At 52.6% G+C, this 43,734-nt stretch carries 44 protein-coding genes, 3 tRNA genes and 1 pseudogene; 37 read left to right on the top strand and 11 right to left on the bottom strand.

The annotated features are described in order from the left end of the window. Nucleotides 1–580: 580 nt before the first annotated feature. Nucleotides 581–955, bottom strand: coding sequence for a hypothetical protein (locus IE090_RS17245; RefSeq protein ID WP_189390369.1), 375 nt, complete (start codon nt 953–955; stop codon nt 581–583). Between the two features lie 146 nt (nt 956–1,101). Here IE090_RS17245 and IE090_RS17240 point away from each other — a divergent pair, with 146 nt between their 5' ends. Further along, entirely contained in the window at nt 1,102–2,244 is a 1,143-nt protein-coding gene (locus tag IE090_RS17240; RefSeq protein WP_229815819.1) for an ATP-binding protein, read from the top strand. Between the two features lie 118 nt (nt 2,245–2,362). On the opposite strand, the gene IE090_RS17235 is transcribed toward IE090_RS17240, so the two are convergent. Next, nucleotides 2,363–3,505, bottom strand: coding sequence for a trypsin-like peptidase domain-containing protein (locus IE090_RS17235; protein ID WP_189390367.1), 1,143 nt, complete (start codon nt 3,503–3,505; stop codon nt 2,363–2,365). 72 nt (nt 3,506–3,577) lie between these two features. Between IE090_RS17235 and IE090_RS17230 the strand changes: the two genes are divergently transcribed. Both IE090_RS17230 and IE090_RS17225 read left to right on the top strand, forming a co-directional pair. Further along, nucleotides 3,578–4,336 carry a Nif3-like dinuclear metal center hexameric protein gene (locus IE090_RS17230; protein ID WP_189390366.1) on the top strand — a complete coding sequence of 253 codons (759 nt, stop codon included), beginning with the start codon at nt 3,578–3,580 and terminating at the stop codon, nt 4,334–4,336. 96 nt (nt 4,337–4,432) lie between these two features. Continuing rightward, nucleotides 4,433–5,149 carry a substrate-binding periplasmic protein gene (locus tag IE090_RS17225; protein WP_189390365.1) on the top strand — a complete coding sequence of 239 codons (717 nt, stop codon included), beginning with the start codon at nt 4,433–4,435 and terminating at the stop codon, nt 5,147–5,149. Between the two features lie 66 nt (nt 5,150–5,215). Here IE090_RS17225 and IE090_RS17220 read toward each other — a convergent pair whose 3' ends face one another. Then, entirely contained in the window at nt 5,216–5,575 is a 360-nt protein-coding gene (locus IE090_RS17220) for a hypothetical protein (protein WP_189390364.1), read from the bottom strand. 45 nt (nt 5,576–5,620) lie between these two features. After that, nucleotides 5,621–6,748, bottom strand: coding sequence for a hypothetical protein (locus IE090_RS17215; protein WP_189390363.1), 1,128 nt, complete (start codon nt 6,746–6,748; stop codon nt 5,621–5,623). Nucleotides 6,749–7,020: 272 nt separating this feature from the next. On the opposite strand from IE090_RS17215, the gene pyrG reads away from it, so the two are divergent. The 11 genes from pyrG to rpoS all read left to right on the top strand — a co-directional run bounded on the left by pyrG (nt 7,021) and on the right by rpoS (nt 16,975). After that, the gene (gene pyrG / locus IE090_RS17210; protein WP_189390362.1) at nt 7,021–8,646 is read left to right on the top strand and encodes a CTP synthase; all 1,626 of its coding nucleotides are present in this window, start codon (nt 7,021–7,023) and stop codon (nt 8,644–8,646) included. 48 nt (nt 8,647–8,694) lie between these two features. Then, entirely contained in the window at nt 8,695–9,990 is a 1,296-nt protein-coding gene (gene eno / locus IE090_RS17205) for a phosphopyruvate hydratase (protein ID WP_189390361.1), read from the top strand. A gap of 56 nt (nt 9,991–10,046) precedes the next feature. Next, nucleotides 10,047–10,352 carry an FtsB family cell division protein gene (locus IE090_RS17200; protein ID WP_189390360.1) on the top strand — a complete coding sequence of 102 codons (306 nt, stop codon included), beginning with the start codon at nt 10,047–10,049 and terminating at the stop codon, nt 10,350–10,352. Nucleotides 10,353–10,354: 2 nt separating this feature from the next. After that, entirely contained in the window at nt 10,355–11,047 is a 693-nt protein-coding gene (gene ispD, locus IE090_RS17195; protein WP_189390359.1) for a 2-C-methyl-D-erythritol 4-phosphate cytidylyltransferase, read from the top strand. Further along, entirely contained in the window at nt 11,047–11,520 is a 474-nt protein-coding gene (gene ispF / locus IE090_RS17190) for a 2-C-methyl-D-erythritol 2,4-cyclodiphosphate synthase (protein WP_189390358.1), read from the top strand. Before ispD ends, ispF begins: the two co-directional genes overlap by 1 nt. After that, the gene (truD, locus tag IE090_RS17185; RefSeq protein ID WP_189390357.1) at nt 11,513–12,496 is read left to right on the top strand and encodes a tRNA pseudouridine(13) synthase TruD; all 984 of its coding nucleotides are present in this window, start codon (nt 11,513–11,515) and stop codon (nt 12,494–12,496) included. Before ispF ends, truD begins: the two co-directional genes overlap by 8 nt. Nucleotides 12,497–12,510: 14 nt before the next feature. Continuing rightward, nucleotides 12,511–13,254 (top strand): 5'/3'-nucleotidase SurE, encoded by a 744-nt coding sequence (gene surE / locus IE090_RS17180; protein WP_189390356.1) that lies wholly within the window; start codon nt 12,511–12,513, stop codon nt 13,252–13,254. Nucleotides 13,255–13,288: 34 nt separating this feature from the next. Further along, nucleotides 13,289–13,921, top strand: a complete 633-nt coding sequence (locus tag IE090_RS17175; RefSeq protein WP_189390371.1) for a protein-L-isoaspartate(D-aspartate) O-methyltransferase — start codon at nt 13,289–13,291, stop codon at nt 13,919–13,921. Nucleotides 13,922–14,029: 108 nt separating this feature from the next. Beyond that, a complete protein-coding gene (locus IE090_RS17170; protein WP_229815818.1) occupies nt 14,030–14,965 on the top strand; it encodes a DUF368 domain-containing protein in 936 nt (311 codons plus the stop codon). Nucleotides 14,966–15,163: 198 nt separating this feature from the next. Then, nucleotides 15,164–15,928 (top strand): peptidoglycan DD-metalloendopeptidase family protein, encoded by a 765-nt coding sequence (locus tag IE090_RS17165; RefSeq protein WP_189390355.1) that lies wholly within the window; start codon nt 15,164–15,166, stop codon nt 15,926–15,928. A gap of 78 nt (nt 15,929–16,006) precedes the next feature. Next, nucleotides 16,007–16,975: an RNA polymerase sigma factor RpoS gene (gene rpoS / locus IE090_RS17160; protein WP_189390354.1), complete on the top strand. Its 969-nt coding sequence runs from the start codon at nt 16,007–16,009 to the stop codon at nt 16,973–16,975. Between the two features lie 65 nt (nt 16,976–17,040). Here the strand turns inward: rpoS and fdxA are convergent, their stop codons facing one another. Both fdxA and mutS read right to left on the bottom strand, forming a co-directional pair. Then, complete coding sequence (fdxA, locus tag IE090_RS17155) at nt 17,041–17,370, bottom strand: ferredoxin FdxA (RefSeq protein WP_189390353.1); 330 nt, start codon at nt 17,368–17,370, stop codon at nt 17,041–17,043. 182 nt (nt 17,371–17,552) lie between these two features. Continuing rightward, nucleotides 17,553–20,135 (bottom strand): DNA mismatch repair protein MutS, encoded by a 2,583-nt coding sequence (gene mutS, locus IE090_RS17150; RefSeq protein WP_189390352.1) that lies wholly within the window; start codon nt 20,133–20,135, stop codon nt 17,553–17,555. A 122-nt stretch (nt 20,136–20,257) separates the two neighbouring features. On the opposite strand from mutS, the gene IE090_RS17145 reads away from it, so the two are divergent. The 5 genes and pseudogenes from IE090_RS17145 (at nt 20,258) to IE090_RS17130 (ending at nt 23,591) form a co-directional block, all read left to right on the top strand. Then, complete coding sequence (locus IE090_RS17145) at nt 20,258–20,740, top strand: CinA family protein (RefSeq protein ID WP_189390351.1); 483 nt, start codon at nt 20,258–20,260, stop codon at nt 20,738–20,740. 131 nt (nt 20,741–20,871) lie between these two features. After that, a pseudogene (recA, locus tag IE090_RS17140) lies at nt 20,872–21,580 on the top strand (recombinase RecA); the annotation flags it as partial. A gap of 42 nt (nt 21,581–21,622) precedes the next feature. Further along, nucleotides 21,623–21,880, top strand: coding sequence for a recombinase RecA family protein (locus tag IE090_RS18090; protein WP_373296427.1), 258 nt, complete (start codon nt 21,623–21,625; stop codon nt 21,878–21,880). Further along, a complete protein-coding gene (locus IE090_RS17135) occupies nt 21,861–22,340 on the top strand; it encodes a regulatory protein RecX (protein ID WP_189390350.1) in 480 nt (159 codons plus the stop codon). Before IE090_RS18090 ends, IE090_RS17135 begins: the two co-directional genes overlap by 20 nt. A gap of 273 nt (nt 22,341–22,613) precedes the next feature. After that, nucleotides 22,614–23,591, top strand: coding sequence for a helix-turn-helix transcriptional regulator (locus IE090_RS17130; protein WP_189390349.1), 978 nt, complete (start codon nt 22,614–22,616; stop codon nt 23,589–23,591). Between the two features lie 36 nt (nt 23,592–23,627). Here IE090_RS17130 and IE090_RS17125 read toward each other — a convergent pair whose 3' ends face one another. Continuing rightward, complete coding sequence (locus tag IE090_RS17125) at nt 23,628–24,923, bottom strand: NAD(P)/FAD-dependent oxidoreductase (protein WP_189390348.1); 1,296 nt, start codon at nt 24,921–24,923, stop codon at nt 23,628–23,630. Between the two features lie 342 nt (nt 24,924–25,265). Between IE090_RS17125 and IE090_RS17120 the strand changes: the two genes are divergently transcribed. The 8 genes from IE090_RS17120 to IE090_RS17085 all read left to right on the top strand — a co-directional run bounded on the left by IE090_RS17120 (nt 25,266) and on the right by IE090_RS17085 (nt 31,385). Then, the gene (locus IE090_RS17120; RefSeq protein ID WP_189390347.1) at nt 25,266–26,417 is read left to right on the top strand and encodes a hypothetical protein; all 1,152 of its coding nucleotides are present in this window, start codon (nt 25,266–25,268) and stop codon (nt 26,415–26,417) included. 95 nt (nt 26,418–26,512) lie between these two features. Further along, nucleotides 26,513–27,085, top strand: coding sequence for a hypothetical protein (locus tag IE090_RS17115; protein ID WP_189390346.1), 573 nt, complete (start codon nt 26,513–26,515; stop codon nt 27,083–27,085). Nucleotides 27,086–27,227: 142 nt separating this feature from the next. Beyond that, nucleotides 27,228–27,599 (top strand): hypothetical protein, encoded by a 372-nt coding sequence (locus IE090_RS17110; RefSeq protein WP_189390345.1) that lies wholly within the window; start codon nt 27,228–27,230, stop codon nt 27,597–27,599. Between the two features lie 9 nt (nt 27,600–27,608). Then, nucleotides 27,609–28,523 carry an immunity 49 family protein gene (locus tag IE090_RS17105; RefSeq protein WP_189390344.1) on the top strand — a complete coding sequence of 305 codons (915 nt, stop codon included), beginning with the start codon at nt 27,609–27,611 and terminating at the stop codon, nt 28,521–28,523. Between the two features lies 1 nt (nt 28,524). Further along, entirely contained in the window at nt 28,525–28,926 is a 402-nt protein-coding gene (locus tag IE090_RS17100; protein ID WP_189390343.1) for a hypothetical protein, read from the top strand. A gap of 926 nt (nt 28,927–29,852) precedes the next feature. After that, nucleotides 29,853–30,656, top strand: coding sequence for a hypothetical protein (locus IE090_RS17095; protein WP_189390342.1), 804 nt, complete (start codon nt 29,853–29,855; stop codon nt 30,654–30,656). Continuing rightward, nucleotides 30,634–31,200, top strand: a complete 567-nt coding sequence (locus tag IE090_RS17090) for a hypothetical protein (protein ID WP_189390341.1) — start codon at nt 30,634–30,636, stop codon at nt 31,198–31,200. The genes IE090_RS17095 and IE090_RS17090 overlap by 23 nt, the downstream gene beginning before the upstream one ends. Further along, entirely contained in the window at nt 31,143–31,385 is a 243-nt protein-coding gene (locus IE090_RS17085; RefSeq protein ID WP_189390340.1) for a hypothetical protein, read from the top strand. Before IE090_RS17090 ends, IE090_RS17085 begins: the two co-directional genes overlap by 58 nt. Nucleotides 31,386–32,439: 1,054 nt before the next feature. Here the strand turns inward: IE090_RS17085 and IE090_RS17080 are convergent. From IE090_RS17080 to IE090_RS17065, 4 genes are all read right to left on the bottom strand, one after another. Then, nucleotides 32,440–33,366 carry an alpha/beta fold hydrolase gene (locus IE090_RS17080; protein ID WP_189390339.1) on the bottom strand — a complete coding sequence of 309 codons (927 nt, stop codon included), beginning with the start codon at nt 33,364–33,366 and terminating at the stop codon, nt 32,440–32,442. A gap of 19 nt (nt 33,367–33,385) precedes the next feature. Next, the gene (locus tag IE090_RS17075; protein WP_189390338.1) at nt 33,386–33,628 is read right to left on the bottom strand and encodes a hypothetical protein; all 243 of its coding nucleotides are present in this window, start codon (nt 33,626–33,628) and stop codon (nt 33,386–33,388) included. 2 nt (nt 33,629–33,630) lie between these two features. Further along, complete coding sequence (locus IE090_RS17070; RefSeq protein ID WP_189390337.1) at nt 33,631–34,608, bottom strand: hypothetical protein; 978 nt, start codon at nt 34,606–34,608, stop codon at nt 33,631–33,633. Between the two features lie 78 nt (nt 34,609–34,686). Continuing rightward, the gene (locus IE090_RS17065) at nt 34,687–34,887 is read right to left on the bottom strand and encodes a YgaP family membrane protein (RefSeq protein WP_189390336.1); all 201 of its coding nucleotides are present in this window, start codon (nt 34,885–34,887) and stop codon (nt 34,687–34,689) included. A gap of 269 nt (nt 34,888–35,156) precedes the next feature. Between IE090_RS17065 and alaS the strand changes: the two genes are divergently transcribed. The 10 genes from alaS to IE090_RS17015 all read left to right on the top strand — a co-directional run bounded on the left by alaS (nt 35,157) and on the right by IE090_RS17015 (nt 43,600). Continuing rightward, nucleotides 35,157–37,784 (top strand): alanine--tRNA ligase, encoded by a 2,628-nt coding sequence (gene alaS, locus IE090_RS17060; protein WP_189390335.1) that lies wholly within the window; start codon nt 35,157–35,159, stop codon nt 37,782–37,784. Nucleotides 37,785–37,922: 138 nt separating this feature from the next. Beyond that, complete coding sequence (locus IE090_RS17055; protein ID WP_189390334.1) at nt 37,923–39,155, top strand: aspartate kinase; 1,233 nt, start codon at nt 37,923–37,925, stop codon at nt 39,153–39,155. Between the two features lie 179 nt (nt 39,156–39,334). Then, nucleotides 39,335–39,529 (top strand): carbon storage regulator CsrA, encoded by a 195-nt coding sequence (gene csrA / locus IE090_RS17050; RefSeq protein ID WP_094059970.1) that lies wholly within the window; start codon nt 39,335–39,337, stop codon nt 39,527–39,529. Nucleotides 39,530–39,701: 172 nt separating this feature from the next. Beyond that, nucleotides 39,702–39,792, top strand: a tRNA-Ser gene (locus IE090_RS17045). Nucleotides 39,793–39,883: 91 nt separating this feature from the next. Continuing rightward, a tRNA-Arg gene (locus IE090_RS17040) sits at nt 39,884–39,960 on the top strand. 39 nt (nt 39,961–39,999) lie between these two features. Beyond that, nucleotides 40,000–40,076, top strand: a tRNA-Arg gene (locus tag IE090_RS17035). A 970-nt stretch (nt 40,077–41,046) separates the two neighbouring features. Continuing rightward, nucleotides 41,047–41,628 carry an AbiV family abortive infection protein gene (locus tag IE090_RS17030; RefSeq protein WP_189390333.1) on the top strand — a complete coding sequence of 194 codons (582 nt, stop codon included), beginning with the start codon at nt 41,047–41,049 and terminating at the stop codon, nt 41,626–41,628. Between the two features lie 107 nt (nt 41,629–41,735). After that, nucleotides 41,736–42,590, top strand: coding sequence for a TIR domain-containing protein (locus tag IE090_RS17025; RefSeq protein ID WP_189390332.1), 855 nt, complete (start codon nt 41,736–41,738; stop codon nt 42,588–42,590). 84 nt (nt 42,591–42,674) lie between these two features. Beyond that, nucleotides 42,675–43,289: an AbiV family abortive infection protein gene (locus IE090_RS17020; RefSeq protein ID WP_189390331.1), complete on the top strand. Its 615-nt coding sequence runs from the start codon at nt 42,675–42,677 to the stop codon at nt 43,287–43,289. Nucleotides 43,290–43,345: 56 nt separating this feature from the next. Further along, nucleotides 43,346–43,600, top strand: a complete 255-nt coding sequence (locus IE090_RS17015) for a hypothetical protein (protein WP_189390330.1) — start codon at nt 43,346–43,348, stop codon at nt 43,598–43,600. Nucleotides 43,601–43,734: the final 134 nt, after the last annotated feature.

Raw genomic sequence — 43,734 nt, 5'->3', positions numbered from 1 at the left:
AAATTCTGGCTTCGGTCGAGCGGGCAAAACAATCGTTACAGAATTAACCGCATGGACCACTAGCAACAGAGCTGCTAAAAATTCAATGTCAGGCCTGTGGGGCGCGTATTTATCGTGCCAAAAACTTTATCAATCTGTTGGTGGTACCTAGGGCACCTCTGAATAATTCTGCACAGCTCTGCGCGAGTGCAGCAGGCTTTCAGAACAAGGCGGTGATGGCAGGAAATGGCCAGCCCTTTTCAACATCACCAACAACGTTATGGAAGTCTGCTGCCCGCGCCCTTTGGGGAGCGTCAGAGAACTCCAGCTCTGTGTTGCCGATTTTTGCTGTAGCTGGCTAGAGCGGCAAACCGGCTTCGTGATCTGGAGCCCCCTGACGATCCAGAGCGGGCACCGAATTATTCAGAGGTGCCCCAGATCCTGCCCAATCTGTGATGCTGCCTTAAAGTAACTGGTCAAAATAATCGTTGATGCAATCGCACTGTTCTAATGGAGTCGCGATGTATGTTTGGCAACGCCAAGGCTAGCCTGATTTTCAGTACGATCTTTGCGAGTTACGGCCATTATGCGCTCCGTTTACTTATTGCGTGGTGTGCTGGCTGGTTTCGCTGTGGTTGTTGGGCGAAAACGGGTAGGTGAACGGGCACCGTAAGCCCTGACTGACGAAGCGCGGGCAGCAGTGCTGATCGAAACCGAAATACGAGAGCGCGAGTATCTGCTGGCTTGGCATAGACGGCTCGTATTGCATGCCAACACAACCATGGGCGGCTACTGCCAGCAGTGCGGTGTGATAGGCATATCGGCCGTATCGGTTCACAAGCCGCTGCATGACACCGGCGTTTGATGCATTGACGGGTGCTGCACTGGTGGATTTATCAGCGTCAGAAAACAGGTGGTTAACGCTCTGGCGCAGAAGATTCACAAACGCTATCGCAGAGATGTCGTGGAGGGCCATCCTCCTCTGCAGCTGGCCCCTGAACGCGGTTGGCTCATGATTCGCGTCGCATTAGGTGTCTGCATTTGCCCTGCCGCTCCTTTGTATTTGTTTGTATTGTCAGATAAAATACAAGTATTCTTTTAAGAATACATGCGGATGCAATGATGGCGATTAACTGGCAATATCAACGGAGCGATGAGGCACAGCGCATGTGCAGTGACTATGTGGACTTGGGCGTAGAGCGCTTGGCCATGTTTGCCGATCGTCAAAAAGGAAAAACACACTTTTGCCTGCACGACCTGCTACCTGCCATGAGCAAAGCGGGTTACTTTTGCGTTTATGTGGATTTTTGGACCCACAAAGAGCGTCCAGAGCAATCATTCAGCGAGGCAGTGGCCGTTGCTTACGATCAACTGCCTGTGCTCAAGCGCCCGCTAAAGATGGATGGCTTTAAAGTAAGCAAGGCCGAAAGCGGAGCCGGCATCAAAGCAGAACTGGGCTTAGCCACAGACTCCCCACGCCAGCATAGCGGTGTGGATGAGGCGATGGCCTGGCTACTGCGCATGGCATCGCACAAACCGCTGTTTATTGTGTTGGATGAAGTACAGCAACTCGCCATGGATGCCGCTTACAGTGACTTCGTGGCCAAGCTGCGCAGTTTTCTAATCAACCAGTCCAAGCGCACACCCAAGCCCGTGAAAGCACTGTTTATTGGCTCGGATCAAACCCGCCTTGCCGAGCTATTTGCTGATAGTCGCGCGCCGTTTTATGGGGCGACCAGTGTGAGTGATTTCCCTGATTTGGGCAGACCCTTTGTGGAGTTTGTATTGGGCTGCTTCGAGCAGGCCACGGGCGTTGGTGATATCGAGGTAGGTGAGGCTTATCGAGTTTTTCATGAGGGCGGCAGGCTGCCTGGCGCTTATATTGGCTTGCTGCAGCGCATGGCCTCAACTCGACGCTTCGATATTGCCAAAGCCGCAGATGACTTTGACTATTTTGTGGATGTCGAGGCACTGCTAAAAAACCGGCTCAATAAACTAAACGAGCAGGACATTGCAGTGTTAGCGCTGCTCGCCCAAGGGTGGCAGTCTTTATATTCCCAGCAATCATTGAGAATGATTGGCAGCCTTGCTGGCAAAGCAAGGCCACCTTCGCGCGCCAGTGTCCAGGCCACCTTGAAAAAGCTAGCCAATCAAAGCTTGGTGCATACCCAAGGGCGCGGACAATGGAAAATCGCCGATGGGCGCTTGAATCACTGGTTACAGCAGAATACCCAGTCTTTATCTGCTCGCTTTAGCCGTCAGTAGCTTTAACCAAAGGCAGTGTTGCACCTATATGCTTTTGATTGGGGTCAGAGCTTAAGCTCTGACCCCGTGTCTGGATTTCCAGTCGCTAGAGACTGGTGGATGGTCTGGGCTAGTTGCCTTAACCAGCCCCCTGCGATTGGCGCTGGCCGGCAATGGCTTCTACTCGAATGGATTGTCCGGCGCGCAATAAATCGATGGCGATGCGATCGCCCGGGCGCAGGGCGCCAATTTGGTTCATGGCGGCGCGGGCGTCAGCGGCAGACTCATCGTTAATATGGGTAATAATATCGCCCACTTGCAGGCCCGCTTGCTCCGCCGGGCCGCCACTGTAAAGCCCAGTGACAATTAAGCCAGACAAGGCGTTGGGTAATTGCAAGGATTGCAATAATGCGGCGGTGGCCTCGCGTACCTCAATGCCAAGCCAACCACGAATGGCCTGACCATGACGGGCAATATCGCTTAAGGTGCGCGTTGCCACTTCGCTGGGAATAGCAAAACCAATGCCTTCACTGCCACCGGATTTAGAAAAAATCGCGGTATTAATACCGACTAATTCACCGCGTGCATTAATTAACGCACCGCCGGAATTGCCTGGGTTAATGGCAGCGTCGGTTTGAATATAATTTTCATACGTGTTGAGGCCGAGCTGATTACGGCCCGTTGCTGAGACAATGCCAAAGGTCACGGTTTGGCCCACGCCAAATGGGTTGCCAATGGCCAGTACCACATCGCCAATATTTAAGCTGCGATCGGACGCCACGGGAATGACGGGTAATTGTTGTAAATCGATTTGCAACACGGCTAGATCGGCTTCAGGGTCGGTGCCAATTAAGCGTGCTTGTGCTTCACGACCATCGCGCAATGCCACCACAATTTCATCGGCACCGCTAATCACGTGGTTATTGGTCAGTACGTAACCCTGCTCAGATAAAATCACCCCAGAGCCCAAACTCGATTGCACTCGCTGGTCAGGCTCGCGGGTGCTGCGGAAAAACTGGCGAAATAACGGGTCGTCAAATAAAGGATGGCGCTGGCGTTGTACGCGCTTGCGAGTAAATACATTCACTACCGCGGGTGCCGCGCGCTCTACCGCCTGTGCATAGCTGACGGGGCCGCTACTAAGTGGCGCTTGGGCTGTCTGTCCTGGTTGCTGTGGCAACACCCAGTGCGGCGCCCACAGCAAAATACTTTGCGCCAAAATCAAACCCAGCAAAGCAGGAAGAACAACGCGCTGTAACAATGAACCCGGGATGCTGGGCATGGGCGAACCTCGTTATACTGTGGGCATTTTCAATATCAGTCAGGCAGTCTGCTGCCTTATCAGGAGTGAACTATGACCGATCGTCGCCGCATTCTGAACCATTTGAACGATTTGTTGCAAAGTGACCGCATTCGCGACTACTGCCCCAATGGCTTGCAGGTGCAAGGTCGTGAGCAAGTGGCGCATATTGTTACTGGTGTCACGGCGAACCAGGCATTGATCGATGCAGCGATTGAGCGCGGTGCCGATACCTTGTTGGTGCATCATGGTTATTTCTGGAAAGGTGAAGATGCCTGCATCACCGGCATCAAACGCGAGCGCCTCAAGGCCTTATTGCAGCATGACATCAACTTATTTGCTTACCACTTGCCATTGGATGTGCATCCAACTTTGGGCAATAACGCTCAGCTGGCCAATGTGCTGGAGCTTTCTATGGACGGGCCAATTAACTCGGCTGACCCCAGCATGCCTGGCAATGTCGGTCGTTTACCACAGCCGATGACAGGGCGTGAGTTCTCGCAATGGATTGCTGAGCGTTTGCAGCGCCCACCGCTGCACATTGGTGAGGACAACGACGTTATCGAAACCGTCGCCTGGTGCACCGGCGGTGCTCAGGGCTATTTGCAAGCGGCGATCGATGCCGGTGTCGATGCTTATATTACCGGTGAAATTAATGAGCCGGCGGTGCATTTAGCGCGCGAAACTGGCACCCATTTTTACAGTGCTGGCCATCATGCGACGGAGCGCTACGGTGCTAAAGCGTTGGGCGAGCATTTGGCAGCAGAGTTTGGTGTGACGGTGGAGTTTATCGATGTCGATAACCCAGTTTGAGCGGTTGACAAAGGCGTGATTGGTCGTCAAGTGTTCCATGGTTATTGGAGTGTATGAGCTATCCTGAAAAGGATGTTTTTTTAACGAGGGTAGCTTATGCGTTGGTTGTCACTGCTATTGATGGCAATTGCGGCGTCGTCTCAGGCGGCTGAGGTCAAGATGAGTGTGGGGCTGGCCTTGCCGCCTTACGTCATTGCCGATGAAAATCGTGGCATGGAGTTGGATATTGTCAGAGCGGCATTGGAGCAAAAAGGCCACACACTGAGCGTCAAATACGTTCCCTTTATGCGGGTGAAAACCTCGCTAGAAGAGGGCAAGGTCGATGCAGCGATGACGGTGAACGAATCGTCTGGCCTAAGCGGTGTGCATTATTCCGATGTGCACATGACCTACCAGAACGTGGCCATCGGCCTAGAGAAAAATGGCTTTAATGTCGCCGGTGTGACGGATCTGGGGCGTTTTTCCATCATCGCCTTTCAAGACGCAACCAAATACCTGGGCAAAGAGTTTGCGGCCATGGCAAAGTCCAATTCTGGCTACAAAGAAATGGCGCGCCAAGAGGCACAAATTAAATTGCTCTTTGCCGGTCGCACGCAGTTGGTAGTGATGGATCGTAATATTTTTACCTACTATCGCGGTTCAGAAACGTCCGTTGATGTGTCGGCTCCCGTCAGCTTATTTGAGGTGTTTCCTCCAACGGACTACAAAGTCGCTTTTGGCAGCGCGGCCATACGCGATGATTTTAACGCCGGGCTTGCTCAGTTAAAAAGCAGTGGTCGCTACCAGCAGATCATGGATGGGTATTTAAAATAATTCCTATGGCGCTTTACGCGCCCCAATAAAAAAAGGGCCTTGAATGAGGGCCCTTTTTTTATTGAGTCAGTCCACCGCTTTGATCAGCACTGAATGCTCCAGCATAAGTTGCTCTTCACCATTATCGAGCTGCAGCTGAATGATGGCCATGGTGTCTTGTTCAACATCGGCGGCCAAATAGCGTGCCACGACCTCATCATGGTATTGCAGTTGCAGGCCTTCGCCACTGAGCCAGCGGCGCTTTAAACGCTTGCCAGACTCCGACCCGGTGGTAGCGCTGACCACCAACTCTTGCTGCTCAACGACCTGGCCGGGGCCATGAATCGTGCCGCTGATATCACTGTTTGGTTTGAGCGCGTGTTGGCTACAACCGGCCAGCAAAGAGAGGCTGAGTGAAGCAACAGCAAGGGTCAATGTGGGTTTCATAATAAGTCCTGCAATAAAAGGGGCTGAGGGCCAGCCCCGCTAGAGTTAACGCCGATCAGTCAAATCATAGTCTGCTGGTACATTAAAGCGGCTGTCACGCTGCTGCGATACCTCAATGCCGGTAACGTCATAAATGTACTTCAGAACCGGCTCATTTGGGTCTGGTTTGAAGTAGTCAGCTGCTTGTTGGCTGGCTTGCTCTTTCAGCAAGCTGCCAGCAATGCTGCTGATGGAACCCATGCCGCCACCGAAGCCTGCTGGCTCCTCTTGTTGGCCGGCTTCTGCCTGCATGCGGCGCTCTTCTGGGCAGGTATTGGATTCGACGTACCACTCAAATTTCAGAGATACTGGGTAGCCTTCAAGCGCGTTTAGCTTTTGCACGATGGGGGATGTGCTGCTGAGCAGTTGTTTATCGGTGTCGCCAGCAATGCCGGAGATCACTTTGTAAACATCTTCGCTCAGATAGCGCGCCATGGGGTTGTCGCCAGCGACTTTGGCCAGGTAGCGCTGTTGGAACTGGCCATTGATTTGCCAGCTGCGCTGCATGGCGGCATCGGCATCAACCATCCAGAAGTCCAGCGTGAACAGGTTTTTGTCGACGTTGCCGTGTTGGTCTTTAACGCCGATTTCCCAGCTGGCAATGTACTGATCAGCGGTGAAGCCATTGACGACGCGGCCTGTGGCTTTGGGCGTGACTTTGAAGGTTGGCTTAAGCGGAGTCAGCTCACAGCTGCCGCCAGCGCTTGGGTCGTAATCGTCATCACTGCTGTCATCGGCTTGCATTTCGCCACTGTCCATCTTGGCTTTCATTTGCTCCCACATAGAAGCACCGCAGCCGGTGAGTGGACACTCTTTGTAGGTTTCGTCGTCGTTGTCCAAAACCCACAACAGGTTGTTGTCAAGACGCATAATATGTGAGGTATCCGAGCCACCAAACATGGAGTTCATAAACCAATTGTCGAACTTCAGGGTGTAGTCGATACGACGGCGATCAGGGCGGGTATACACTGTTTGAGTGCCACGGGAGTCGGGCAAAATATTGCCGGCCAATGAATATTTGCTGGTCAAAATAGCCGTTTCACGCAGCGGTGTGGTGTCCTTTGGGGTACTGGCACAGCCGGCCGTCAGTGCGGTAGCAACGGCAACGGCCAGCAAAGAAGTAGCGTTCTTCACGATGGCATCCTTACTGTGAGGGTAAACAAGAACCGCGAGCATACTGAGCTGGGCGCGTGAAGTCTATGCGACAAAATCGGGTGCTTGTTAGTCTGTGACTAGGCTCGCAGTCAGACAGGGCACGCATCACAGGCTGTGGGTGGCGGATATGAGCACACCCAGGGCTGAAATCAATTTACCCGACGGGGGCTTTCTGGTAATCTGCCCTCCCATCTTGAGTGAAGGTTCCCAGCCTTCCAGCTAACACCTTATCTATAATTCGCGGACCCTCTATGACTCGATTTATCTTCGTCACAGGTGGTGTTGTTTCTTCGTTGGGGAAAGGCATCGCCTCGGCGTCTCTGGCTGCCATTTTGGAAGCCAGGGGCTTGAAAGTCACCATGTTAAAACTGGATCCGTACATCAACGTCGATCCCGGCACCATGAGCCCGTTCCAGCATGGTGAGGTGTTCGTAACCGAAGATGGCGCCGAAACAGACCTCGACTTGGGTCACTACGAACGTTTTATTCGTACCACCATGTCGCGCAAAAACAACTTCACCACTGGCCGCATCTACACCGATGTACTGGCCAAAGAACGTCGTGGTGATTACCTCGGCGGTACGGTGCAGGTGATTCCGCACATCACTGACGAGATCAAGCGTCGGGTGGTCGAAGGTGCGGAAGGTGCCGATGTGGCACTGGTAGAAATCGGTGGCACTGTGGGTGACATCGAGTCGCAACCATTCTTGGAAGCGGTTCGCCAAATGAAGGTGGAACTGGGCAGTAAGCGCGCCCTGTCATTGCACCTGACCTTGGTTCCCTACATTGCCACTGCTGGCGAAACCAAAACCAAGCCGACCCAGCATTCTGTTAAAGAAATGCGCACCATCGGCTTGCAGCCAGATGTGCTGATCTGCCGCTCAGATCATAAAATCGACGCCTCGGCGCTGCGCAAAATTGCGCTGTTTACCAACGTAGAAGAGCGCGCCGTGGTACCGCTGGAAGACGCGGACACCATCTATAAAATTCCACGCATGCTGTCAGAAGCTGGCCTCGATGATTTGATTGTCGATAAGTTCGATCTGGCGTGCGGTGAAGCCGACTTAAGCGAATGGGACGCCGTGGCCGACGCCAAGCTGAACCCAGAGCAAGAAATCACCATCGCCATGGTCGGCAAGTACATGGACTTGCTGGACGCCTATAAGTCATTGATCGAAGCCATCGATCACGCTGGCATCCAGCATCGTGCCAAGGTCAAGATCCGTTACATTGATGCCGAAGACATCGAACGCAAAGGCGTTGAGTTGCTGGCCGGAGTGTCTGCCATTTTGGTGCCAGGCGGTTTTGGCAACCGTGGTGTCGATGGCAAGATCCGCACCGTGCAGTACGCTCGTGAAAACAAGATTCCATTCCTCGGCATTTGCTTAGGCATGCAGTCGGCGGTGATCGAGTTCGCGCGCAATGTTGTGGGCTGGAAAGACGCCAATTCCACCGAGTTTGATCCCAATAGCCAACATCCAGTGGTGGGCCTGATTACCGAATGGACCGATGCCTCGGGTCAGACCGAAGTGCGTGATGAAAACTCAGATCTGGGTGGCACCATGCGTTTGGGCGGCCAAGAGTGTCGTTTGGCGCCAGAATCGAATACTGCCAAAGCCTACGGTGAGGAAATCATCGTTGAGCGTCACCGTCACCGCTATGAAGTGAACGCCACTATTATTGCCGAGCTAGAAAAGCACGGTTTGCGCATCGCCGGTCGTTCCATTGATGGCGATCTGGTGGAAGTGGTGGAAGTCGCCGACCACCCTTGGTTTGTGGGTTGTCAGTTCCATCCGGAGTTTACCTCCACCCCACGTGACGGCCACGGCCTGTTTAAAGCATTTATCGCCGCTGCGCTTGAGCAGAACGCGAACTGAGTTATTGCCACCGGGCATACCGATTTAACCGACGGAGATTTATTCAGCATGGCTAACATTATCGACATCAAAGCACGCGAGGTTCTGGACTCCCGCGGCAATCCGACTGTGGAAGCAGACGTGATGCTTGAGGGCGGCTTCTTTGGTACCGCTTGTGCCCCCAGTGGCGCATCAACCGGCACCCGTGAAGCACTGGAACTGCGTGATGGCGATAAAAGCCGTTACCTCGGCAAAGGCGTTTTAAACGCGGTTAACAACGTCAACACTCTGATCAAAGACGCTCTGCTGGGCATGGACGGCACCGACCAGCGTGCCCTCGACAATAAAATGCTGGAGCTGGATGGCACCGATAACAAAGCCAAGTTAGGCGCCAATGCGATTTTGGCGGTCTCACTGGCGGCTGCCAAAGCGGCAGCGGCGGCCAAAGGCGTTGAGTTGTATCAGCACATTGCTGACATCAACGGCACCTCAGGCCAGTACTCTATGCCAGTACCTATGATGAACATCATCAACGGTGGCGAGCACGCCGACAACAACGTCGATATTCAGGAGTTTATGGTGCAGCCAGTGGGCGCGCCGACCTTCGCTGAAGCCTTGCGTGCTGGTGCTGAAATTTTCCACAGCCTGAAAAAAGTATTGTCGGCTCAGGGCCTGAACACGGCCGTGGGCGATGAAGGCGGTTTTGCTCCTAACTTGGCGTCGAACGCCGATGCGCTGGCTGCGATCAAAGAAGCCTGTGCGGGTGCCGGCTACGAGTTGGGTAAAGACATTACGCTGGCATTGGATTGTGCGTCATCTGAGTTCTACAAAGATGGCAACTACGACCTGCAGGGTGAAGGCAAAGTCTTTAGTGCCGAGCAGTTCTCCGACTATCTGGCGGAGCTGTGTGATCAGTACCCGATTGTTTCCATCGAAGACGGTCAGGACGAATCCGACTGGGCGGGCTGGAAATATCAAACCGAAAAGCTGGGCAGCAAGGTGCAGCTGGTGGGTGACGATTTGTTTGTGACCAACACCAAAATCCTGGCCGAAGGCATTGAGAAAAGCATCGCCAACTCCATCCTGATTAAGTTCAACCAGATCGGCTCTTTGACCGAAACCTTGGACGCCATCAAGATGGCCAAAGAGGCAGGCTACACCGCCGTGATTTCACACCGCAGCGGCGAAACCGAAGACACCACCATCGCCGATCTGGCCGTGGGCACCTGTGCTGGCCAAATTAAAACCGGCTCATTGTGCCGCAGCGATCGAGTGGCTAAGTACAACCGCCTGCTGCGCATCGAAGAGCAACTGGGTGCCAATGCGCCATACAACGGCCTGCGAGAAATCAAAGGTCAGGCGTAATTAAAGGGCGTAACCATAAAGCGGGCTTCGGCCCGCTTTTGCTTTGAGGTATCACCATGGCTCTGACCTCTCGTCATTGGCTTTGGCTGGCGCTGCTAAGCGGTGGCCTGCTGCTGCTAGTGCTGCAATATCGGCTGTGGTTCGACGACAGTGGCATCATCGCTACCCGTGAGTTGCAGCAGCACATTGCTGAGCTGCGCCAGCAAAATCAGCTGCAGCAAACCCACAACGATGAACTGCTGGCGGAAGTGCGCGATTTAAAAAGCGGCACGGATTTACTGGAAGAGTACGCCCGTGAAGATCTCAGCCTGGTGCGTGAGGGTGAGACCTTTATTCTCTTTGTCGACCCCGACGAGCAATAATCATGCGTATTTGGCCTATTTTACCGGCAGCTGGGGTTGGCAGCCGCATGCAAGCGGACCGTCCAAAGCAGTATTTAACCTTGGCCGGACGCTTATTGATCGACCATACCCTGGAAGCCATTTTGAGCCATCCTGCCTGTGAGCAGGTGTTGTTGGCGTTATCCCCTAAGGATCCGTATTGGGCGCAAAGCGAGTTTTACGCCGACGATCGCGTCATTCGAGTAGAGGGCGGCGCCGAGCGTTGTCACTCGGTGATGAATGCGCTGACCGTTGCAGCTCAGCAAGCGACTGAGCAAGATTGGGCACTGGTGCACGATGTTGCCCGTCCTTGTCTGCGTCACTCAGACTTAGATATTTTGTTAAAAGCGGCGCAAGTGCATGCGGACGGTGCCTTGCTAGCCTCGCCCACGCGCGACACCATGAAGCGCGGCGATGCCGATGGCTGCGTCGATCATACGGTGGAGCGCCAGCAGCTTTGGCATGCGCTGACGCCACAGTTATTCCCACTGCACGCCCTGCATCAGGCGTTAGAGCAGTGCTTGGCACAGAACCTGGCGGTCACCGATGAATGCTCCGCCATGGAGCAGGTAGGCTGGCGGCCCAAACTGGTAGAAGGCCGTAGCGACAACATTAAAGTAACTCGGCCTGCCGACCTGGCGCTGGCCGAATGGTTTTTACAAACACAGGACCTGTAATGCGAATAGGACACGGTTTTGACGTGCATGCCTTTGAGGCGGGTGATTTTGTCATGCTCGGTGGCGTTAAAATCCCCCATGATCATGGCCTCAAGGCGCACTCGGATGGCGACGTTGCCTTGCATGCATTGGCCGATGCCTTGCTGGGCGCTGCGGCGCTTGGTGATATTGGTCGTCATTTCCCCGACACTGACGCCCAGTGGCAAGACGCCGACAGCCGTGCTTTGTTGCGCCATGTAATGGGGTTGCTGCAACAGCGCGGTTATCACCTGATTAACGCTGATCTCACCATCATTGCTCAAGCACCCAAGTTAGCGCCCCACATCGAAGCGATGCGTGATGCCATCGCCACAGACCTGAGCGTGGCGGTGAACGCCATTAATGTAAAAGCCACCACCACCGAAAAACTGGGGTATGTTGGCCGTAAAGAGGGCATTGCTGTGCATGCTGTGGTGTTGATTGGTCATGACTGAAGCATTTGAGTTACCGGACTGGCCGCGCGCCTATAACACGCCCGCGGTGCAGGGTGTTTTTCGCAGCGAAAATGCCGATTTTCGTGTCACTGAGTTGCCCTTAGAAGCACCATCAGGTGAGGGCGAGCATGTCTGGCTGGAAGTGGAAAAAAACGGCGCCAATACCGCCTGGGTTGCCAAGCGCCTGGCCGAGCAGGCTGGCGTGCGAGAAATGGACATCGGCTATGCCGGTTTAAAAGACCGCCATGCGATTACGCGCCAATGGTTCAGCATTTATTTGCCCCGCGTGGCTGAACCTGATTTTAGCGCCATCAACGACGGCGAAATTCAGGTGCTGAGTCAGCAGCGTCATGTACGCAAGTTGCGCCGTGGTGATTTAGCCGGTAACCGGTTTGAACTGAGACTGCGTAAGCTCAGTGGCGATTTAGCGGCGCTGGAGCCAGTGCTGCAACAAATACGCGAGCAGGGTGTGCCCAACTATTTTGGTGAGCAGCGCTTTGGCCATGATGGCGGAAATGTGCCTGCGGGGCTGGCCATGCTCAGCGGCGAGCTACGCGTTAAAAATCGCAATAAGCGCAGCTTGTACTTATCGGCAGTGCGCTCGTTACTGTTTAATCAGGTGCTGGCAGAGCGCTTGCAACGCGGCTTATGGGGCCAAACCTTAGCCGGTGATGTGCTGGATGAGCAAGGCATGGCCACCGGGCCTTTGTGGGGGCGTGGCCGTCTGGCCAGCAGCGAAGACGCCCTGGCTTTAGAGAGCGAGGTAGTTGCCAGCCAACAAGCCGCTTGCGATGGTCTGGAGCACGCTGGCCTCAAGCAAGAACGCCGGGCCTTAGCCGCGCAACCAATGCAGCTGCAATGGCAGTGGCCAGAGGCAGATGAATTAACACTCAGCTTTTTGCTGGCATCCGGTTATTATGCCACGTCGGTATTGCGCGAACTTGGGCATATTGAGGCCGCCGCGCTGCAGCAGTAAGGATCTGATAAGCAATGACGTTACTTCTTTCTAATGACGACGGTGTGCATGCACCGGGTCTGCGCCAGCTGGCGACGGCACTGCAACAACAAGGCTACAGCACGCGCACCGTGGCACCCGACCGCGACCGCAGTGGTGCCAGTAACTCACTGACACTGGATCGGCCACTGCACCCAGTGCATTTGGAAAACGGTGATATCAGCATTAATGGCACGCCCACCGACTGCGTGCACCTGGCGGTAAACGCTTTTTATAACGGTGAATGCGAACGCATTATTTCTGGCATTAACGCCGGAGCCAACCTCGGCGATGATGTGTTGTATTCCGGTACGGTGGCCGCCGCAATGGAGGGGCGCTTTTTACCCAAAACGCCCATTGCTATTTCATTAGCAGGGAAACAGCACTTTCAAACTGCGGCTCAGGTGTTGCTTGAGTGGTTGCCGAAGCTGGAGGCATTGCAGTTACCGGCGAACTGCATCATCAATATCAATGTGCCTGACCGCCCCTACGAGCAACTGACGGGCATTGAAGTCACCCGTTTAGGCCATCGCCAGCGCTCAGATAACCCCGTTTTGACGACCAACCCGCGTGGCAAAGAATGCTACTGGATTTCCGCCGCCGGTGATGTCGCCGATGCCGGGCCTGGCACCGATTTTTACGCCATCGAACAAGGACGCGTTTCCATTACCCCGATTCAAATGGACATGACACTGCACTCCGGCTTGGATGCGCTGCATGGCTTGATAACTCAGGGATAAATGTGTGAACGAGCATTTGTTGTCCGGTATTGGCATGACCTCCCAACGCACCCGTAATCGCTTAGTGCAGCGACTGCGTCAGTCCGGTATTGAAGACGAACAGGTGTTGATGGTGATGGCGAACACGCCACGCCATGTGTTTGTCGATGAAGCCCTAGCCCATCGCGCCTATGAAGACACCGCATTGCCGATCGGTCATGGCCAAACCATCAGCCAGCCTTATACCGTGGCGCGCATGACCGAAGTGCTGATGCAGGGCGGCCCGTTACGCAAAGTGTTGGAGATAGGCACTGGCTCTGGCTATCAAACGGCGGTGCTCAGCCCGCTGGTGGATAAGGTATACAGTGTGGAACGCATCGCGCCATTACAAAAACGTGCGCAGCAGCGTTTGCGCCAGCTGCAATTGCGTAACATCAGTCTAAAACTCTCTGATGGCAGCTGGGGTTGGCCGGAAGCCGGCCCGTTTGATGGCATTCTCGCCGCCGCCGCCCCCGAAGTCATACCGCAAGCTCTGCTCGATCAGCTAGCCGATGGTGGTCGCATGGTGATTCCAGTGGGCGGCGAGCAGCAAACCTTGATGTTGATTACGCGCGATGGCGACAACATTGAGCGCCAAGCGCTGGAAAGCGTCAACTTTGTTCCCTTTCTGCCGGGCTTGCTGCGTTAAGCCCAGTGTTGGCTGGGCATCAGCGCCTAGATTGACCTTTCCCGCCTTGCAAACCAGCACCGATAAGGCACACTGCCGCGCGACTTATTCAACACGCGGACTCCGTTCATGAAACACCTATGGCTGTATTTAAAGGGCCTAGCGATGGGCGCAGCTGATGTCGTACCGGGCGTCTCGGGTGGCACAGTGGCCTTTATTACCGGCATTTACACCGAGCTGTTGGACTCCATCAAGAGTGTTAACTTGGCAGCGCTGCAAACATTGCTGCAACAAGGGCCTAAAGCAGCTTGGCAAGCCATTAATGGAACGTTTTTATTGGTGCTTGGCGCGGGGATTTTGACCGCGCTGCTGACGTTGGCACGCGTGCTTCATTATTTGTTGCTGCATCATCCTGAATTGCTCTGGTCGTTCTTTTTTGGACTGATCGTCTGGTCGAGTGTGCATGTCGGGCGAGAAATCAGCCGCTGGCACTGGGATACCTGCAGTCTGTTGTTACTTGGATGCATCGTCGCCGCTGTCATCAGTCTGGCAACGCCCAGCGAGGTAGCAGCCACACCCTGGATGTTAGTGTTGGCTGGCTCCATCGCCATTTGTGCGATGATTTTGCCGGGCATTTCCGGTAGTTTCATTTTGTTGCTGATGGGGCTTTACCCCACCATCTTAGCGGCGATCAAACAGCTACAGCTGGATGTGTTAGGGCTGTTTGCCATGGGGGCTGCGGTTGGCTTGTTGGCGTTTTCGCGTTTACTTAGCTGGTTGTTGCATCACCACAAGCAACGCATGTTCGCATTGTTGACCGGTTTTATGCTCGGCTCGCTGGTGAAAATCTGGCCGTGGAAAGACACCATCAGCACACGCATCAACAGCAAAGGCGAACAGGTGCCGTTTTTGCAGGTCAATCAGTGGCCGGACTTGAGCGAACCCAAGGCCTTTATTCTCTGTCTGATGTTGATGCTGGCAGGGGGCGGTTTGGTCTGGCTGCTGGAAAAAGTAGCCAACAAAGACGTAGAAGGTATTGAGGAAAATGCCAGTAAGATCACTTAGTTGATCAGGGTCAAGGTGTAATTTTTTGTTACTTATCGCAAGTTACGCCAATGCAACGCAAAAGTTGCACCCTTTTAATAGTTTTTAAGAATTAAAAAAATATTTTTTATTTCTCTGGTGGCTGTGATCGTAGGACAATCTGGTACTTCAAATTACCGTCACTTGAGAGTGTCAAAAAACAACCATCGGCGCCGAAAGATGAAATCACCGCTTGCTGTCACATTAGTCACAATGATCGCTTTTACGACAGGGTGTACAGGTAGCCGCGAGTTTGTATCGGTTGAAGAGAAGTTCAGTCAGCGGCAAAAAACGCCGGGTTTTCATCTTGTGGAATCAGGCGACACGCTATACTCAATCGCTTGGCGCCACGGTATCGACTTTAGAGAGTTAGCGAACGCTAACTCTATCGCTTCGCCCTACACCATATATCCAGGTCAAAAAATTGACCTTAAAGCGAAACCGCTGAGAACCTCCCCCATACCAACGTCCGATGTCGGAAAACCGTCAAAGCCGGTTGCGAACATACCTGTCAAAAAACCCTCTCCTCCAAATATCGGTCATTCCCCGCCAGAAAAGCTTGTCAAAAACGGCCAAGTTGAATGGCAATGGCCATTGAACGGTCGTTTAGTTCGTCGTTTTTCAATGCAAAAGCCGATCAATAAGGGGATTGATATCACCGCGCCGTTGGGGGACTCTGTTCTTGCAGCAGCGGCAGGCACCGTGGTTTACGCGGGCCAAGGGCTGAGAGGGTACGGTAATTTAGTCATTGTTAAACACGACGACACTTACCTCAGTGCTTACGCCCACGCCAGCCGCATTTTGGTTAGCGAACAGCAGTCTGTTAAAGCTGGCCAAAAGATTGCCGAAATAGGTTCTACGGGGACTGACAGTGTTAGGTTGCACTTTGAAATCCGTAAGAACGGTAAGCCAGTTGATCCGCTCAGGTATTTGCCACCCCGGTAAGAGCGATCAGCATTTTAAAAGGCTCCCCCAATAACCTGGTGGGGAAGGTTGGGGCAAGCAGCAAAAGGCGGGATGATCATGGCATTACAACAACGAGAACTACGCGAAGACGAAGTGTTCGAAGATGTTGAATCTTTGATTCTGGTCGACAGCTCCGACACGGATAGCAGTGCAGAGGAAGAGCGCTTTGCCGCTGATACCTCGCACAAAGCATTGGATGCCACCCAGCTGTATTTAAATGAAATCGGCTTTTCGCCGTTACTGTCCGCTGAAGAAGAAGTGCACTACGCACGTTTGGCGCGCAAAGGCGATGATATGGGCCGCCGACGCATGATCGAAAGTAACTTGCGCCTGGTAGTAAAAATTTCCCGACGCTATGTTAATCGTGGCCTATCGCTTTTGGATTTGATCGAAGAGGGCAACTTGGGTCTGATTCGCGCGGTGGAGAAGTTTGACCCTGAACGTGGTTTCCGCTTTTCCACGTACGCCACCTGGTGGATTCGTCAGACCATTGAACGCGCCATCATGAACCAAACGCGCACTATTCGCTTGCCCATTCATGTGGTCAAAGAGCTCAATGTGTATTTGCGTGCGGCGCGTGAGTTAACCCAAAAACTGGATCATGAACCGACGGCGGAAGAAATTGCCGAGCTGTTGGAAAAACCCGTCGATGACGTCAAGCGTATGCTCAAATTGAATGAGCGCGTGACTTCAGTGGACACACCGCTTGGACCCAGCTCTGATAAATCAATTTTGGATACCATTGCCGATGACGGCGTCTCCGATCCCAGTGATGAGCTGCAGCAGCAGGATATTCACAGCAACTTGGATCGCTGGATTTCCGAGCTGCCTGAGAAGCAATGCGAAGTCTTGTCTCGGCGCTTCGGTTTACGCGGTTTTGAAACCAGCACGCTGGAAGAAGTCGGGCGTGAAATTGGCTTAACACGCGAACGTGTGCGCCAGATTCAGGTGGAAGCACTGCGTCGCTTGCGTGAAATCATGGAAAAGCAAGGCCTAAATGCCGCGACGCTGTTCAGTGAGCTATAGAAACACAGGCTTAGAAACCAAAAAGGCCGCACTTTAGTGCGGCCTTTTTTGTGCACGTTTGTTGCTCAACGCTCGATGTATTTTTGTTTGTCGGGCACGCCGTCCCACTCTGCGGCATCGGGCAGCGGATCTTTTTGCTCGGTGATATTGTTGTCGGCCCACTCTTCTGCCAATTCGGCGTTGAGCTCGATGTATTGCTCTTGGCCTGCTGGAACTTCGTCTTCAGAATAGATGGCCTCGGCAGGGCACTCTGGTTCACACAAGGCGCAGTCGATGCACTCGTCTGGATGAATGACCAAAAAGTTTGGTCCTTCATAAAAACAATCGACCGGGCAAACCTCAACGCAGTCGGTATATTTACACTTCACACAGTTATCGGTAACCACAAACGCCATGCGTTCAGTCTCCTAATCAACGGTCTATGGACGCCTAGTGTACTGACGCCTTGTTATTGTGCCACTCCAGCAATGCTGCGGTGGCGAGATTGCGCAATTCTAGGTATCCGCAGCGGCTTCGGCAAGTTTTGGCTAGAAACTTAGGTTATAGAGTTATCATTTTTGGTGTTAAAAAAGCCTGCTTATAACAGGCTCTTAAGTTGGTATAGAGCTTCCAGCGCTTGTCTTGGCGTCATGCTATCAGGGTCGAGCTCGGTCACGGCTTCCTCAACGGCAGACGGTAAGGCTGCAAACAGGTCACTTTGCTGCGGTGAGTGTGTATCACTGCTTGAGCGGGGCACGACGGCTTGATGGGCCGCAGTAGCAGCGCCTTCTTGGCCTTCTAGTTGTTGCAGTTTGTGGCGTGCTTGCTCTATCACGGCAGCGGGAACGCCGGCCAGTTGCGCCACTTGCAGGCCATAGCTTTGCGACGCTGGGCCTTGCTCGACGGCGTGCAAAAAGACGATGCGATCGTCATGTTCGGTGGCTTTCAAATGTAAGTTGATGGCGTTGGTGTAGTGCTCTGGCAAGGCCGTCATTTCAAAGTAGTGCGTGGCGAACAAGGTGTAGGCTTTGACCTGCTCAGCCAAATGCGCGGCGCTGGCCCAAGCCAGAGATAAGCCATCAAAGGTGCTGGTGCCGCGGCCGACTTCGTCCATCAGAACCAGGCTGTGCTCGGTGGCATTGTGCAAAATATTGGCGGTTTCGGTCATTTCCACCATAAAGGTCGAGCGGCCGCCGGCGACGTCATCGGACGAGCCCATGCGGGTAAAAATACGATCCACCGGGCCGATGCGGCACTGATCTGCGGGCACAAAGCTGCCAATGTGGGCCAGCAGAGTAATCAGCGCGACTTGACGCATATAAGTCGATTTACCGCCCATATTAGGGCCGGTAATGATTTGAATGCGTGCATCATTGTTGAGTTGTGTATCGTTGGCGACAAACGGGTCGGTAATCAGACTCTCGACCACCGGGTGGCGACCGCCTTGAATAGAGATAACGCTGTCATCGCTTAACTCGGGTGCGTTAAAACGCAGAGTTTCTGCTCGCTCCGCCAGGTTGCTGAGCACATCCAGCTCAGCCAAGGCGCTGGCGCTGATTTGCAGAGCTAATAGGTCTTCTCCCAAGGCGGTAATCAGCTCGTCGTAAAGGGCTTTTTCGCGACTTAATGCGCGGCTCTTGGCGCTCAGCGCTTTGTCTTCAAAGGTTTTGAGCTCTGGGGTAATAAAGCGCTCGGCATTTTTTAGGGTTTGGCGGCGAATGTACTCGGTCGGCGCCTCGCTGGCTTGGGATTTGCTGATTTCTATGTAGTAACCGTGCACGCGGTTATAGCCGACTTTTAATGTGCTCAACCCTGTGCGTTCACGCTCGCTTTGCTCCAGCTTGACCAAGTAATCGCCGGCATTTTCACTCAGGCTGCGCAACTCGTCCAACTCAGCATCGTAGCCGTTAGCAATGACGCCGCCGTCACGAATCACCACCGGGGGGTTGTCGATGATGGCAGCCTGCAAACGCTCAACCCAGGTTGGAAACTCTTGGATGCGCTCGTGCAGCGAGTGCGCTAGGGGCGTGTCCATTTGCTGCAAAACAGCGCGAATCTCTGGCAGTTGCGCTAACGCTTCGCGCAGGCGAGCCAGGTCGCGCGGGCGAGCAGAGGCTAGAGCGACGCGCGATAAAATACGCTCGATATCGCCAACTTGTTTTAAATGGTCGTGCAGCGGCTGCCAGTGGTATTGGCTAATCATTTGGCGAATAAGGTCTTGGCGCTGCAATAATGCTTGGCGCTGGCGAATGGGGCGGTTAAGCCAGCGGCGCAGTAAGCGACTGCCCATGGCAGTGGCGGTCTGGTCCATCACCCAGGCCAGCGTATGTTGGCCATCCCCCTGTTGATTAATATCGATTTCTAAGTTGCGGCGCGAGGCAGGGTCGATCAATACCGCGTCGTCGGGCTGCTCAACACTGAGGGAGCGAATGTGTGGTAACTGGTTGCGCTGGGTTTCACGTGCGTAGTGCAGCAAGGCACCGGCGGCACTGATGGCTTGGTGCATGGTGTGGCAACCAAAACCGCGCAAGTCACGGGTTTTCAGTTGCTCGGTCAGCAGCCGCAGGGCGGTATCGGCTTCAAAATGCCAGGGTGGCAAGCTGCGACTGCCTGGGCGGTCGATGATAGCCTCGTTATAGCTCAGGCTCTCGTTGTACAGTAATTCGGCCGGACGCAAACGTTCAATTTCTGCTAGCAGGGCCTCATCGCCATCGACCTCGAGCACATTAAAGCGCCCTGAACTGAGCTCCAGCACCGCCAGACCGTGACGATTTTGCTGGCTGTGCAGCGCGACCAGCAGGTTGTCTTGGCGCTCATCTAATAAGGCTTCATCCGTCAACGTGCCGGGCGTTACCACACGCACAACTTTGCGCTCTACCGGCCCTTTGCTGGTTGCCGGGTCACCGATTTGCTCGGCAATGGCCACCGACACTCCAGCTTTAACCAGCCGAGCAATGTAGTTTTCGGCGGAATGAAAGGGCACCCCAGCCATGGGAATGGGCTCGCCACCGCTTTGGCCGCGGGCGGTTAGCGTAATGTCTAACAGTTGGGCCGACTTTTTAGCATCGTCATAAAACAGCTCATAGAAGTCGCCCATGCGGTAAAACAGCAGGGTATCCGGGTGGTCGGCTTTGATGCGCAGGTATTGCTGCATCATGGGGGTGTGCTGAGCTTTTGCCATCGCTCGCGGATCCTTTCGTGGTAATCTGGCGCTTGAAAACTGACCATTAAGTTGCATTGCAGCTAGCCTATGGTCGGTGGCGAAAACGGCGGATTGTAAGTGTGATCGCAGGAGGATACAAAATGGCAGCACGATCAGACAGTATTCAAGCGCTGGCAGAAATGCTGCTCAGTCGCGAATTGCGCCTGGTGACCGCCGAATCTTGCACTGGCGGCGGCGTCGCGGCGGCGTTAACGGATATGCCTGGCAGCTCTTCTTGGTTTGAGTGTGGCTTTGTGACTTACTCCAACGAAGCCAAAATTCGATACTTAGATGTGCCGCTGGCGACCATTGAACAATTTGGTGCAGTCAGCGAAGAAACCGTGCGTGCCATGGTGCGCGGAGCGGTCAATAACAGCCTCGGTGATGTCGCTGTCGCCATCAGTGGTATTGCCGGCCCGAGTGGCGGTAGTCTTGAGAAACCCGTTGGTACGGTATGGTTTGCTTGGGGCTCAGATGAGGCGCAAATGACGCAGTGTTGCCAGTTCCAAGGCGATCGCGAAGCAGTACGCGAGCAGGCTGTCACCGAAGCCATTCAGGGGCTCTGTCGTTGGCTGGCTTCGTGAAATTTCACTGTATATGTATACAGATTTTTTATCGATAACCTCTTGGCGCTCCATCGTCACTGTGCTTAAATACTGGTCAAATTTACAGTGATGCCGGTGGGCCTCTTCAGTCTCAGTTAAAGGACAGCACCATGGATGCAAATAAGCAAAAAGCGCTGGATGCGGCGCTCAGCCAAATCGAACGCCAATTCGGTAAAGGCGCCATCATGAAAATGGGTGAGCAGCCGCGCGAAGCCATTCCGGCCATTTCCACCGGATCGCTGGGGCTGGACATTGCACTCGGCATTGGCGGTTTGCCGATGGGCCGTATCGTCGAAATCTATGGTCCGGAAAGCTCGGGTAAAACCACCATGTGTTTGTCGGCCATGGCGCAGGCACAAAAAGCCGGTAAAACCGTTGCCATCATCGATGCCGAGCACGCACTGGACCCACTGTATGCTGAAAAATTGGGCATCGACTTAGACAGTCTGCTGGTATCACAACCCGATACCGGCGAACAGGCGTTAGAAATTTGCGACAGTTTGGTGCGCTCCAATGCGGTAGACGTGATCGTAGTTGACTCGGTGGCTGCACTGACGCCTAAGGCAGAAATTGAAGGCGAAATGGGCGATAGCCACGTAGGCTTGCAGGCACGTTTGATGTCACAGGCGCTGCGTAAAATCACAGGTAATGTCAAAAACGCGAACTGTCTGGTGATCTTTATTTGGCAGCCCAGAAACCACCACAGGTGGTAATGCACTGAAGTTCTATGCTTCGGTACGTCTGGATATTCGTCGCACCGGCTCGGTGAAACAGGGCGACGAAGTCATTGGTAACGAGACGCGCGTCAAAGTAGTGAAAAACAAGGTCTCGCCACCGTTCACGCAAGCTGAGTTCCAGATCATGTATGGCCGTGGCATTTATCACATGGGCGAAGTCATCGACCTAGGGGTTAAGTGTGGTCTGGTAGATAAATCCGGCGCCTGGTACAGCTATCAAGGCGATAAAATTGGCCAAGGCAAAGCCAATGCCGCTGCTTATCTGGAAGAACACCCAGAAATGGCACAAGAAATCGAAACCAACATTCGTGCGCAGCTACTGAACCTGCCAAAACCTGAAGAAGAAAAAGCTGACGGCAAGGATGCGCAAGCAGAACTCTGATCTGGACGATATAGCTAGCCTGCATGGCGCCGCGGTGGAGTTACTGGCCCGGCGCGATCATTCCCGCCAAGAGCTGGAGCGCAAGCTCCAGCCCCGCACCACCCAATCTGAACTGTTACAGCAAGTGTTGGATCAGCTGGCCGAGCGTGGTTGGCAGTCGGATCAGCGCTTTGCTGAGATGTTTGTTCGCAGCCGCTGCAGTCGTGGTCATGGTCCAATGCGTGTGCGCCAGGATATGCGGCAAAAAGGGCTGAGCGATCATTTGATTACTCAGGTGCTGAGCGACAGCGACTGTGACTGGTTTGAATTAGCAGTAGAGGTCGCCAGTAAAAAATACGCCTCGTTGCAACGTGATCCGCGCTGGCGCGAAAAGCTGTATCGTTTTTTGAGCTATCGCGGTTTTCTGGCCGATCAAGTTCAACACGCGCTTGAACAAGTCACCCTCACCGATGCCGATTGATTGCTATCAACGGCTCCTATCCTTGTGCTGCCCTTTATTTTAAAAACCTTATAAATCAGACACTTATGTGTCGCCTAAGCTGTCATTTGTGTCATTTTGTACTTGAGTCTCGGTCTGTCGCCTGAGTCCATTGACAGGCTTAACAGTGACAGAGATGATCCCTAGACAGAAATAACTAACACTTGTTCACTGTCGGAAATAGTCCGTTCATGTCGATCAAAGTGCACGGTTTAACACCGTTAGTCGTGGGTAGAAAGGGAGTCAGGGAGCGCTATGGAACCATCGCCACAGGTGGATACATTAATACTGCGACACTTATTAGCCCATTGGGAAGCGTTGCAGTGTGATTCCTCACTGGTGTGGCAAACACTAGAGTTGAGCACTGGGCAAATGCTGCCGCGTTGGCTAAATAGTGAGCCGCTATGTGACCTGTTGGCGACCATGGGAACACACCATCACCCCAGCTTAATGATCAGCAGTGGCATGTATATGGCACGCCAGCATTTACCGTTGGGCAGCTGTCTGCAGCAGGCGGACTGCTTAGCTCAGGGGCTAACACAAGCCGCGGCGTTGCCACATTTACTGGTGCCTGGGCTGGCGCTGACCTGGCAAACCGACGGCGACTGTTTGCACATTCAGCCTGCTGAAGAAGCGCCAGAAACGGTACAGCTAATGTGCCTGGCTTGGATTGCGGAAGCCTGTCGGCGTGCTTTGGGCAGTGGAGAAAGCATTCAATTACTGCGACCACCTCAGTGGCACCAAGTGTTGATGCCGCTGCAGCTAGTGCAGCGCGATGGCAGTTTTTTCCGAATTCAAATCTCGTCAGATGTATTGCAGCAAACGCTACCCAATAGCGATGCTGCCAACTACAACGCCTGCATTCGCACCTTTCGGCGGGAATACGGCAAGCTGCGCGAGCACATTGCATTTTATCAGCGCCTGCAACAGGCCATTGCCGATCAACTGCATTTGCGCCCGGTGAATCAAGAGCAACTGGCACAGCAGCTCAATATCAATGTGCGTAATTTACAGCGTCGCCTGCAAGCGCTGGGGACCAACTATCAGACCTTACTGGATCAGGCGCGGCGTCAACTGGCCCTGCACTTAATGAAAGACCCAAGCCTGACGCTGTATGAAGTCTCTTTTCGCGTCGGCTATACCGAGCCCAGTGCGTTTTATAAAGCGTTTCGTCGCTGGACGGGCATGACACCGGGCGATTATCGCCAGCGCTTCGATGTGAGCTGTATATAGTAGGCTGCGGCTTTTAAGCCGCAGCCCCTCAAACGGCTAGTGCAGTTTTAACCGCGGGCGAATCACACGGTTAATGCGCCCCACCAGCGATAGCAGCAGAGTGTGAAAATAACCGTGCAGGGCAATCTGGTGTAAACGGTACAAGGACACATACACCAGTCGGGCAATGCGGCCTTCGATCATCATGGACCCTCGAGTTAGATTCCCCATCAGGCTGCCGACCGTGCTGTAGCGACTCAGTGACACTAACGAGCCTTTGTCACGATACACAAACTCCGGCAGCGGTTGGCCTTCACTGCGGGCTTTTAATACTTTAATTAAATGCGAGGCTTGTTGGTGGGCAGCCTGTGCACGCGGCGGTACCGGAGTGCCATCGGCTTGGATTAAACAGGCGCAATCACCCAACGCGAAGATGTTCTCATCCTCCGTTTGCAAGCTGGCATTGACCTTCAATTGATTAACGCGGTTGGTTTCAAGCCCCAAGTTGGCCAAAAATCTAGGGGCACGCACCCCAGCGGCCCATACTTTTAACCGCGCTGGAATGTGGCTGTCGTCTTTGGTGGTAAAACCGTTTTCATCGACGGCGGTGATCATGGTGCCGGTTTGCACCGTGACGCCGAGTTTTTCTAGCTCACGTTTGGCTGCGGCGGAAATACGTGGCGGCAGTGCCGGCAATATGCGCTCACCGGCCTCAATTAACGTGACCTTTAAATGCTCCGGCGTCATGTGCTTTAAGCCATAGCTGGCCAACACCTCGGCGGTATTATAAAGCTCGGCAGATAGCTCAACGCCGGTGGCGCCGGCACCGACAATGGCGATATCCAAGGTGCGGGCTTCATCGCTGTTTTCACTGGCCGCATTGGTGCGCAGGAACTCATTAAGCAACGTGCGATGAAAGCGCTCGGCCTGATCGCGGCTATCGAGGAAAATACAGTGCTCTCCGGCGCCTTGGGTACCAAAGTCGTTGGTCACACTGCCGATGGCCAGCACCAGGGTGTCGTAGTTGACGCGGCGTTCGGCCAGCACCTCCTGACCCTGATCGTCGAGCATGGGCGCCAGCACAATTTGGCGATTGTCACGGTCCAGGCCATGCATGCGACCGATCTGAAATTGAAAACCGTGGCGTTTGCCGTGAGCCCGGTAATTCAACTCATCAATGCCCGAATCCAGCGCCCCGGTAGCTACCTCGTGCAGCAAAGGCTTCCACAAGTGCGTGGGGCTGCTATCAATTAACTCAATAATGGCTTTGCCTTTCTTACCCAAACTGCGTCCCAGTTGGGTTGCCAGCTCCAGTCCCCCGGCGCCACCTCCGACGATCACGATGCGTTGCATGATAAGTACTCTCAAATGAAGGAATTTCAGGCCAGCCCGCTGCTTGGGTTATCAACTGCCTGGCCTGAAATGCCTTGCCAGCGAATTATACGCTCAATGCGCCTAAGTGCACCAAGTGAGACAGTGCTGTGCAGCAGCCGAGCCTGTGTGGTGGCCGTCACAAAAGCCGCCATAGGGTAAAAAGACTGAGCCGCTGTGAGAGATGTCCTACAGAAGTCCTATACCGCATGCTGGATACTGCGTTCTTTGTCGTACTTGGGCACATGCCTAAATGAAAAGTCGATCTAATGCTTGATCGCTGCAAGTAGCGATCAAGATGCCGATAGCAAGAGTGGAGTAGCAATGACATTAATGAAAAACATACTGGTCGCTGCATTAGCAACAGGCCTAGTCGCTTGTGGCGGTGGTGGTTCATCCAGCTCATCGGGTGATGCTGGCAATGGTAACGACTCCAACAACGGTAGTTCAACGCCAGACACAGGTAATGGCGGTACCGGTGAGCTTGAGCAAGCGCCAGCGGCAATTACGGAAGAGAACTATCCTGAGTTTGCAAGTGACTTATGGCGGCTTATCACTGAGCAGAGCTTGGTTATCGGTGCAAGACATTCTGTTGCTAAAACGCCCCCTGAGCCTCGTCAAAAATACGACTGTAGTGAGTCTGGAAGTTATTATACCGAGGCCAAAGAGCTTGAACGTATAGGCGATGGAGATTTTCCTGAGTATGTGCGTACGCAAGTAATCTTTGAAAGCGATGGGTGTGAAGATTATAACTCCGTGGATATCGTAACCAGTATCATCGACGAGTACTACTGGGGTGATGTTGATGGCTATTTGAAAAATGAAAACTTTAGTCATCGCCTGAGTATTTTTAAGGTTTCCAAGGATGGACGCTCAACCAGCACAGAAAATGATGCAACTTGGATTGATGCGGAAAATTATTACTATCTTGATTTTGATGCTTGGTTTGCGGTGAACCCGGGGTACTTGCTAAACGAGTACTCGGGAGGTGGTTTTGATGATTACGTGGCTATGCCAACGATCGATAATTCGCTCTACAGTACTCTGACAGAATCATTTATATCATCATCTGAGGCGAATGAGCTGGCTGGAAAGATTTGCTCAGAGATAAGCGCATATCGGATCGAAAAGTGCTCATATATTGAAAAGGAACTTGATAATTACTCGAATGATGAGGTCAAAAGCATTGTCGCTATGGGACGCTATATTCACCTCTACGATGGTGTTGACTCTCAGTTTCGTCATAACTTTGAAGTGACCAAGCCATTAGTCTACATCTATTCAGAAGAAAGCGATGAAAAGCTTAAGAGTGGTCAGTTGAAAATGTCATATGACACAGGTGAAATCATCACTATCACAGCCACTGGTGAATACAATGAAGAAGATGAAGCATGGCTGATTCTCACGCTTGATAAAGACGGTGATGGTGTTGCTGATGCCGAAAAACGGGTTCGTGATGATCCTTGGCTTTGGTAACGGTGATCGGTCTTTACATTTGTAAGCGCTGAAATTGCTTATAGCTTTAATAAAACATTAGCGAGCGCCGCCAGGCGCTCTACTAGGGAGAAAATATGCGCAAGTTACTAGTGTTGGCGGGTTGCATGTCTGCCTTATCGGCTGCAGTCGCTGAGCCGCTGACGGAAAAGCAAATGCTGGAATACCATATGGTGGCACCCATGATGGATTCTTTGTTTAAAGAGTTTGTTAAAGAGACACCAGAGACCAAAAAGGCGCTGCAAAAAGCGGCGTTTAACTTCAGCGACCATGCCACCAAGCTAAAGCTGTTGCGCGACGTAGACTACGGCGATAGCTATATCGCCGAAGCGGAGCGGCCCATGCGCCAGGTAACGGGCTTTGAAAATGCCGATGACTGGGCCAAAGTAGGCGATCGCGTTAGCTGTTTGCGCATGGGTATTTTTGCCGTGTCGATGTCGGCCAGTATGTCCGGAGAGCTCAGCAAAGACGATCTGGAAAACTTCCCGCATTATTTCGCCGATAAGAGCAAACCGGCCGATCAGCGTGAAAAATACACCCAGATGCTGACCGACTTTGTCAAAGAGCGGGGTTGTACGGATGTTGAAGACGTTAGCCTGTATGTGAATAACATGCAGCGCTGGGATGAAGTCACACAAGCGCAGCAATAAAATAAGGCGTGCCTAGCACGCCTTATTTTTGCCCTAAGAAAGCAGCCACATTGATCAGTTGCGTTCTTCTGAATAGGAGCAGATCAGCGAGCACGTAGCAGACAAGCACTTTAACAGAGAGGGCTATGATCGCTTTGAAGAGTTGGATGAGGCCAATAAGCAAATGGGCAATGGCAAGCAAGGCGAATTTGACATGGCCTTTTGGGACGACGATGGCAACTTAGTGATTGTGGAAGCCAAGGGTGGCAATAGCCAACTGGGCTCGCGGCAGTTGAAGTATGCAACGGATGAGACTGGTGAGCGCATTCAAGGCAGAGCCCAGCAAGGTACTCAGGAATATATGGATGATATTATTGCCAATTACGAGGCCAAATTAGGCAAGGATCATCCTTTCGTTGAAGAGCTACTAGAGGCGAAAAAAGATGGTGAAATTAAATATGTATCTGTTCGTCAGCCACTTAAGAAAGATGGCTCCTTGAAAAATGATTACGTTGTCAATGAATTCAAACTTTAGGATGTGATTATGATTCAGGCGAACCTAACAGAAGAGCAGTATTTAAAGAACTATCCTGCTTTAACCAAAGGCATTGATCGTCGTGTGGAGAAGGACAAAAGGAAGTTACCCTTCTTTAAGCCACTGGTAGAGGGCTATGTGAGCGACTATCAAGTGTTTTTGGCTTGTGAGTGCTATATCAACCCTGGTAAAGAGACCACCTATTATATTATGCGGCGCTTGCAGCAGTTTACTTTAGGTTTTTTTCAGTGTCCTCTGCATCATGGTGAACTGTTTGACCTCATGTTGGATGATACTGTTCATCAGGTTTATGGAGATTCCAATCGGGCCAAAGCTAGCACCACAAAGTGGGTTTTGGCATTGCAGACGGCTTGGGTGACACGCAATCAGTCTGCTCTGGATTACTTATTATCCCAGGATTTTAGTGAGATCTACCAGCGATCAGCGTCACACGAAACGGTTTATGAAGATGTGGCGGCTACATATTATGCCTTGGCGACGGGTAAAGACGTGGAAGACCGGCTACTCAGAGCCCAATTCAGCCCCAGCACCTTGGATGGCAACCCAGCCAAGCTGGACCGCGCCGAGCTACTTTTATTGCCCCCGATAGACGTCATCGCCACCATTGCCTTCGAAGAAGGTGAGGCACGTTTTAACCAGGCGATAGAAAACGCACTGCTTCAGCATCAGCGGTACTACAAAAAAGACCCAGATATCGCGACGCCAGATACGGCATTATCATTACCTCTAATGGGCCTAGCAGCCTTGGCCTACGACCGCTTGGGTTATCGCGTGACGGTTGAAAACCGCTATATCCCTCAGTGGTTGGTGGAACATCAGGATTGGTCACAGCTACCGCCGTTGGCCGACGACAGCTTGCGGCTTAATTTCCCCGTGCGCACACGCAATCCATTGGAGAAATAATATGAGCATAATGCAACGTTTCCCCAACTATTTCGCCGACTACTGGTACGCCGACAGTCGCTCGCCCGAGCAGCTGGACGCCGAGCTGGTAAGCGAGCGTTTAACCGCGCTGAACTCCGCCGCCGATGAGCTGGCGTTATTAAACAGCGCTAGCCTCGAAGAAAAGATGCAGCACATTAATTTGTATTTGCACTACATGCTTAAAGCCGAAAGCCCAACGCTGATTTTGCAGCAGCTGGCACCGGCGGTGTACGAGCTTTACAAGCTTAATATTCAGCGCTTTAACCCCAACAAAGACGCCGTGGCAGACTATTTAACCAGCCATCTCAACGACATTGCAGCGGGTTTAAACGAAATCAACCGCGAGTTTGTCAGTTATCATCGACGCAAAGCCAGTAAATAGGGGGATCGAGTTTTTAAGTATCAAACTCATGCACTACCAAACTGGATGTCGATACTTAAACTCTCGGTTTAGCGCCTAGGTTTTTCGCGCCTTAGCAGGCCGCCTGAGTTGGCAATGGCTGTGCCCGCAGAGGCTGCCCGGACGGCAGCACCAGCCAACATCCTGCCGGGCATAGGCTTAGCGTTAACAATTACCTTGTTCGCGAACCACGAAGGACACCAAGTTTATGCTTCTGAAAATGGAGGTAAACTCAATATCGCAATGATTCGCCCGGCTACGCACGGGCTTTTCAGTTAAGGGGGGCCGCTCCCCTTAACAATCCCGCTCCCGGCCAAGATGGCGTGGCTAGACCACCAACCAGTTTGGCGACGGAGCGCGCACAAACAGGGCGAATCCCGCGCCCCGTTTGCTTGGCCAGCATCCCTGCTGCCCAGCTTGGTCGCCTTCACTGGTTGGCGGCGCCATCTCAGGCCGATTTGGCGTTGCGAGAGTGATTTTAATGACTGGAGACTTTGACGCGGCAAAGTGCGAGATGATTTTTTATATCTCGGTTTTCCGCGCCTTAGCAGGCCGCCTGAGTTGGCAATGGCTGTGCCCGCAGGGGCTGCCCGGACGGCAGCACCCGCCAACATCCTGCCGGGATGCAGGCTGTTGGCGTTGCGGCGACCACAGCATTGGCAACTTAGGGAACACGGCCTGCGCAGCGCAAAGCAGGGAGCTCGCCCACCCGGCGCGAGGGTAACCTCAAGGAGGGCATAGGGCTTGGCGAAAAAGAAAATGTAGATACGGGGTCAGAGCTTAAGCTCTGACCCCAACTCAGTACCACAGCATTGATAACAAAGGGAGTACGGCCGCCTAGCGTGAGGGGTAACCTCAAGGAAGGCAAGTGGCCGAGCAGCGTTTAACCCAATCTTGAGGATCAAACCATGAAAACGCACATCACTCACTGGGTGACCTTGGCCGCCCTCAGTACCTTGCTGGCTGCCTGCGGTGGCAGCGGCTCATCGGGCGATTCCAGCACCGTGGAAGTCGTACCCGAACCAGACACCAATACCGAGCAAGAAAGTACAGTGCCGGCCAGTATGGATGAGCGCAGCCAACTGCTCTTGCCCACCCATATCAACCACCGCCCAGTCAGCTGGATCGTCGACACTGACGATGCACCGCTGGAGCTGGTTAAAAACGAGCAAGGCCAGTTAACGCTGCACAGCCAAGACGTGGTGGAAGACACCCAGGTGGAATTAGTCGCCAGCGATACCAGCCGCCATACCCTAACCATTAAAGAAATCGACGCGCAAAAACTGCCGCCTAAGCCAAAATTCTTTGCTGCCCGCGAAACCATCGAAGGCATTGATACGGATGGCAATGGTGTCCGCGATGAAGTGGAGCATGCACTGTACGAGCTATATGGCGAAAACTTTCAGCTTTACCGTGCGAGCTTATGGAGAGCTTATGGGCTTCAGAGGACAATGGAAGTAGCGAATTATGAGGATCAAGTAGAGCTGACGCATGCAAGAAAGGAATTTCTGAAAATGATTGCTTGCTTTATCAAGTATTCCGGAACTCCTGGTTACGATGTTGGAGATTACCGGTCGAGTATACAATCATTTGTCGCCAATACAGATGAGAGAAGGAATGCCTACCTGAAGTTCTCTCAGTGGTTTTCGACGCAATCCAAAAGGCCTGCCAAGGTGACAAGAGACGAGTGTGAACAATATGCAAAGCTTTAAGTACTTCGCCTTATTAGCTCTAGCTCTGATGGTTCCTGTTGCCGGTGCAGAAACTTACTGTCCTGCTGTGGATGATGATGTTGGGGATAAGCAATCGACCAAAGTCTATTATCTGCCAACTACTTACGCCTCGCCTCAAGAAATTTCCGATATTCTTTTTAATTTGCGTGACGCTAGTTTTTGGGTTGGTGAAGGTATAGTAATTGATGAACTCCCTTCCTCCAACTCTTATACCGGCCCCGGCAGCTCTGAATACGACGGTCTGGCTTTGGCTATTGCTGAAAAGGTATTGGAGCGAGACAGTGCTGCTGCTGGCACAGCCATCGACCCTTATGTCGATAATGTGATCAACTTTTATAATAACGGCATTACCAATCGCCAAGCCGTGGATATCTATCGAGCGGGCACCAACAACGGTATTTCGAGCCAGAAGCGGGCTTTAGTCGTGATGTCAGCGATGAAATGGGCTACGTCATTCGTAGCGAAATGCGAAAAACCATCGAACGCCAACGTGAGCAGCTACAAGAGGGGGTTGAGCAAGTAGAAGCCGATATTATTGCCGGCCATAGGGTCATTCTGATTGGCCACGGTTACGGTGGCTTGCGTGCCAATGCTATTTTTGAAGCGCTAGAGAAGCGTAACCCTGAGTTTTTGCCTTATGTGGCTGCCGTTAAAATGGGCAAAGTCAGTGAGCAAGCCCAATATCTCATTTCTCGGTTTAGCGCCTAGGTTTTCCGCGCCTTAGCAGGCCGCCTGAGTTGGCAATGGCTGTGCCCGCAGGGGCGGCAGCACCAGACAACATCCTGCCGGGATGCAGGCTGTTGGCGTTTCGGCGACCACAGCATTGGCAACTTAGGGAACACGGCCTGTGCAGCGCAAAGCAGGGAGCTCGCCCACCCGGCGTGAGGTATAACCTCAAGGGAGGCATAGGGCTTGGCGAAAAAGAAAACGTAGGTGCGGGGTCAGAGCTTAAGCTCTGACCCCAACTCAGTACCACAGCATGGATAACAAAGGGAGCTCACCCGCCCAGTGTGAGGGTAACCTCAAGGAGGGCATAGGGCTTGGCGAAAAAGAAAACGTAGATACGGGGTCAGAGCTTAAGCTCTGACCTCAACTCAGTACCACAGCATGGATAACAAAGGGAGCTCGCCCACCCGGCGCGAGGGTAACCTCAAGGAGGGCATAGGGCTTGGCGAAAAAGAAAACGTAGATGCGGGGTCAGAGCTTAAGCTCTGACCCCAACTCAGTACCACAGCATGGATAACAAAGGGAGCTCACCCGCCCAGTGTGAGGGTAACCTCAAGGAGGGCATAGGGCTTGGCGAAAAAGAAAACGTAGATAAGGGGTCAGAGCTTAAGCTCTGACCCCAACTCAGTACCACAGCATGGATAACAAAGGGAGCTCACCCGCCCAGTGTGAGGGTAACCTCAAGGAGGGCATAGGGCTTGGCGAAAAAGAAAACGTAGATGCGGGGTCAGAGCTTAAGCTCTGACCCCAACTCAGTACCACAGCATGGATAACAAAGGGAGCTCACCCGCCCGGCATGAGGGATAACCTCAAGGAGGGCATAGGGCTTGGCGAAAAAGAAAACGTAGATGCGGGGTCAGAGCTTAAGCTCTGACCCCAACTCAGTACCACGGCATTGACAACAAAGGGAGCTCGCCCGCCCAGCGCGAGGGATAACCTCAACGAGGGTAACTGGCCGAGCAGCGTTTAACCCAATCTTGAGGATCAAATAATGAAAAAGCACAGTACAGAACTGTGCAGAATTATTCGGAGGTGCTTAATTATGCAGACTTAACCACTCCAATAAGCGCTCGCTAACCTCATCGGGTTTGTCATGGGCCAACCAATGGGTGGCATCTGGGTAGGTAATTAAGCGGCCATTATCGGTGCGTTGTTGGCTGTTTTGGGCCATAGCGAGTGTTAACGCTAAATCTTTTTCGCCCCATAAAATCTGTGTGGGCGCGCTCACTATGGCTTTGCCGGAGATTTTAGGACGATGGCGCAGCATGGCGCGGTAATAATTTAAGCTGGCGGTGAGTGCACCGGGGATGCGCCAGTGTTCGTTCAGTTGTTGCCAGTCTTGCGGCTGGTAAGCGCCAGGGGTGCTGGTGTTTTTAATGGCATTGGCGAGCATGCGGTAGTTGCCCAAACGAATTGCCCACTCGGGCAGCCAAGGCAGTTGAAAAAAGAAAATATACCAGCTCTTTAAAAGTTGTTGGGGCGAGCTGCGCAGCTGCGATAAAAACGCTCTGGGGTGCGGGGCATTTAAAATGCTTAAGCTCAGCAGTTCATCGCTGTAATGAATGCCAAACCACCAGGCAATGGCGCCACCCCAGTCATGACCGACCAAGTGACAGCGGCTGGCACCGGCATCTCGCATAACGGCGCGCACATCGTCGCAAATCATATCCATGCGATAGTCTGCGATGCGTTTGGGTTTATCTGAGTGGCCATAGCCCAGCATATTGGGCACCAGTACGCGATACCCGGCGCTTAGCAGCGGTTCTATTTGCTCTCGCCAAGTCGCCCAGCATTCGGGAAAGCCATGCAACAAAATCACCAGCGGTGCATCGGCGTCGCCATAGCAACGGGTTTCTAGTTGCCGGCCATGGCGACCCAGTTGCTGAATGCTTGCGCTGGGAGCCTGCTTTGCACTGATAATTTCAGATTGAGTATTGGCGTCAGGCTGGGCATTGGTGGTCATGGCAGGTTCCTGTGCTCGCTTATTGAAACTGCACCAGCCCCATTAGGCTGGCCACTGCCAGCAGCATAATGGCCAAGGCTAAACCTTGTAAGGTCAATCGCAGCCAGGTGGGCCGGCGCATATAGGCTTGGTGCCAGGGCAATAAAGTCACATGGCCAAAGGGGCCGACGGCCAGGCGCAGCATCCAAACAATCACTGCTATGACTAGGGCTGTCAACACTACTGGCGTCGCCAGTGCGCCGTCAAACGGCAGAGTTAGCACAATCAGTTCTCCACAGAGTTAAAACGCTGGGCCATAGTGTGACAGTTTTGCTGGTTTAGTGCTTCTTCGGCGCTGAATGCCTCAAGCTGCTGGCATTGCGCCAAGAGTTGTTGAATGCGTATTTGATGCTCGTCTTCATCCAGCCGGGACAGGCCGCGAGCGAACTCGTAATAAATCACGGGTAGATGTGCTTCAAGGGCCAAGGCTTGTTCAAATGCGGCCATGGCGCGGGCATCGGTTGAGCCATAGGTGATGCGGCCTACGAAAGAGCCAACACGTTCTACCACGCCGGCGTGTAGGCCGCCCAATGTGGCGGGGTAGAGCGGCGATGCGGGCGCTTCCTGTTGCAATTGCAGCAGCCGCTCGCGGGTGTCATCCAATAGGCCAGAAGAGGCGGCAGCACTGGTGCTTAACAGCTCCAGCGTGCGTGCTTGCGCATACGCCAGGCCAAAGCGGGCAAACCTGTGCTCGGGTGCCAGTGGCAACAGCTGACGTGATTGCTCACTGACTTGGCGAAAGCCTTCCAGCTTGGCGCTTTTATTGGTTTCTAGCAATGTTAAATACATCAGGCGTGAATACAGCGCCGGAATATTGCCCACAGGCCCTAATTCCACACCCAGCTCATAGGCCTTTTGAAACTGGCCGCTAAAATGTAGGCGCCATACCTGTTGCATGGCGGTTGCTAGAGGTTGCCATTGCTTCTGCGCTAAGGCCTTTAGCGCCGGATGAGCGTGCGCTTGTTGTGCCTGTTCTAGCATGCGTTGCTGGAGTTTGGGGTAGCGTTGCAACAATGCTTGCAGCTGTGCCTGATCAGGGAAATCCAGCTGGCTGGCTTGGGTTAGCTGTGGCCAATATTGCTGCAGGCGCTGGCCGGAATAGTCGAATCTGGGTAGGTTTTCAGGGTAGGGCTGCCAAGGCTCAGCAGAGCTGGGCAAACAGATCGCCATCAAGGCAGCCATTCGTAACAGCAGTGGGCGCATATTTGTTACCGAGCGAACTATATATGGCCCGTCAGTATAACGACCGAAGCTGTCCTGTTAGGGTGCTATCGAGCCAGGCTAAAAGGCATTGCCCGGCTGCACGCCCAGTTTTTTCAAAATCATCGCCAGAGGGCAAAATCCTGTGAACGCCGCTTGCAGCATGTTCAGGCCAACGAAGCCTGTGAACCACAGCCAGTAAGGGCTATGCAGGTGTGACAGAAGTAGGCTGATAATAACAAAGCTGCCGGCAGTGGCGAGTACAAAGCGGTCGACATTCATAGCGATTTCCTCAATAGAATCTTTATATTCCAATGTAGTTATATTTAGGTGGGGCGTCCAGTTATATCTGCAACTACGGTACGACTATGCTGGCAGCTTTTCATGCTTCCTCTATATGCCATCTCTGCATGCCATCTTTGCATGCCATCTCTGCATAAAGGTATCGCCGCGTCGGAGGCAGGAAGTGGGCGCAGTAACAGCACGCAGATAGTTTGCCAACAGCCTGTTATACTGCGCCCCTTGTTTTAACCAACGATAACGCGACCGATATGAAAAGCTCAGAGATACGTCAGAAGTTCCTCGACTTCTTTGCCTCCAAAGGGCACGAAGTGGTGGCCTCCAGTCCCCTGATTCCGGGAAATGACCCGACTTTGCTGTTCACCGCCGCCGGTATGGTGCAGTTCAAAGACGTATTTCTCGGTGAAGATCAGCGCAGCTATACCCGTGCTACCAGTTCGCAGCGCTGCTTGCGTGCGGGCGGTAAGCACAACGATTTAGAAAACGTCGGTTACACCGCACGTCACCACACCTTCTTTGAAATGCTGGGTAACTTTAGCTTTGGCGATTACTTCAAAGAAGACGCGATTAAGTTTGCCTGGGAGTGCTTAACCTCCGAGCAGTGGCTCAACCTGCCAGTCGAAAAGCTGTTGGTCACTGTGTACGCCGACGACGATGAAGCCTACAACTTGTGGCATGAAAAAATCGGCCTGCCGGCAGAAAAAATTATTCGCATTGGCGATAACAAAGGCAGCCGCTACGCCTCAGATAACTTCTGGCAAATGGGTGACACCGGCCCGTGCGGTCCGTGCACCGAAATCTTCTATGATCACGGCGAGCACATTTGGGGTGGCCCTCCAGGCTCGCCAGAAGAAGACGGCGATCGCTTTATTGAAATCTGGAACATCGTTTTCATGCAGTTCGACCGTCAGGCCGATGGCGAGATGAAACCGTTGCCCAAGCCTTCGGTGGATACCGGCATGGGCTTGGAGCGCATCGCCGCCATCATGCAGGGCGTGCACAGCAACTATGAAATCGACGTATTTCAGTCGCTGTTAACGGCTGCAGGTGAGCTAACCGGCTGCAAAGACACAGAAAACAAATCCCTGCGGGTGATTGCCGACCATATTCGCTCTACTGGCTTTATGATCATTGATGGCGTATTGCCCTCCAATGAAGGCCGTGGCTATGTACTGCGCCGCATTATTCGCCGCGCCATTCGTCACGGCCATATGCTGGGCGCGCCACTGGGCTTTTTCCATAAGTTGTACCCGGCGTTGGTTGCGCAAATGGGCGACGCCTACCCAGAACTGGCCAACTTGCAGGAGCATGTGCAAAAAGTGCTGCGTCTGGAAGAAGAGCAGTTTGCCAAAACTCTGGACAAAGGCATGGCCATTTTGAACGAGGCCATTGCTGAGCTGGAAGGCGATACCATTCCGGGCGATACCGTCTTTAAGTTGTACGACACCTTTGGCTTCCCGTTCGATTTGACCGCCGATGTGGCGCGTGAAAAAGAACTGAAAGTCGACGAAGAAGGCTTTAATGCCGCCATGGAAAAGCAGCGCGAAACCGCGCGCGGTGCCAGCAACTTTGGTGCGGTGGCGAGCAAAGGCCTGAACATCGACGGCGAAACCCAGTTCCTCGGTTATAGCCAGCTGGAAAACCAGGGCCAGGTCAAAGCGCTGTTTAAAGACGGTGCTGCCGTCGACAGCCTGAGCGCAGGCGATGAAGCCATTTTGGTGTTGGATGAAACCGCGTTTTACGCCGAAAGCGGCGGCCAAGCCGGCGATACGGGCTTCCTCAAAGCCGATGGCGTGGTGTTCCAAGTAAAAGACACCCGCAAAGAGGGCAAAAACCATTTGCACCAGGGCGTGCTGGTGGAAGGCAGCGTCAAATTGGGCGATGCGTTGACCGCTTGCGTCGACGCTGAAAAACGCCAAACCACGGCGCTGCATCACTCCGCAACGCACTTGTTGCACGCTGCTTTGCGCCAGGTATTGGGCGAGCACGTGGCGCAAAAAGGCTCGTTGGTGACCTACGACAAGCTGCGTTTTGACTTTTCGCACCTGGAGGCTGTCAGCGCTGATGAACTGCGCCAGATCGAAAACTTGGTTAACGCGCAAATCCGCGCCAATACCGAAGTCAGCACGCGTTTAATGAACATCGACGACGCCATGGCCTCCGGTGCGATGGCCTTGTTTGGCGAAAAATACGACGACGAAGTACGCGTCTTGTCGATGGGTGAAGACAACTTCTCCGTCGAGCTGTGCGGCGGCACCCATGCCCAGCGCACGGGTGACATCGGCGTGTTAAAAATCAGCGCTGAAAGCGGTATTGCTGCCGGCATTCGCCGTATCGAAGCCGTGGTGGGCCAATACGCGCTCGACTTTATTGCCAGCGAAGAAGCGGCATTAAACGACATCGCTGGCAAGCTTAAAGGCACGCGTGACAGCGCCGCCGACAAGGTAAACCAGCTGGTAGCGCGCAGCCGTCAACTGGAAAAAGAGCTGGAAGCGATGAAAGCCAAACTGGCCTCCAGCGCCGGTTCGGATTTAGCTGGCCAAGCCAAAGACGTGAACGGCGTTAAAGTGCTGGCAGCACAAATGGACGGTGCTGATGTGCCGGCCTTGCGCAACACCATGGACCAGCTGAAAAACAAGCTAGGCAGTGCGGCGATTTTGTTAGCGGCCAATAACGACGGCAAAGTCACCTTACTGGCGGGCGTCACCAAAGACCTGATTGGCAAAGGCAAAGCCGGCGATGCGGTGAAAGCCTGCGCGCCATTGGTGGACGGTCGCGGTGGCGGCAAGCCAGAAATGGCTCAAGCCGGTGGTCAAAAACCCGAAGGCATCGCCGATGCGTTGGCGGCCTTCGAACAGTGGGCAAACGAGACTTTCTAACGCCCAATGACAGCCGGTTCGCCGGCTGTCGGTTTTCTATAGAGTCAGGCTATCAATTGCTTGGCTCTCCTTCCTTGCAACGCCCATTTGTTGTTTAATTAGCGACCTTTTTTCACCGTCGATTAGCATGGCAGCAGTATGGCGCTATACGTACAAAAATTCGGCGGCACGTCAGTGGGCAGTATTGAGCGCATTGAACACGTAGCCGACAAGGTAAAATCGTTTCACCAGCAAGGGCATCAAATCGTGGTGGCTGTTTCCGCCATGAGTGGCGAGACCAACCGCTTAATTGGTTTGGCCAATGATATTAGCGAGCATCCTACGCCACGCGAAATGGACGTGTTGGTGTCGACCGGCGAGCAAGTCACCATTGCTTTGCTGTCGATGGCGCTGCAAAAACGCGGTGTCAATGCACGCTCATTTACTGGCTGGCAAGCGGGCATTAAAACCAACAGCTCGTATATGAAAGCCCGTATTGAAGACATCGACACCAGTGCCATGCGTGCCCAGCTTGACGCCGGCGGCGTGGTGGTGGTGGCTGGCTTTCAGGGCCTGGATGGTGACAACAATATCACCACGTTAGGTCGTGGCGGCTCTGACACCACTGGCGTTGCCCTAGCGGCCGCTCTGGGCGCCGATGAATGCCAGATTTATACCGACGTCGACGGCGTTTACACCACCGACCCGCGCGTGGTGCCTGCCGCCCGGCGCATGGAAAAAGTCACCTTTGAAGAAATGCTGGAAATGGCCAGCTTAGGCTCCAAAGTGCTGCAAATTCGCTCGGTGGAATTTGCTGGTAAATACAAAGTTCCGCTCCGTGTTCTGTCGAGTTTTAAAGACGGAAACGGCACCCTGATTACGATGGAAGAGGATAACTCCGTGGAAAATCCCGTTATCTCTGGTATTGCATTTAACCGTGACGAAGCCAAAGTCACTATCAAAGGCGTGCCGGATATACCCGGTGTGGCATCAAAAATTCTGGTGCCCATCAGCGATGCCAACATCGAAGTCGATATGATTATTCAAAACGTATCGGCCGATGGCACCACGGATTTCACCTTTACCGTTCACCGTAACGATTATCAAAACGCCCTTGAAATTTTGCGCAGCACCGCCAATGAGCTGGATGCACGCGAAGTAACGGGAACCGATGACATCTGCAAAGTGTCTATGGTGGGCGTGGGCATGCGCTCCCATGCCGGAGTGGCCAGCAAGATGTTCAAAACCCTGGCCGATGAAAACATCAATATTCTGGCCATCACCACGTCTGAGATCAAAATCTCCGTGGTTATCGCAGAAAAGTACTTGGAGCTGGCGGTGCGAGCGCTGCACTCGGTCTTTGGTCTGGACGCAGAAGAAGAAACCGCCTGATCCGAACCTTATTAGGGCCTGGTTGGTTTTTGCCGGGCTTTAATAACCAAACGTTCTCAGTTTGCTTGAGGATCTGCTGTCAAACTGGCCATGCTGGTCAATACTGAAGCTGAGCACACTGAGAACGGTACGAACGAAACAGCACCCTAGAAACACACATACATGTCAGGAGTAGACATATGCTTATTTTGACCCGTCGCGTCGGCGAAACTCTCATGGTCGGTGACGATGTCACTGTTACCGTACTGGGCGTTAAAGGAAACCAGGTTCGCATTGGTGTCAATGCACCAAAAGAAGTGGCGGTACACCGCGAAGAGATTTATCAGCGCATTCAGCGTGAAAAGGAAGGTGACGAGCCAAGCGGCAATTACTGATTCCTGTCTCTGAGCCTGGGCGTGCGTTGTTGTCAGTTGCCGCCTGGGCTTGCTCCCCCTCGCCAGGCCCGTCATGGCCCGTTTTGTTACCCGATAGCCCCTAAGCGCTTAATTTTTTTAAAGTTTTCCCTTGGCAAAATCTCAAAACATGGTACTATGCGCGCCGTGTCTTGGAGAGATGGCCGAGTGGCTGAAGGCGCGCCCCTGCTAAGGGCGTATAGGTTTATACCCTATCGAGGGTTCGAATCCCTCTCTCTCCGCCACTTTTCTTTCCCTCTACTTTTCGGGAAAGAGCGTAAATAGGCAGTTGACAGGCTTGTTAACCACCCTATAATACGCGCCCCACGATGATGCGCGCTCGTAGCTCAGCTGGATAGAGTACCTGGCTACGAACCAGGCGGTCGGAGGTTCGAATCCTCCCGAGCGCGCCACTTCTCTTTTTGAGATTTGATATCGTGACAATCTGATGCGCGCTCGTAGCTCAGCTGGATAGAGTACCTGGCTACGAACCAGGCGGTCGGAGGTTCGAATCCTCCCGAGCGCGCCATCTTCTTACTGCTTCGTTCGAAGCAATCGAATTCCAAAACTAAAGTTTTATTTCCGTAAGCTGTTATAGCGCGACGGAGATTCGCACCTCCTTTGGTTCGGTCAATGGCCGGGAGCCATTGAGTCCGCGTTAGCGCCCGCAGGGCTGACGGCAGGACGCCGTCAGGACATTCCTCCCGAGCATCTTCTTCCTGCTTCGTCCGAAGCGACCGATTTCCCAAAAACTATATCTTTTCCTCGAGCTATTGTTGGCGCGACGGAGATTCGCACCTCCCCAGGTTCGGTCAATGGCCGGGAGCCATTGAGTCCGCGTTAGCGCCCTCAGGGCTGACGGCAGGACGCCGTCAGGACATTCCTCCCGAGCTTTTCGGCTACAGCGCGTTTATTCCAGTTTCCTGTGAATCGTATAGCGATTTGGCTACTCCCTATGCCCTCCTTGAGGTTATCCCTCACGCCGGGCGGGCGAGCTCCCTGCTTTGCGCTGCGCAGGCCGTATTTCCTTCGTTACCAATGCTGTGGTCGCCGCAACGCCAACAGCCTGCATCCCGGCAGGATGTTGGCTGGTGCTGCCATCCAGGCAGCACCTGCGGGCACAGCCATTGCCAACTCAGGCGGCCTGCTAAGGCGTGGAAAACCTTGGTGCAGGACCGCGCTTAGAGCAGAGACTGAATGTCTCATTTATGTTCGCATTTGTATTCATAGGCGACAAATCATGGCGCGTTTTACCAACCGGCTTGCCTGTATTTCTGCAGGGTGGTAGCTTAAGTGACAGATAAATCAGTGATCCGGCTTTTAATCGCCAGAACTTTGAAGCGTAGATAGTAGGCAAGCACGTTTTTCCAGGAGGGAACATGAGAAACAAGAAGATATTCTGCTGTGAATCAATGGCTTGGCAGACATGCATCGAATGGTTTTAGCTGGAAAAACAGGCACGCACACTATCTAAGCTGGTAGCTGGAATCGAGTCTTCCATGCATTCAGATAATGAACTAAGACAACTATCAGAAAAAGCATTTCAGAATGCTTGTGAGTTACTAGATGAATCATTGCTCCTTTTTAATGGAAAGCATTTTCCAAGAGCATACGTATTGGCTCATTTGGCCTCTGAAGAACTGGCTAAAGTGCCGATTATTTTCGGCACTAGAGTTCAGTTGAAAGGTAAAGAAAAAATTGATTGGCGCCATTTCAAGAAGAGACTTACAGGGCATCAGGCCAAGCTTCGGTCAATAGCATTATTCGACTACATGAATGATGAAGTCGATCTAATTAGAAATACAGACGTAGGGAGGTATGAAAATCAGCTAGAATTCATTAAAAAATATGATCTGTTAAAGAATATAGGTCTTTATTCCGGTTATTATGAAAATACAGTATTCAAGCCAAGCGAGCAGTTTGACTCGGAACTAGCGGAGTCAATGATCAATTTGACGAAAGGACGTCTTGAGTGCTTGAAGACAAGATGGCTTGATATGATCTCTGGTGAGATAACTGAAAACGGTTATAAAACCCACAAGGTAATAAGTGATATTTTAAATGAAGCCGAAGACGGCTAACAAATACAAGCACAATCGTCCATGCAAAAAACGCATGGAATCGACCTCGTTACCGATCGGCATGTGTTGGCTATCCGAGAAAATGTCCGTTGAGACACGGGAGAAACATGAAAGTTTTCATCAGTTGGTCGGGGGAGACCAGTAAAAAGGTAGCAGAAGCTATTCGCGAATGGCTACCGACGGTATTGCAGACAGTTAAGCCTTATTTTACGCCAAGCGATATTGAAAAGGGTACGCGCTGGTCGTCTGATATAGCACAAGAGCTTGATGACTCAATGGCCGGAATATTTTGTGTCACAAGCCAAAACCTCAACAGTCAGTGGCTTATGATCGAGGCTGGAGCTATATCAAAGAAGGTGGAGCAATCGTTGGTTTGCCCCATTTTAATTGGACTAGAGAACTCCGACATTAGCGGTCCGCTTACCCAGTTCCAGACAACTTTGTTTGAAAAGTCTGACTTCAGGCGACTTGTGTCAGACCTGAATAAAGCTAACAAATCAAATGTATTGGAAGAAGGTGTTCTAAACACAGTTTTCGAGAAGTTCTGGCCAGAGCTTGAATCGAGGGTCAAGGGGATAATCGAAGCAACTGGAAGCGGGGATGGTACCGCAACGGATCTTCGGTCAGACCGGGAGCTACTGGAGGAGGTGCTAGATTTATCGCGAGCTTTGGCTATCCAGAAGTCCGGTGGCTTCCAAGCGTATAAAGATCTATTTCGTCTTTTTTCCGAGTTTTTGTCAGCATATTACGTAATATTCGACATGGATTGGGAGCATACTAAGTCGTGTCTTGAGAACTCTGAATATTTCATATCTCCGTCCGGTACATTTATCAATCCAATAGTTGACGACGAAGGGAATAACTGGGGTAACAGGCCTATGCTACTTAACGCATACCGTAATCTTGTTGAATACATTGATAATAATGACATTGACATCCAGGCCAACCTGCACGGTATCTAACAATCGCAGGCACGGCGACGGCTTTTCCGTTGCGGCTTTGCCTGCACTACAAAGCCGCGCATACTGCGGGCGTTAGGAATCAGAATGAAAATTGATCTTCAAAGTATAGGAATAGAGTCTGTTCAAGAGGCAATCGAAAAAGGCTCGTTAGTTTTCAATGAGGAAACTAAGAGTGAAGATTTTAATCGGGCATGTGATCATATTCTTGTTTTGTTAGAAGATTCCTTTCAGTGTTTTGAGCGAGACTCTTGGGGTACGTCAGTATTTCTTTCGATAACTGCAATTGAAGAGGTCGCTAAAGCAGAAGTTGGCCTCTATCGAAGAAATGGGCAAATTCAAGAGGTGAAACGCGGTAAGGATAAGCTTTTTAATCACCAAGAAAAACATCGTATGGCTGTCTTGCCTACAGTTTTTATGGGTGAGCGACTTAGAGATGCGTTAGGCAAAGAAAGGTGCGCAGAGCTGTTAAAAGAAGCGGCGCATGGTGATTTTCGTAATTTAAGAGAATCGGCTTTATATTTCACCAATAGTAATGGTCAATTTGTCACTCCGGCTAATGTAGTAACCAAAGAAAAAGCAAGGGAGTTTTTACTATTGGCGCTGGAAACAGCTGATGACCGCCTTGTTGGTTACACGGGGCACACAGGTGTAATTGAGAATAGAATGGATCTAATATTTAGTGCATTGACCCATTCCTAACAAGCAGCTGCTGTCGGACAATGATCTTGCCCCGCTATCAAAATAATAGAGAAACCATGACCATCGAATTTCATCCTATCAAAGACCCCAACTGTGAAGAAGTGTTCCAGCTTATCAAGCAGGGTTTATTCCCGTATGTCGATGCTGTGTTTGGTTGGGACGATGATTTTCAACGTCAGCGCATTGCGGATGAGTATCAGCCCGAGTGGTTTCATTGGGTGTACGAAGGCGAGGCTAAAGTTGGGTTGGTGTGTTTTAAACCCTATGCTCAGGCCTTGCACTTGAATCTGATCTATAGGGGCAGCCCTTAAATAAGGACGGCTCGCTAAAAGGGCAGTACACAGTAAACGAATTTGATATAGAGCGAGATTAGATGATGATTTGTAGTGGTCTAATTCACCCGGACACCTCGTTAAGATAGTATTCATACCAACCGAGGTGAACG

Source organism: Bacterioplanes sanyensis (assembly GCF_014652515.1).
Classification (GTDB): Bacteria; Pseudomonadota; Gammaproteobacteria; order Pseudomonadales; family Oceanobacteraceae; genus Bacterioplanes; species Bacterioplanes sanyensis.
This window is presented reverse-complemented; position numbering and strand designations above follow the sequence as displayed.

Excerpts from the sequence above, each read along its gene's own strand:
- IE090_RS17065 (WP_189390336.1), bottom strand. The coding sequence starts at position 34,887 with ATGAATGTCGACCGCTTTGTACTCGCCACTGCCGGCAGCTTTGTTATT.
- IE090_RS17095 (WP_189390342.1), top strand. The coding sequence starts at position 29,853 with ATGAAAACGCACATCACTCACTGGGTGACCTTGGCCGCCCTCAGTACC.
- IE090_RS17175 (WP_189390371.1), top strand. The coding sequence starts at position 13,289 with ATGACCTCCCAACGCACCCGTAATCGCTTAGTGCAGCGACTGCGTCAG.
- surE (WP_189390356.1), top strand. The coding sequence starts at position 12,511 with ATGACGTTACTTCTTTCTAATGACGACGGTGTGCATGCACCGGGTCTG.
- IE090_RS17125 (WP_189390348.1), bottom strand. The coding sequence starts at position 24,923 with ATGCAACGCATCGTGATCGTCGGAGGTGGCGCCGGGGGACTGGAGCTG.
- ispF (WP_189390358.1), top strand. The coding sequence starts at position 11,047 with ATGCGAATAGGACACGGTTTTGACGTGCATGCCTTTGAGGCGGGTGAT.
- IE090_RS17020 (WP_189390331.1), top strand. The coding sequence starts at position 42,675 with ATGAAAATTGATCTTCAAAGTATAGGAATAGAGTCTGTTCAAGAGGCA.
- IE090_RS17015 (WP_189390330.1), top strand. The coding sequence starts at position 43,346 with ATGACCATCGAATTTCATCCTATCAAAGACCCCAACTGTGAAGAAGTG.
- mutS (WP_189390352.1), bottom strand. The coding sequence starts at position 20,135 with ATGGCAAAAGCTCAGCACACCCCCATGATGCAGCAATACCTGCGCATC.
- IE090_RS17235 (WP_189390367.1), bottom strand. The coding sequence starts at position 3,505 with ATGCCCAGCATCCCGGGTTCATTGTTACAGCGCGTTGTTCTTCCTGCT.
- eno (WP_189390361.1), top strand. The coding sequence starts at position 8,695 with ATGGCTAACATTATCGACATCAAAGCACGCGAGGTTCTGGACTCCCGC.
- IE090_RS17145 (WP_189390351.1), top strand. The coding sequence starts at position 20,258 with ATGGCAGCACGATCAGACAGTATTCAAGCGCTGGCAGAAATGCTGCTC.
- truD (WP_189390357.1), top strand. The coding sequence starts at position 11,513 with ATGACTGAAGCATTTGAGTTACCGGACTGGCCGCGCGCCTATAACACG.
- IE090_RS17240 (WP_229815819.1), top strand. The coding sequence starts at position 1,102 with ATGGCGATTAACTGGCAATATCAACGGAGCGATGAGGCACAGCGCATG.
- IE090_RS18090 (WP_373296427.1), top strand. The coding sequence starts at position 21,623 with ATGTATGGCCGTGGCATTTATCACATGGGCGAAGTCATCGACCTAGGG.
- IE090_RS17120 (WP_189390347.1), top strand. The coding sequence starts at position 25,266 with ATGACATTAATGAAAAACATACTGGTCGCTGCATTAGCAACAGGCCTA.
- IE090_RS17105 (WP_189390344.1), top strand. The coding sequence starts at position 27,609 with ATGATTCAGGCGAACCTAACAGAAGAGCAGTATTTAAAGAACTATCCT.
- IE090_RS17245 (WP_189390369.1), bottom strand. The coding sequence starts at position 955 with ATGGCCCTCCACGACATCTCTGCGATAGCGTTTGTGAATCTTCTGCGC.
- IE090_RS17080 (WP_189390339.1), bottom strand. The coding sequence starts at position 33,366 with ATGACCACCAATGCCCAGCCTGACGCCAATACTCAATCTGAAATTATC.
- IE090_RS17220 (WP_189390364.1), bottom strand. The coding sequence starts at position 5,575 with ATGAAACCCACATTGACCCTTGCTGTTGCTTCACTCAGCCTCTCTTTG.
- IE090_RS17170 (WP_229815818.1), top strand. The coding sequence starts at position 14,030 with ATGAAACACCTATGGCTGTATTTAAAGGGCCTAGCGATGGGCGCAGCT.
- IE090_RS17055 (WP_189390334.1), top strand. The coding sequence starts at position 37,923 with ATGGCGCTATACGTACAAAAATTCGGCGGCACGTCAGTGGGCAGTATT.
- IE090_RS17135 (WP_189390350.1), top strand. The coding sequence starts at position 21,861 with ATGCGCAAGCAGAACTCTGATCTGGACGATATAGCTAGCCTGCATGGC.
- IE090_RS17030 (WP_189390333.1), top strand. The coding sequence starts at position 41,047 with ATGCATTCAGATAATGAACTAAGACAACTATCAGAAAAAGCATTTCAG.
- pyrG (WP_189390362.1), top strand. The coding sequence starts at position 7,021 with ATGACTCGATTTATCTTCGTCACAGGTGGTGTTGTTTCTTCGTTGGGG.
- IE090_RS17230 (WP_189390366.1), top strand. The coding sequence starts at position 3,578 with ATGACCGATCGTCGCCGCATTCTGAACCATTTGAACGATTTGTTGCAA.
- alaS (WP_189390335.1), top strand. The coding sequence starts at position 35,157 with ATGAAAAGCTCAGAGATACGTCAGAAGTTCCTCGACTTCTTTGCCTCC.
- rpoS (WP_189390354.1), top strand. The coding sequence starts at position 16,007 with ATGGCATTACAACAACGAGAACTACGCGAAGACGAAGTGTTCGAAGAT.
- fdxA (WP_189390353.1), bottom strand. The coding sequence starts at position 17,370 with ATGGCGTTTGTGGTTACCGATAACTGTGTGAAGTGTAAATATACCGAC.
- IE090_RS17200 (WP_189390360.1), top strand. The coding sequence starts at position 10,047 with ATGGCTCTGACCTCTCGTCATTGGCTTTGGCTGGCGCTGCTAAGCGGT.
- IE090_RS17130 (WP_189390349.1), top strand. The coding sequence starts at position 22,614 with ATGGAACCATCGCCACAGGTGGATACATTAATACTGCGACACTTATTA.
- IE090_RS17100 (WP_189390343.1), top strand. The coding sequence starts at position 28,525 with ATGAGCATAATGCAACGTTTCCCCAACTATTTCGCCGACTACTGGTAC.
- IE090_RS17225 (WP_189390365.1), top strand. The coding sequence starts at position 4,433 with ATGCGTTGGTTGTCACTGCTATTGATGGCAATTGCGGCGTCGTCTCAG.
- csrA (WP_094059970.1), top strand. The coding sequence starts at position 39,335 with ATGCTTATTTTGACCCGTCGCGTCGGCGAAACTCTCATGGTCGGTGAC.
- IE090_RS17115 (WP_189390346.1), top strand. The coding sequence starts at position 26,513 with ATGCGCAAGTTACTAGTGTTGGCGGGTTGCATGTCTGCCTTATCGGCT.
- IE090_RS17085 (WP_189390340.1), top strand. The coding sequence starts at position 31,143 with ATGCGAAAAACCATCGAACGCCAACGTGAGCAGCTACAAGAGGGGGTT.
- IE090_RS17165 (WP_189390355.1), top strand. The coding sequence starts at position 15,164 with ATGAAATCACCGCTTGCTGTCACATTAGTCACAATGATCGCTTTTACG.
- IE090_RS17025 (WP_189390332.1), top strand. The coding sequence starts at position 41,736 with ATGAAAGTTTTCATCAGTTGGTCGGGGGAGACCAGTAAAAAGGTAGCA.
- ispD (WP_189390359.1), top strand. The coding sequence starts at position 10,355 with ATGCGTATTTGGCCTATTTTACCGGCAGCTGGGGTTGGCAGCCGCATG.
- IE090_RS17070 (WP_189390337.1), bottom strand. The coding sequence starts at position 34,608 with ATGCGCCCACTGCTGTTACGAATGGCTGCCTTGATGGCGATCTGTTTG.